The 57,671-nt window shown below is 47.2% G+C and carries 55 protein-coding genes (1 of these 55 running past the window's edge); 49 read left to right on the forward strand and 6 right to left on the reverse strand.

What is annotated here, in order from left to right; translation table 11 throughout:
* From LZU85_RS12150 to LZU85_RS12375, 46 genes are all read left to right on the forward strand, one after another.
* A partial coding sequence (locus tag LZU85_RS12150) for a flagellin (RefSeq protein WP_237287180.1) occupies positions 1–987 on the forward strand: 987 nt, incomplete at its 5' end.
* A 261-nt stretch (positions 988–1,248) separates the two neighbouring features.
* Entirely contained in the window at positions 1,249–2,379 is a 1,131-nt protein-coding gene (locus LZU85_RS12155) for a flagellin (RefSeq protein WP_176298727.1), read from the forward strand.
* Positions 2,380–2,449: 70 nt separating this feature from the next.
* The gene (gene flaG, locus LZU85_RS12160; protein WP_101957258.1) at positions 2,450–2,878 is read left to right on the forward strand and encodes a flagellar protein FlaG; all 429 of its coding nucleotides are present in this window, start codon (positions 2,450–2,452) and stop codon (positions 2,876–2,878) included.
* 20 nt (positions 2,879–2,898) lie between these two features.
* On the forward strand, positions 2,899–4,989 hold the full coding sequence (gene fliD, locus LZU85_RS12165; protein ID WP_176298725.1) for a flagellar filament capping protein FliD: 2,091 nt from the start codon (positions 2,899–2,901) through the stop codon (positions 4,987–4,989).
* Positions 4,990–4,995: 6 nt separating this feature from the next.
* Positions 4,996–5,298 (forward strand): flagellar protein FliT, encoded by a 303-nt coding sequence (locus tag LZU85_RS12170; RefSeq protein WP_176298724.1) that lies wholly within the window; start codon positions 4,996–4,998, stop codon positions 5,296–5,298.
* A 12-nt stretch (positions 5,299–5,310) separates the two neighbouring features.
* Positions 5,311–5,721, forward strand: coding sequence for a flagellar export chaperone FliS (fliS, locus tag LZU85_RS12175; protein ID WP_237287181.1), 411 nt, complete (start codon positions 5,311–5,313; stop codon positions 5,719–5,721).
* Between the two features lie 229 nt (positions 5,722–5,950).
* Positions 5,951–7,414, forward strand: a complete 1,464-nt coding sequence (locus LZU85_RS12180; protein WP_176298722.1) for a sigma-54 dependent transcriptional regulator — start codon at positions 5,951–5,953, stop codon at positions 7,412–7,414.
* A gap of 122 nt (positions 7,415–7,536) precedes the next feature.
* Positions 7,537–8,571, forward strand: coding sequence for a sensor histidine kinase (locus LZU85_RS12185; protein WP_176298721.1), 1,035 nt, complete (start codon positions 7,537–7,539; stop codon positions 8,569–8,571).
* 26 nt (positions 8,572–8,597) lie between these two features.
* The gene (locus LZU85_RS12190) at positions 8,598–10,019 is read left to right on the forward strand and encodes a sigma-54-dependent transcriptional regulator (RefSeq protein ID WP_237287182.1); all 1,422 of its coding nucleotides are present in this window, start codon (positions 8,598–8,600) and stop codon (positions 10,017–10,019) included.
* Between the two features lie 129 nt (positions 10,020–10,148).
* Positions 10,149–10,460: a flagellar hook-basal body complex protein FliE gene (gene fliE / locus LZU85_RS12195; RefSeq protein WP_176298719.1), complete on the forward strand. Its 312-nt coding sequence runs from the start codon at positions 10,149–10,151 to the stop codon at positions 10,458–10,460.
* Between the two features lie 81 nt (positions 10,461–10,541).
* Positions 10,542–12,221 carry a flagellar basal-body MS-ring/collar protein FliF gene (gene fliF, locus LZU85_RS12200; protein ID WP_255199161.1) on the forward strand — a complete coding sequence of 560 codons (1,680 nt, stop codon included), beginning with the start codon at positions 10,542–10,544 and terminating at the stop codon, positions 12,219–12,221.
* Complete coding sequence (gene fliG / locus LZU85_RS12205; protein ID WP_176298717.1) at positions 12,214–13,269, forward strand: flagellar motor switch protein FliG; 1,056 nt, start codon at positions 12,214–12,216, stop codon at positions 13,267–13,269. The genes fliF and fliG overlap by 8 nt, the downstream gene beginning before the upstream one ends.
* 96 nt (positions 13,270–13,365) lie before the next feature.
* Positions 13,366–14,166, forward strand: coding sequence for a flagellar assembly protein FliH (gene fliH, locus LZU85_RS12210; protein ID WP_237287183.1), 801 nt, complete (start codon positions 13,366–13,368; stop codon positions 14,164–14,166).
* Positions 14,166–15,488 carry a flagellar protein export ATPase FliI gene (gene fliI / locus LZU85_RS12215; protein WP_176298715.1) on the forward strand — a complete coding sequence of 441 codons (1,323 nt, stop codon included), beginning with the start codon at positions 14,166–14,168 and terminating at the stop codon, positions 15,486–15,488. The genes fliH and fliI overlap by 1 nt, the downstream gene beginning before the upstream one ends.
* Before the next feature lie 3 nt (positions 15,489–15,491).
* Positions 15,492–15,923 carry a flagellar export protein FliJ gene (fliJ, locus tag LZU85_RS12220; RefSeq protein WP_176298714.1) on the forward strand — a complete coding sequence of 144 codons (432 nt, stop codon included), beginning with the start codon at positions 15,492–15,494 and terminating at the stop codon, positions 15,921–15,923.
* A 105-nt stretch (positions 15,924–16,028) separates the two neighbouring features.
* Positions 16,029–18,095, forward strand: coding sequence for a flagellar hook-length control protein FliK (locus LZU85_RS12225; protein WP_237287184.1), 2,067 nt, complete (start codon positions 16,029–16,031; stop codon positions 18,093–18,095).
* A 36-nt stretch (positions 18,096–18,131) separates the two neighbouring features.
* Complete coding sequence (fliL, locus tag LZU85_RS12230) at positions 18,132–18,629, forward strand: flagellar basal body-associated protein FliL (protein ID WP_176298712.1); 498 nt, start codon at positions 18,132–18,134, stop codon at positions 18,627–18,629.
* 7 nt (positions 18,630–18,636) lie between these two features.
* Positions 18,637–19,677 (forward strand): flagellar motor switch protein FliM, encoded by a 1,041-nt coding sequence (gene fliM, locus LZU85_RS12235; RefSeq protein ID WP_176298711.1) that lies wholly within the window; start codon positions 18,637–18,639, stop codon positions 19,675–19,677.
* Positions 19,678–19,746: 69 nt separating this feature from the next.
* Positions 19,747–20,157 (forward strand): flagellar motor switch protein FliN, encoded by a 411-nt coding sequence (gene fliN, locus LZU85_RS12240; protein ID WP_176298710.1) that lies wholly within the window; start codon positions 19,747–19,749, stop codon positions 20,155–20,157.
* On the forward strand, positions 20,157–20,579 hold the full coding sequence (gene fliO, locus LZU85_RS12245) for a flagellar biosynthetic protein FliO (RefSeq protein ID WP_176298709.1): 423 nt from the start codon (positions 20,157–20,159) through the stop codon (positions 20,577–20,579). The genes fliN and fliO overlap by 1 nt, the downstream gene beginning before the upstream one ends.
* On the forward strand, positions 20,569–21,438 hold the full coding sequence (fliP, locus tag LZU85_RS12250) for a flagellar type III secretion system pore protein FliP (protein ID WP_176298708.1): 870 nt from the start codon (positions 20,569–20,571) through the stop codon (positions 21,436–21,438). The genes fliO and fliP overlap by 11 nt, the downstream gene beginning before the upstream one ends.
* 15 nt (positions 21,439–21,453) lie before the next feature.
* Positions 21,454–21,723 (forward strand): flagellar biosynthesis protein FliQ, encoded by a 270-nt coding sequence (gene fliQ / locus LZU85_RS12255; protein ID WP_011079845.1) that lies wholly within the window; start codon positions 21,454–21,456, stop codon positions 21,721–21,723.
* A gap of 12 nt (positions 21,724–21,735) precedes the next feature.
* Positions 21,736–22,518 carry a flagellar biosynthetic protein FliR gene (gene fliR / locus LZU85_RS12260; RefSeq protein WP_176298707.1) on the forward strand — a complete coding sequence of 261 codons (783 nt, stop codon included), beginning with the start codon at positions 21,736–21,738 and terminating at the stop codon, positions 22,516–22,518.
* 9 nt (positions 22,519–22,527) lie between these two features.
* Positions 22,528–23,658 carry a flagellar biosynthesis protein FlhB gene (gene flhB / locus LZU85_RS12265; RefSeq protein WP_176298706.1) on the forward strand — a complete coding sequence of 377 codons (1,131 nt, stop codon included), beginning with the start codon at positions 22,528–22,530 and terminating at the stop codon, positions 23,656–23,658.
* Positions 23,659–23,846: 188 nt separating this feature from the next.
* Positions 23,847–25,943, forward strand: a complete 2,097-nt coding sequence (gene flhA, locus LZU85_RS12270) for a flagellar biosynthesis protein FlhA (protein ID WP_237287239.1) — start codon at positions 23,847–23,849, stop codon at positions 25,941–25,943.
* 49 nt (positions 25,944–25,992) lie between these two features.
* Positions 25,993–27,486, forward strand: coding sequence for a flagellar biosynthesis GTPase FlhF (gene flhF, locus LZU85_RS12275; RefSeq protein WP_176298704.1), 1,494 nt, complete (start codon positions 25,993–25,995; stop codon positions 27,484–27,486).
* Between the two features lie 13 nt (positions 27,487–27,499).
* On the forward strand, positions 27,500–28,387 hold the full coding sequence (locus LZU85_RS12280) for a MinD/ParA family protein (protein WP_176298703.1): 888 nt from the start codon (positions 27,500–27,502) through the stop codon (positions 28,385–28,387).
* Complete coding sequence (locus tag LZU85_RS12285) at positions 28,380–29,114, forward strand: RNA polymerase sigma factor FliA (protein ID WP_176298702.1); 735 nt, start codon at positions 28,380–28,382, stop codon at positions 29,112–29,114. The genes LZU85_RS12280 and LZU85_RS12285 overlap by 8 nt, the downstream gene beginning before the upstream one ends.
* Before the next feature lie 44 nt (positions 29,115–29,158).
* Positions 29,159–29,527 (forward strand): chemotaxis response regulator CheY, encoded by a 369-nt coding sequence (gene cheY, locus LZU85_RS12290; protein WP_017052487.1) that lies wholly within the window; start codon positions 29,159–29,161, stop codon positions 29,525–29,527.
* Between the two features lie 122 nt (positions 29,528–29,649).
* Entirely contained in the window at positions 29,650–30,390 is a 741-nt protein-coding gene (locus LZU85_RS12295; protein WP_176298701.1) for a protein phosphatase CheZ, read from the forward strand.
* A 9-nt stretch (positions 30,391–30,399) separates the two neighbouring features.
* Positions 30,400–32,619 carry a chemotaxis protein CheA gene (locus LZU85_RS12300; RefSeq protein ID WP_237287185.1) on the forward strand — a complete coding sequence of 740 codons (2,220 nt, stop codon included), beginning with the start codon at positions 30,400–30,402 and terminating at the stop codon, positions 32,617–32,619.
* Between the two features lie 30 nt (positions 32,620–32,649).
* Positions 32,650–33,780: a protein-glutamate methylesterase/protein-glutamine glutaminase gene (locus LZU85_RS12305; RefSeq protein WP_176298699.1), complete on the forward strand. Its 1,131-nt coding sequence runs from the start codon at positions 32,650–32,652 to the stop codon at positions 33,778–33,780.
* An 8-nt stretch (positions 33,781–33,788) separates the two neighbouring features.
* Complete coding sequence (locus tag LZU85_RS12310) at positions 33,789–34,565, forward strand: ParA family protein (protein WP_176298698.1); 777 nt, start codon at positions 33,789–33,791, stop codon at positions 34,563–34,565.
* Complete coding sequence (locus tag LZU85_RS12315) at positions 34,558–35,625, forward strand: chemotaxis protein CheW (RefSeq protein ID WP_176298697.1); 1,068 nt, start codon at positions 34,558–34,560, stop codon at positions 35,623–35,625. The genes LZU85_RS12310 and LZU85_RS12315 overlap by 8 nt, the downstream gene beginning before the upstream one ends.
* Positions 35,626–35,657: 32 nt before the next feature.
* Complete coding sequence (locus LZU85_RS12320) at positions 35,658–36,152, forward strand: chemotaxis protein CheW (protein ID WP_017420583.1); 495 nt, start codon at positions 35,658–35,660, stop codon at positions 36,150–36,152.
* On the forward strand, positions 36,152–36,649 hold the full coding sequence (locus LZU85_RS12325) for a DUF2802 domain-containing protein (RefSeq protein WP_176298696.1): 498 nt from the start codon (positions 36,152–36,154) through the stop codon (positions 36,647–36,649). Before LZU85_RS12320 ends, LZU85_RS12325 begins: the two co-directional genes overlap by 1 nt.
* 282 nt (positions 36,650–36,931) lie before the next feature.
* Positions 36,932–37,549, forward strand: a complete 618-nt coding sequence (gene ccmA, locus LZU85_RS12330; RefSeq protein ID WP_176298695.1) for a cytochrome c biogenesis heme-transporting ATPase CcmA — start codon at positions 36,932–36,934, stop codon at positions 37,547–37,549.
* Between the two features lies 1 nt (position 37,550).
* Positions 37,551–38,219 carry a heme exporter protein CcmB gene (gene ccmB, locus LZU85_RS12335; RefSeq protein WP_237287186.1) on the forward strand — a complete coding sequence of 223 codons (669 nt, stop codon included), beginning with the start codon at positions 37,551–37,553 and terminating at the stop codon, positions 38,217–38,219.
* A gap of 107 nt (positions 38,220–38,326) precedes the next feature.
* Positions 38,327–39,070 (forward strand): heme ABC transporter permease, encoded by a 744-nt coding sequence (locus tag LZU85_RS12340; protein ID WP_237287187.1) that lies wholly within the window; start codon positions 38,327–38,329, stop codon positions 39,068–39,070.
* A 12-nt stretch (positions 39,071–39,082) separates the two neighbouring features.
* Positions 39,083–39,289, forward strand: coding sequence for a heme exporter protein CcmD (ccmD, locus tag LZU85_RS12345; protein ID WP_176298692.1), 207 nt, complete (start codon positions 39,083–39,085; stop codon positions 39,287–39,289).
* Positions 39,286–39,771: a cytochrome c maturation protein CcmE gene (gene ccmE / locus LZU85_RS12350; RefSeq protein ID WP_237287188.1), complete on the forward strand. Its 486-nt coding sequence runs from the start codon at positions 39,286–39,288 to the stop codon at positions 39,769–39,771. The genes ccmD and ccmE overlap by 4 nt, the downstream gene beginning before the upstream one ends.
* On the forward strand, positions 39,768–41,750 hold the full coding sequence (locus tag LZU85_RS12355; protein ID WP_237287189.1) for a heme lyase CcmF/NrfE family subunit: 1,983 nt from the start codon (positions 39,768–39,770) through the stop codon (positions 41,748–41,750). Before ccmE ends, LZU85_RS12355 begins: the two co-directional genes overlap by 4 nt.
* A gap of 1 nt (position 41,751) precedes the next feature.
* Positions 41,752–42,306, forward strand: coding sequence for a DsbE family thiol:disulfide interchange protein (locus LZU85_RS12360; protein WP_237287190.1), 555 nt, complete (start codon positions 41,752–41,754; stop codon positions 42,304–42,306).
* The gene (locus LZU85_RS12365; protein ID WP_176298688.1) at positions 42,303–42,785 is read left to right on the forward strand and encodes a cytochrome c-type biogenesis protein; all 483 of its coding nucleotides are present in this window, start codon (positions 42,303–42,305) and stop codon (positions 42,783–42,785) included. Before LZU85_RS12360 ends, LZU85_RS12365 begins: the two co-directional genes overlap by 4 nt.
* Entirely contained in the window at positions 42,785–43,999 is a 1,215-nt protein-coding gene (ccmI, locus tag LZU85_RS12370; protein WP_176298687.1) for a c-type cytochrome biogenesis protein CcmI, read from the forward strand. Before LZU85_RS12365 ends, ccmI begins: the two co-directional genes overlap by 1 nt.
* Before the next feature lie 82 nt (positions 44,000–44,081).
* Positions 44,082–44,873, forward strand: a complete 792-nt coding sequence (locus LZU85_RS12375) for an MlaA family lipoprotein (protein WP_419795970.1) — start codon at positions 44,082–44,084, stop codon at positions 44,871–44,873.
* 55 nt (positions 44,874–44,928) lie between these two features.
* Here LZU85_RS12375 and LZU85_RS12380 read toward each other — a convergent pair whose 3' ends face one another.
* The 4 genes from LZU85_RS12380 to LZU85_RS12395 all read right to left on the reverse strand — a co-directional run bounded on the left by LZU85_RS12380 (position 44,929) and on the right by LZU85_RS12395 (position 49,450).
* Positions 44,929–46,248: an outer membrane protein transport protein gene (locus tag LZU85_RS12380; RefSeq protein WP_237287192.1), complete on the reverse strand. Its 1,320-nt coding sequence runs from the start codon at positions 46,246–46,248 to the stop codon at positions 44,929–44,931.
* 300 nt (positions 46,249–46,548) lie between these two features.
* The gene (locus LZU85_RS12385; protein ID WP_237287193.1) at positions 46,549–47,862 is read right to left on the reverse strand and encodes an outer membrane protein transport protein; all 1,314 of its coding nucleotides are present in this window, start codon (positions 47,860–47,862) and stop codon (positions 46,549–46,551) included.
* A 288-nt stretch (positions 47,863–48,150) separates the two neighbouring features.
* The gene (locus LZU85_RS12390; RefSeq protein WP_237287194.1) at positions 48,151–48,882 is read right to left on the reverse strand and encodes a DUF3379 domain-containing protein; all 732 of its coding nucleotides are present in this window, start codon (positions 48,880–48,882) and stop codon (positions 48,151–48,153) included.
* A complete protein-coding gene (locus tag LZU85_RS12395; protein ID WP_237287195.1) occupies positions 48,875–49,450 on the reverse strand; it encodes a sigma-70 family RNA polymerase sigma factor in 576 nt (191 codons plus the stop codon). Before LZU85_RS12395 ends, LZU85_RS12390 begins: the two co-directional genes overlap by 8 nt.
* Positions 49,451–50,188: 738 nt before the next feature.
* Between LZU85_RS12395 and fadI the strand changes: the two genes are divergently transcribed.
* Both fadI and fadJ read left to right on the forward strand, forming a co-directional pair.
* The gene (gene fadI, locus LZU85_RS12400) at positions 50,189–51,496 is read left to right on the forward strand and encodes an acetyl-CoA C-acyltransferase FadI (RefSeq protein ID WP_176298681.1); all 1,308 of its coding nucleotides are present in this window, start codon (positions 50,189–50,191) and stop codon (positions 51,494–51,496) included.
* Positions 51,496–53,613: a fatty acid oxidation complex subunit alpha FadJ gene (gene fadJ / locus LZU85_RS12405; RefSeq protein ID WP_176298680.1), complete on the forward strand. Its 2,118-nt coding sequence runs from the start codon at positions 51,496–51,498 to the stop codon at positions 53,611–53,613. The genes fadI and fadJ overlap by 1 nt, the downstream gene beginning before the upstream one ends.
* Positions 53,614–53,706: 93 nt before the next feature.
* On the opposite strand, the gene LZU85_RS12410 is transcribed toward fadJ, so the two are convergent.
* On the reverse strand, positions 53,707–56,484 hold the full coding sequence (locus tag LZU85_RS12410; RefSeq protein ID WP_237287196.1) for an insulinase family protein: 2,778 nt from the start codon (positions 56,482–56,484) through the stop codon (positions 53,707–53,709).
* Between the two features lie 308 nt (positions 56,485–56,792).
* Between LZU85_RS12410 and sixA the strand changes: the two genes are divergently transcribed.
* Positions 56,793–57,257 (forward strand): phosphohistidine phosphatase SixA, encoded by a 465-nt coding sequence (gene sixA / locus LZU85_RS12415; RefSeq protein WP_237287197.1) that lies wholly within the window; start codon positions 56,793–56,795, stop codon positions 57,255–57,257.
* A gap of 66 nt (positions 57,258–57,323) precedes the next feature.
* On the opposite strand, the gene smrB is transcribed toward sixA, so the two are convergent.
* Positions 57,324–57,671: the 3' portion of an endonuclease SmrB gene (smrB, locus tag LZU85_RS12420; protein WP_011150890.1), read on the reverse strand. It continues 183 nt past the right edge of the window; the window shows 348 of its 531 coding nt (coding positions 184–531); its start codon lies beyond the right edge, outside the window; its stop codon occupies positions 57,324–57,326.

Below are 57,671 nucleotides of genomic sequence, written 5' to 3' on the forward strand. Positions count from 1 at the left end.
ATCTCTAACCGCTTGAACGTACAAAGTCGCGGTCTAGACGTTGCGGTACGTAACGCCAACGACGGTATCTCAATCGCACAAACCGCAGAAGGTGCGATGAACGAGACCACCAACATCCTACAACGTATGCGTGACCTATCTCTACAATCAGCGAACGGCTCAAACTCAAAATCAGAGCGCGTGGCGATTCAAGAAGAAGTGACAGCATTGAACGACGAGCTAAACCGTATCGCAGAAACGACGTCTTTTGGTGGTAACAAACTGCTCAACGGTACTTACGGCACGAAAGCAATGCAAATTGGTGCGGATAACGGTGAAGCGGTCATGCTGTCACTCAAAGACATGCGCTCTGACAACGTGATGATGGGCGGCGTGAGCTACCAAGCTGAAGAAGGCAAAGACAAGAACTGGAATGTGGCCGCAGGCGACAACGACTTGACGATTGCACTGACAGACAGCTTTGGTAACGAGCAAGAGATCGAAATCAACGCGAAAGCGGGTGATGACATCGAAGAGCTAGCGACGTACATCAACGGTCAAACTGACCTTGTAAAAGCGTCAGTGGGTGAAGGCGGCAAGCTACAGATCTTTGCTGGTAACAACAAAGTTCAAGGTGAAATTGCTTTCTCAGGTAGCCTAGCTGGTGAACTTGGCCTAGGCGAAGGCAAAAACGTCACGGTAGACACGATTGACGTAACAACCGTACAAGGTGCGCAAGAGTCGGTAGCGATTGTGGATGCGGCACTGAAATACGTAGACAGCCACCGTGCAGAGCTGGGTGCATTCCAGAACCGTTTCAACCATGCAATCAGCAACTTGGACAACATCAACGAGAACGTGAACGCGTCGAAGAGCCGAATCAAAGATACCGACTTCGCGAAAGAAACGACTCAGTTGACCAAGACACAAATTCTATCGCAAGCATCAAGTTCAATTCTTGCGCAAGCGAAACAAGCGCCAAACTCAGCGCTAAGTCTACTAGGCTAATCGCCTTAACCAGACAGAAACCTCATTGGCTCGTGGTGAGAGATGAGCGAGTAAAGCCTGACTTCGGTCAGGCTTTTTTTATGCGCTATTATTTAGGGAGAAGTCACACTTTTTAACCCAACCAAAGAAATATTCAAAAAAACGAAAAATTCTCCTAAAGGTATTCTTTTGGTGGCCGTTAAAGGACTGAGAGAAATGAGATGTACCAAAGTGAGGTGAGAGACACGATGGTGCATCAGCAAAAGCCTAAGGAGATCATTTATGGCTATCAATGTAAACACTAACGTGTCAGCAATGACCGCACAGCGTTACCTAAACCAGGCCGCTGAAGGTCAACAAAAATCAATGGAGCGTTTGTCTTCGGGCTATAAAATCAATAGCGCGAAAGATGATGCTGCAGGTCTACAAATTTCTAACCGTTTGAACTCGCAAAGCCGTGGTTTAGACATGGCGGTTAAAAATGCCAACGATGGTATCTCTATTGCACAGACTGCTGAAGGTGCAATGACAGAGACTACCAACATCCTACAACGTATGCGTGACCTTGCCTTGCAATCGTCTAACGGTTCGAACTCGCGTTCTGAGCGCGTGGCGATTCAAGAAGAAGTGTCAGCGTTGAACCAAGAACTTAACCGTATCGCAGAGACAACCTCTTTTGGTGGTAACAAACTCCTTAACGGTACGTACGGTTCTCAGTCTTTCCAAATCGGTGCTGACTCTGGTGAAGCTGTGATGCTTTCTATGGGTAACCTTCGTTCAGATACTGATGCGATGGGTGGCATGAGCTACAAATCTGAAGAAGGCGTAGGCGCAGATTGGCGCGTAAGCGACAACACTGACTTCACGATGTCTTATGTGAATAAGCAAGGTGAAGAAAAAGAGATCACAGTCAACGCCAAAGCGGGTGACGATCTTGAAGAACTGGCGACTTACATCAACGGTCAAAACGATGATGTGAAAGCGTCGGTCGGTGAAGGCGGCAAACTGCAGTTATTCGCTTCTAACCAACGTGTAGAAGGTGAAGTGGAATTCGGTGGTGGTCTAGCGTCTGAGTTGAACATCGGTGATGGCACCAAAACCAACGTGAGCAACATTGACGTAACGACGGTAGCGGGCTCTCAAGAAGCCGTATCGATCATTGATGGCGCATTGAAATCGGTAGACAGTGAGCGTGCCTCACTAGGTGCATTCCAAAACCGTTTCAATCATGCAATCAGCAACTTAAGCAACATCAATGAAAACGTAAACGCTTCGAGCAGCCGTATCAAAGATACTGACTACGCGAAAGAAACGACTCAGATGACTAAGACGCAAATTCTGCAGCAGGCGAGTACTTCTATCCTGGCGCAGGCGAAGCAGTCACCATCTGCAGCTCTTAGCTTGTTGGGCTAATACAGCGGCGTGAGCTTAGCTGTACGGTAGTTTACTACTCATAGCTCATAGAGGTGGAAGGGAGATTGTTATGGAAATACCATCCTACACATCGAACATCCAGCCTTACGGCTTGCAAAGTGGCACGAAAGTTGCTTACGAAAGAAGCGGTGGCGTGCCTAGTGTATCAGTCGAAAAAGGCAACCCTTCATCGGAAACGGTGAAAAAGAACGACGTGAATCTAACGGTTGAAGCGGCAGTCAAAATGGCGCAAGCTCGTCAGGAGCTCAACCGAGAAGAGAAACTGAGAATGGTGGAAAAGATGAATGAATTTATCTCTTCCATCAATAAAGGGTTATCTTTTAGAGTAGATGAAGAGTCTGGGAGAGATGTCGTGACGATTTATGAAGCCAAAACAGGTGACATTATTCGTCAGATCCCAGATGAAGATATGCTGGATGTATTTAGACGCTTAGCCGCACAAGCTACCAGTTCTGGTTTGCTGGTAGATAAAGTGTAAGTCGTGATTGAGGTGATTTGATGAGTTTAGGCCCCTTGGGGATGTCTGGTGGCATGGATATCAACTCCATGGTCAGCAAAGTTGTCGATGCAGAGCGCGTACCAAAGCAGCAACGCATTGACAATGAGCGGGCCAGGATTGATAGCAGCATCAGCGCCTATGGTCGACTCAGAGAATCGCTGGATACGATGAAAAATATGATGGCGATCTTTCGTCAGGAGAAGGCTTTCGCGGTGCGAAAAGTCGATACGACTGACGAGAGTGTCGTCTCAGCCACTGCAACTACCGATGCCATTGCAGGTAAATATGCCATCGATGTGTTGCAGCTTGCACAGAGCCACAAGGTTGCGTCGGATGTTTTAGCTGAAGACGCTCAATTTGGCCCCGGCAAGCTGCAGATTTCACTTGGTGATAAATCGTTTGAAGTCGACGTCAGCAAAGACTCTAAGCTGGTTGATGTCGTTAAAGGGATTAACGGAGCAAGTAAAAACCTTGGAGTCCGAGCCTCCATCATCAATGATGTCGAAGGCCCCCGCCTTATCGTCGCCTCGACGGTGTCAGGCAAAGAAAATCAAATCCGAATTCATGTGGATGCGGAACGTGGTGATCCACTCAAAAAACTCGAATACAAAACCCTCGAAGACCGAGTCAAAGCACTCGAGCAAGCTCGCCTTACCGCAGAAGAAGTAATCAACGAAGGCAAACCGGAACAGTCGGCAGAGACGGATGGTGTCCCGTCAGAGGAAGGCGGGGAAGCTCAAGTTGATGCACAAGGTAATCCGATTGACGCTGCATCTGATAGCGGTGATTCTCAACTAACCAGCGATAGCGCTCTGGCAGAAGACGGTTCTCCTGTTGCTGAAGAAGAATCGAACAACAGTTTTGGTACTGCCGCCGCACAAGCCGCTCAGCAAGCATTAGATGAAGCGAGCCAAGCTGCTGGTTTAATGCCAGAAGATAATATTGCGGGGTGGTCAGAAACCGCCTCTGGTACTTTGCTGGATTCATATTATCGTCCAGAGTTGGAGCTTGATGAAGCTGCGATTGAAAAAGCACCAGATATTCCTGGTTGGACGAATACCGCCTCAGGCACATTAACCGATTCCTATGAAACGGTGAAAGAGGCCAAAGCGAAATTTGAAGCCGAACAAGCACGAATTGAACAAGAACTCGCGGAAGAAAAAGCGCAAATTGAGGCAACGCTAGCACAAGAAAAAGCGGCGTTGGATGAAAAAGTGGCCAAAGGTGAGCTCACCGAAGAACAGGCAAAACAAATTCAGCGCGCGAAACTAGAACCTCAGGAGCGTGAGCGCCTAGAGCGTATCGACCAAGCGAATGAACAACTCAAGCAAGCACAAGAGTCTTTTGATACCTATAGCGGCATGACGGAAGTTCAACAAGGGCAAGATGCGATGGTGGTGTTGGATGGTGTTGCTCAGCTATCGAGTAACAACAACATTATCGAAGACGCCATCGAAGGGGTCGATCTCGCGCTCAAAGGGGTCACGCCCAAGAATAAAGCGCCTGCTGAAATAGGTGTTGAGTACGATAGACGAAGAGTTCGCGACGATATTGAAACGTTTGTCGCCGCTTACAATCAGTTTTATCAGACGTCGAAAGCGTTGTCGGGTGTCGATCCTGCAACGGGACAAAAAGGGCCTTTAGCAGGGGACAGTACAGTAAGAAATGCCGACTCTCGTTTAAAGAGTGTTTTCTCGACTCGAATAGAGAAAGCGCCAGAAAACCTAAAATCACTCACAGAATTTGGTATTACCACCACTCGACAAGGTACGTTGGAAATCAACTACGACATGCTTGATCGTCAGTTGAATAACAATTTTAACCGCTTAGAAGAGTTCTTTGGTGGTAATACGGGGTTCGCGAAGCGTGTTGAGGATGCCATTCACGGTATCACCGGGGTGACAGGATCGATACGTACTCGAGAAAAAAGTTTATCAGAGCAAACTTATCGCCTAGTGGATGAGCAGGCGGCATTGGATCGCCGCATGGGCAGCTTAGAGCAGCGCACTCACTCGAAGTTTACTGCCATGCAAGACGCCACCAGCAAAATGCAGGGGCAGTTGGGTGCGTTAATGAACGCATTAGGGTGATAACAAATGGCTTCACTCGAGCAGTTACGTGATCTTGATCAGTTAATTTCTCAAGAATTAGAAAAAAGCGAAATAAATGCTGAAGAATTGGTGCGCTTGGTCGATAACAGGGAACAGTTATTGCAAATCCTTCTGCAGATGTTGGCGCAACAGCCACACTTAAAGCAGGAAGAAGAGTGGCAATTAATGCTCACTCGAACAAAAGCACTATTTGAGCGAATGCAGTCGCAGACCAGTTTAGTTAGCCTTCAACTACAAAAATTGAGGCATGGTCAGCGTTCGCTCCAACAATACAAAAAGTTTACGTAAAAGAGGATTATTATGCGCGGTTCATTACAGGCTTATAAAAAAGTGTCAGTGGATAGCCAACTCAGTGCTGCGTCGCCGCATAAAGTCATTCAGATGCTGATGGCAGGGGCGATTGAGCGTCTGATTCAAGGCAAAGCAGCGATGCAAGCAGGTAACATTCCAGTGAAAGGTGAACGTCTTGGCAAAGCGTTGGACATCATCATTGCATTGCGTAGCTGTCTATCGATGGATGACGGTGGTGATATTGCACGTAACCTCGATCAGCTTTACGAATTCATGATCACGCAGATCTCTGGGGCGAACCACAAAAATGACCCTACAATGATTGATGATGTGATCGACATTATCCGTGAGATCAAATCGGCATGGGATCAAATCCCCAACGAGTACCACAATCTCACCGCGGCTGATATTGGTATGTAATTCGATAACCAATCTTTTAACCGAGCTCACACCTCCTAATTGCTTGGTTGCCTTATTTTTTTATTCAAATAAAATAGAAGCCATTAGTAGCCCTGATGGCTTTTTTGTTGCTGATTTTCCTGTTTTGTCTATCGTTAATTGAGTGTTCTATCACCAATAGAGCACCTTAGTTTCGCATATCAAGGTTTGGCCGCAACACATCATAAAACAAAGGCAATAATCGGTACTTATGCAAAGTTTGGCAAAGCTGCTTGTAATAGAAGACGATGAAGCGAATCGTCTGAACTTACGCAATATACTGGAGTTCGTTGGAGAGAGTTGTGAAGCTCTTCGATCAGATCAGATAGACGGTGTTGACTGGTCTAAAATGTGGTCTGGTGTGATTGTTGGTTTGGTCAACGGTCAAAACGCCGCTCATGTGATGGCGAAGCTCAATGCTGCGCATCATATTCCTTTACTCGTTTTGGGCGATTTTGTCGGTCCAGTAGAGCACTTACCGAATTTGGTAGGAGAACTCGAGTTTCCACTTAATTATCCTCAGTTGAGCGAAGCACTCAGGCATTGTAAAGAGTTTCTTGGCCGTAAAGGCGTCAATGTTTTAGCATCTTCTCGTAAAAATACGCTTTTCCGCAGTTTGGTTGGACAAAGTCTTGGGGTTCAAGAAGTGCGTCATTTGATCGAACAGGTGGCGGTCACGGAAGCCAATGTACTGATTTTAGGTGAGTCCGGTACGGGTAAAGAGGTGGTTGCGCGTAATGTTCATTATCACTCGACACGTCGCAATGGCCCTTTTGTGCCAATCAACTGTGGTGCCATTCCGCCAGATCTGCTCGAAAGTGAGTTGTTTGGCCATGAAAAAGGGGCATTTACCGGTGCGTTAACCACGCGTAAAGGCCGTTTTGAGTTGGCAGAAGGTGGCACCCTTTTCTTGGATGAAATTGGCGACATGCCAATGGCGATGCAGGTCAAGCTACTTCGCGTGCTTCAAGAGCGTTGCTTTGAGCGTGTCGGTGGCAACACCACGATTAAAGCCAATGTTCGCATTATTGCGGCCACACATCGCAATTTGGAAACCATGATCGACGACGAAAAGTTCCGCGAAGACCTTTTTTATCGTCTCAATGTTTTTCCGATTGAGATGCCAGCGCTGAAAGAGCGCAAAGAGGACATTCCACTGTTACTTCAAGAGTTAATGACTCGTCTACAAGCCGAAGGTGGACAACCGATTTGTTTCACTCCTCGCGCGATAAACTCTTTAATGGAACATGACTGGCCCGGTAATGTGCGTGAGTTGGCAAACCTCGTTGAGCGGATGGTGATTCTCTATCCAAATAGTTTGGTGGATGTTAATCATTTGCCGACCAAATATCGTTACAGTGATATCCCAGAGTTCCAGCCAGAAACGTCTTCTTTTAACTCGATTGAAGACCAAGAACGTGATGTGCTGGAAGATATTTTTTCAGAGAGTTTTGATCTTTCGGTAAAAAATCCCTTTGATGACCATTTTGATGCGCCTCAGTCTTTGCCACCAGAAGGCGTAAACCTCAAAGAGCTGTTGGCTGATCTTGAAGTTAATATGATTAACCAAGCGCTGGAAGCACAAGGTGGTGTGGTGGCTCGTGCCGCTGATATGTTGGGAATGCGCCGCACCACATTGGTTGAGAAAATGCGTAAATACAATATGCAACGTTAGAAAATAATTTCAGCGTCAACTTATTGTCAATTACCTAAAATATTGATAATAAACAAAAATAGCCTGGCATGCATTTTGCGTGTTAGGCTATTCTAGTATTTGAGGCGAGATTTCGACAGCGCATGGATAATTTAACCAATCAATCCCACTTAGACTCGGTAGAAAGTCAGGTAGAACGTTACAAGCAAGTGCTTGATGTGATGCCTGCGGGAGTGATTTTGCTTGATACTCAAGGGGTGGTGCGAGAAGCCAATCCAGAAGCGCATCGAATTCTAGAAGTGCCCTTGGTGAACGAGCGCTGGTTTTCGGTGATCCAAGCTGCGTTCGATCCGCGTGAAGATGATGGTCATGAAGTGTCTCTGCGTAATGGTCGAAAAGTACGCTTAGCCATTTCTGCTTCTGCGACAGGTCAACTCATTTTGATCACCGACCTGACCGAGACGCGCTTGTTGCAATCTCGTGTGAGTGATTTACAGCGGTTATCTTCGTTAGGACGCATGGTCGCGTCTTTGGCGCATCAAGTTCGAACCCCGCTCTCTAGTGCGATGCTTTACGCCTCAAACCTTTCTGCTCCTAACCTGCCTAATACAACGCGAGAGCGCTTTCAATCAAAGCTGATGGACCGCCTGCAGGATTTGGAAAAGCAAGTCAATGACATGCTGCTGTTCGCAAAAGGTGGTGATAACAAGGTGATCAAACCGTTCACTATTTCGCAATTGGTGGGTGAATATCAGCCAATGGTGGAAACGGCCTTAAAGAGTAATTTGATTGATTACTGCCAAGAAGTAGAAGAAGAACAGACCGTTATTTTGGGCAACGCCAACGCAATCGCCTCTGCCCTGAGTAACTTAGTGATGAATGCGATCCAAATTGCCGGAAAAGAAGCGCAAATTGATGTTTTCTTTCGCCCAGTCAATGGTGAACTGCGTATTTCCGTGCAAGATAGTGGTCCTGGGGTGCCAAAAGAATTGCAGAACAAGATCATGGAACCCTTTTTTACGACACGCTCACAAGGTACTGGCTTAGGTCTGGCTGTGGTACAAATGGTCTGTCGCGCTCATGAAGGGCGACTAGAATTATTATCGGAAGAGGGAGACGGTGCTTGCTTCACTATGTGTATCCCTCTGGAAAGAACTCAGTCTGCTGCGGCAGAATGAGCGCGTAACAACACTGGAGAATTGAAATGGCTCAAAGCAAAGTGTTAATCGTAGAAGACGATGAAGGTCTACGCGAAGCGCTAGTCGATACATTGGCATTAGCAGGTTATGAATGGCTAGAAGCGGATTGCGCAGAAGATGCTTTGGTGAAGTTAAAAGCAAACCCGGTGGATATCGTTGTTTCTGACGTACAGATGGCGGGCATGGGGGGCATAGCACTGCTGCGTAGCATCAAACAAAACTGGCCCAATTTACCCGTGTTGTTGATGACCGCTTACGCCAACATCGAAGACGCCGTGTCGGCGATGAAAGAAGGAGCCATCGACTACATGGCTAAGCCTTTTGCGCCAGAAGTCTTGCTCAATATGGTCAGCCGTTACGCTCCGGTCAAATCAGACGATAACGGTGATGCGGTGGTCGCTGATGAAAAAAGCCTAAGGCTATTGGCGTTGGCAGATAAAGTCGCGCGCACCGATGCTAATGTGATGGTGCTTGGCCCGAGTGGTTCGGGCAAAGAAGTGCTATCACGTTACATTCACAATGCTTCTCCGCGCAAAGACGGACCTTTCATTGCCATTAACTGTGCCGCCATTCCAGACAATATGTTGGAAGCAACGCTATTTGGTTATGAGAAAGGCGCGTTTACCGGGGCAGTTCAAGCTTGCCCGGGTAAATTTGAACAAGCGCAAGGTGGTACCATTTTGCTTGATGAAATCAGCGAAATGGATTTGAACCTACAAGCGAAACTATTGCGTGTTTTGCAAGAGCGTGAAGTAGAGCGCTTGGGTAGTCGTAAAAGCATTAAGCTTGATGTTCGCGTATTGGCCACCAGTAACCGTGACTTAAAGCAGTATGTGGCTGCTGGTAACTTCCGTGAAGACTTGTACTATCGTTTGAATGTTTTCCCAATTACTTGGCCATCACTGTGTGATCGCAAAGGTGATATCACCCCGCTAGCGAAACACCTCGCTGAGCGCCACTGCATTAAGCAGGGGATTCCAGTGCCTCATTTCTCACCAAGCGCGTTGGAAAAATTGTTGCAATACGCTTGGCCTGGCAACGTACGTGAGTTAGACAACGTAGTGCAGCGAGCGCTGATTTTAAGTGAAAACAGCCATATCTCCCATGAGCACATTTTGCTTGAAGGTGTCGATTGGCAAGATGCGGATAGCTTGCAATCAGTGGTTCAGCAACACGATTATGTTGCACCCGATGTCAAGCCGGTTGCAGAAGTAGGCTCGGAACCCGACGCTATGATTCGTGGCCTTTCTGCTGGAGATAGCTTAGGCAGTGAGCTGCGTGATCAAGAGTACGCTATTATTTTGGAAACGCTGATCGAATGCCAAGGTCGTCGTAAAGAGATGGCGGATAAACTGGGCATTAGTCCAAGAACCTTGCGTTATAAACTGGCTAAGATGCGCGATGCTGGTATCGAGATCCCGGGATAAGCTTTGGGGTCTTGGTCAGTTTGCCGGAGTCAGGTAAACTGGCCAGCCATTATTAGCAATATGGCATGTTAATTGCTGTGTCAATTATACAGCAAGGCAGTTAGTCAAACTTTTGGCTTAGAGGTAACGATGAGAATTGATGGATTAAACGGCGAAATGCGCGCCATGATGCTTGAAGCAACCAATGCGACGGCACCTGCAACCGGAGCCAAAGTCAGTGCCGATTTTAGCGCACTGCTGAATCAAGCCATCAATAACGTTAACTCACTGCAAAAGACCTCTGGCGATTTGCAAACGCGTTTTGACCGCGGCGATGCGGACGTGTCTCTATCAGATGTGATGATTGCCAGAAACAAATCCAGCGTTGCATTTGAAGCCACGGTACAGGTTAGGAATAAACTGGTCGAGGCATACAAAGACCTTATGAACATGCCAGTCTAACGTAGGTAGTAAACTGTGGCTGAACAAAATAAATCAACCGATCTCGCACTGACAGATGATGGCTCAAGTAAAGCATTAGCCATGCATTCTGACATGGACATGGATGGCCAAAATCCGGATTTGGATGAACGTAGCTCATCTAAATTCGATATGGCGGTAGGTGATTTAGACTTATTGCGACAGGTGGTGCTTGTCCTATCGATTTCGATCTGTGTCGCCTTGATCGTGATGCTCTTTTTCTGGGTTAAAGAACCAGAGATGCGTCCTCTCGGCGTGTTTGAAACCGAAGAACTGATTCCAGTTCTTGATCATCTCGATCAGCAAAAAATCAACTACAAGTTAGATGGCAACACCATTCTGGTCGAAACCAGCGAGTTCAATTCCATCAAGTTGGACATGGTACGCTCTGGCCTGAATCAAAGCACTCAAGCAGGCGATGATATCTTACTGCAAGATATGGGGTTCGGTGTTTCTCAGCGCTTAGAACAAGAACGTTTGAAGCTCAGCCGTGAAAGACAGTTGGCCAAAGCGATAGAAGAAATGAAGCAAGTGCGCAAAGCCAAAGTGCTTCTCGCGTTACCAAAACAGAGTGTGTTTGTACGTCACAACCAAGAAGCGTCTGCTTCGGTTTTCCTAACGCTGGCTTCAGGTGCCAATCTCAAGCAACAAGAAGTGGATTCGATTGTCGATATGGTGGCCAGTGCGGTTCCAGGGATGAAGACCTCGCGTGTGACCGTCACTGATCAACATGGCCGCTTGCTCAATTCTGGCTCTCAGGACCCCGTTTCAGCCGCTCGCCGTAAAGAGCAAGAGTTGGAGCGCAATCAAGAACAAGCGCTGCGTGAAAAAATCGACTCTGTGTTGATCCCGATTTTGGGCTTCGGTAACTATACTGCCCAAGTCGATATCGAGATGGATTTTAGTGCGGTTGAGCAAACGCGTAAGCAGTTTGACCCTAACACTCCAGCGACCCGAAGCGAATACGCACTTGAAGATTACAACAATGGCAATATGGTGGCAGGGGTCCCCGGCGCGCTGAGTAATCAACCACCCGCCGATGCGTCAATTCCACAAGATGTTGCCCAAATGAAAGATGGTTCGGTGCTCGGTCAAGGGTCGGTGCGCAAAGAGTCAACACGTAACTTTGAGCTAGATACCACCATCAGCCACGAACGTAAGCAGACTGGAGTGATAAACCGTCAAACTGTCGCGGTCGCCATTAAAGATCGCGCCACCATCAATCCTGATACAGGTGATGTGACGTATACACCTCGCAGCGAGGCGGAAATTAACGCGATTCGCCAAGTGCTTGTCGGTACCGTCGGCTTTAGTGAAAATCGCGGTGACTTGCTCAACGTATTAAGTATGCCCTTTGCTGAGCCAGAGCAAGAGCAGTTGGCGGATGTGCCGATTTGGGAGCATCCGAATTTCAATGATTGGATTCGTTGGTTTGCGAGTGCATTGGTCATCATCGTTGTGGTTCTTGTACTCATCCGTCCTGCAATGAAGAAACTGCTCAACCCTGCGGGTGACGACGATGACGAAATGTACGGGCCAGATGGCTTACCGATAGGTGCCGATGGTGAAACCAGCCTAATCGGTAGCGACATTGATGCAGGTGAGCTGTTTGAGTTTGGCTCTAGTATCGATCTCCCTAACCTTCACAAGGACGAAGATGTGCTGAAAGCGGTTCGTGCCCTCGTGGCAAATGAACCTGAACTGGCAGCACAAGTGGTCAAAAACTGGATGATAAATGGCTAACGAAATTGTAAATGGGAACGAAGACGGCTCGATGGATACACCAGAAATAGATATCAGCTCGATATCAGGTGAAGAAAAAGCAGCAATTTTGCTGCTAAGTTTAAACGAACAAGACGCCGCCGGCATTATCCGTCACTTAGAGCCAAAGCAGGTTCAGCGCGTGGGTAGTGCGATGGCGCGTGCCAAAGACCTTAGCCAAGACAAAGTCTCGGCAGTGCACCGTGCTTTCTTGGAAGACATTCAGAAGTACACCAACATCGGTATGGGCAGTGAAGACTTCATGCGTAATACCTTGATCGCGGCACTGGGTGCTGATAAAGCCAATAACTTGGTGGATCAGATCCTATTGGGTACGGGTTCGAAAGGTCTCGATTCGTTGAAATGGATGGACCCACGACAAGTGGCGAGCATCATTGTTAACGAACACCCACAAATTCAAACCATTGTATTGTCTTACTTAGAGGCGGATCAGTCTGCCGAGATCATCGCGCAATTCCCAGAGCGTGTACGTCTTGACTTGATGATGCGTATCGCCAACCTTGAGGAAGTTCAACCTTCAGCACTGGCTGAGTTGAACGAAATCATGGAGAAACAGTTTGCCGGCCAAGCGGGCGCGCAAGCAGCGAAAATTGGCGGCCTGAAGGCAGCAGCAGAAATCATGAACTACCTCGACAACAACGTCGAAGGTCTGTTGATGGAGCAGATTCGCGACCAAGACGAAGATTTGGCGACGCAAATCCAAGATCTCATGTTCGTATTCGAGAACCTTATCGAAGTGGACGATCAAGGTATCCAGAAATTGCTGCGTGACGTTCCACAAGATGTATTGCAGAAAGCCCTTAAAGGCGCCGATGATGGTCTTCGTGAGAAGATCTTCAAGAACATGTCGAAACGTGCCGCTGAGATGATGAAAGACGACATCGAAGCGATGCCACCAGTACGTGTTGCCGATGTGGAAGCGGCACAGAAAGAAATTCTGGCCATTGCCCGTCGCTTGGCTGACAGCGGAGAAATCATGCTGTCCGGTGGCGCAGACGAATTCTTGTAATAACAGACAAGCCCCGAGTTGGGGCTTTGTTTCCTTAAGAACAATGAAAACTCAATGACTGAGTTTTACATGTGACCATTCAGAGGTAACCGATCCATGGCTAACGAGAGAAAACGTGGTTTTATCCGCCCTGGTGAAGACGATGCCGTTCCACAACCTCAGCGTTGGGGATTGCCTGATTACGGCTCTGAGGTGAATAAGAAAGCCAAAGAGACGGCCTTTAACTACGATCCTGGCTGGATGCCGGATTTCGAACAACCGGAAGAAGAAGCTGTCCTTGAGTTAACCGAAGAGCAAATCGAACTGATTAAGCAAGGCGCTTATCAGGAAGGTTTGTTCCAAGGTCAAGAAGCGGGCTTTAAACAAGGTTTTGATAAAGGCAAAGAAGAAGGTTTTCAAGCCGGTCATGAAGAAGGCCTTGAGCAGGGCAAAAATGAAGGCATTGAGGCTGGAGAAGAACACATCAAGCAGCAGGTCGATACCTTTATTAATCTCGCTAACCAGTTTGCCCAGCCGTTAGAACTGATGAACAACCAAGTGGAAAAACAACTGGTGGATATGGTGTTGTGCTTGGTTAAAGAAGTGGTGCATGTCGAGGTGCAAACCAACCCGCAAGTGATCTTAGACACCGTGAAAGCCTCTGTTGAAAGTCTGCCTATTGCTGGGCATCCCATTACGCTGCGCCTCAATCCCGAAGATGTCGACATCATCCGCTCTGCTTATGGTGAGGATGATCTCAACTTCCGCAACTGGACCTTACTCAGTGAACCAGCCCTGAACCGTGGCGATGTACAAATCGAAGCGGGTGAGTCCAGCGTGAGCTACCGTATGGAAGAGCGCATCAAGCAAGTGATACAGAATTTCTGTGGTAAGAATCGTCACCACGGAGGTGAATGATGATCGCGCTAGCAGAGAGACTCAAAAGCTACAGAGTACAAGGCTTGGGCAGCCGTCCAGTCGCCTCAGGCAAACTGGTGCGTGTTGTCGGTTTGACGCTGGAAGCGACAGGCTGTCGAGCTCCCATCGGCAGTTTGTGTTTGGTGGAAACCATGACGGGCCAGATGGAAGCCGAAGTCGTCGGCTTTTCGGGAGACAATCTATTTCTGATGCCGAGCGAGCAAATCGGCGGCATTCTGCCCGGTGCTAAAGTGACGCCGTTAACCAGCGAAAGTGGTTTGCCCGTGGGCATGGAACTGCTTGGTCGTGTGATTGACGGTGTGGGCAACCCCTTGGATGGTTTAGGCCCAATTTACACCGAACATCGCGCTTCTTTTAATGCGGAACCGATCAACCCCCTTGCGCGCAAACCCATTACCGAGCCGCTCGATGTCGGCTTAAAAGCCATTAACGGTTTACTTACGGTGGGAAAAGGCCAACGTATCGGCCTGTTTGCGGGTTCTGGTGTGGGTAAATCGGTCACGCTAGGTATGATGACTCGTGGTACCACCGCCCAAGTGGTTGTGGTGGGATTGATTGGTGAACGTGGACGAGAAGTCAAAGAGTTCATCGAAGAAATTCTCGGTGAAGATGGACGCAAGCGTTCCGTCGTCGTCGCGGCGCCAGCGGATGCGTCGCCGCTTATGCGCTTGAAAGGTTGTCAGACGGCCCTCACCATTGCGGAATATTTCCGTGATCAAGGGCTCGATGTGTTGCTCCTGATGGATTCATTGACACGCTTTGCCCAAGCGCAGCGTGAAATTGCGCTGTCGGTCGGTGAACCGCCAGCTACCAAAGGTTATCCACCTTCGGTGTTTGCCAAATTGCCTGCGCTGGTGGAGCGCGCCGGTAATGGTGGCCCACAACAAGGCTCGATCACTGCATTCTTTACTGTTTTAACGGAAGGTGATGACCTTCAAGACCCGATTGCAGATGCGTCGCGAGCCATCTTGGATGGTCATATCGTCCTCTCGCGTGAAATGGCTGATGCGGGTCATTATCCAGCGATTGATGTTGAGAAGTCTGTAAGTCGAGTCATGCCACAAATCACCACCGAAGAGCATGTGTTAATGTCGAAAGCGGTGCGCCAAGTGTTGTCGATTTGTCGCAAAAACCAAGATTTGGTGTCGATTGGTGCTTATAAACCAGGTACCGATTCAGCTATCGACAGTGCTTTCACATTGAAGCCGAAGTTGGACGAATACTTGCAACAACGGATGAAAGAAACCGTGCCTTACGCCATGTGTGTCAACATGTTGAAGAACGTGCTTGGAGTGCAGTAATCGATGGAAAACGCAATGGACTTTCTGCTTGAGCAGACCAAAGAGAAAGAAAACCAAGCGGTGATGGCGCTGAATAAGGCGAAATCGGAGTTGGAAAGTTACTACGCTCAATTGGCTCAAATTGAAAAGTATCGCCTTGACTATTGCCAGCAGCTCGTCGAACGAGGGCAAAATGGTCTGACTGCCAGCCAGTTTGTTCATTTGCATCGATTCCTCGGTAAACTGGATGAAACGCTCTCTAAGCAAAAGCAAGCAGAAACACAATTTAAACAACAAGTTGAAAACTGTGAACATTATTGGCTAGAAGTGCGCAAGCAACGAAAATCCTACGAGTGGATGATTGAGAAAAAACAGCAAGAGAAACTCAAAGCAGAAGCAAAGCGAGAGCAGAAACAGATGGATGAGTTTTCAACCTTGCTCTATTCACGGCGCTAAATGAGAGAAGTGGCTTGCTTTTTGCAGGCTATTTTTTTAGCTCAATACCAAGGCTGGAAAGCGTTGGATTTTAACCCATTTTAGCGCGGCTAAGAGACTCGAATTATGAATGTGAATCTGCAACCCGTTTCCACGACAACAAAGACCACCAGTCAAAGTGACGAAAGTTTGGCTGCAACCGCCAAGGCCGACTCTACGGACTCCAAAGGTTTTTTGCAGACCCTTTCTGAAGTCTTCTCCTCTGGAAAAACGGAAGCGGACGGCAATGTATCAGCAAAAGCTTCGCAAGGCACTAAATTGGAAAGCACTAAAACGGGAGACACCAAAGAGGCGAGTACTCTTGGTGATGCCGTCGAAACCAGTGAGGCAAAGGTTAGCCCATCAGATAGCTCGGTTGATGAGGTACTAGAGCTTGAATCAGCAGCAGACCTCTCTGCGTCTCAGCGCGTGACCGAATCGAAATCAGACCAAGACTCTTCAGCAGTACTTGGTAGTGAAGATGACAAATCGGATCAATCGCTTAGTCGCCTAACGACACACAGTGATGTATTGAAAGGCGCTCCTGTTGCAGCAAAAGACACCGTGGTTCCAGGTGACAAGAGCAAGCAAGCGGTGATGCAGGAAGGCTCCAAAATACTGGGTCAGTTAGAACAGTCAAATGCGGCGCTCAAAGAAACCAGTGGCAAAGCGTTGCCACAAAACGCATCGCCAGACATTGAATCGAGCGCAGCCATTGCAGCAGCGGCGACTTCTGTGCAGCTACAACGTGATGTACTCGATGATGATCAAGCCTTGATTGCGGCCCAACAAGGGCAAAGCTTCTCCCACTATTCCGCGCATCTTGATCAACAGGCTGTTAGTCAAGCACAACCTATTGATGCTGCTCATCAAGCTCAAATCATCAATGCGCAAGTGGCCAAGACTGAATTGCCACAAGATTGGCGCGAGGTGATGCCGCAACCTCAGGCGGGTCACCTTGCTAATAGTGCGGCACTCGGCAAGGATGTTCAGCCAAGTGCTGATATGGATCCACAAGCGTTGCTTGCCAGCAGCGCCATGGGAGTCAATTCGGTTAAAAATAGTGCAGCGTCGTCAAGTGAAACACCGCAAGTGGTGTCACTTGAGTTGTTAGTGGTCATTGAGCAAAAATTAGCGGCGGCGCAACCTTTGAGCGCGCCTGAGCAAAAAATTCTCGATGGTTTGAAGTTGGGTCAAATGGTGGCGGATTTCCCCCCATCAGAATGGACGACAAGATTACCCGTTATCGCAGCCACCACTCAGGCGCAACTTACCCCTTCGGAAGGAGTGAGTGAACGACATGCCGCTATTGATTGGACATCGTCTCAATCTGCTCCGCCAAAGCATCAAGATAGCGCTGCTGCTAAAACGGCAGGCAGCGCAGCATTAGCGCAAGCGGTGCATACGGCACTGGCACAGCCAAACGCGGCCACAACTGTCCCATTGAATGCAGACAAAGCCGCCATCACTCTGCCTGAAGGCATGACGGCGAATACGATACCAACCGCATTTAATCCTGCAGTGTCTCCGGACGTGGCTAAATCTCAAGTGCAATCGATGCAGGCTGCATTAGCGGCGGCTGGCCTTGCCAGCAGCGTAAAAGGCTCATCGAAGCAAACAAGCACAGAGAACCAGGGGGCTCAACCAACGCCCTCTCTCTACAGTGCGCAGACAGTGACAGGACAAACGAGAGCAGAGAATGTTGCAGCACAACAGCCGCCAATGCCATTAACGCGAGAGTTAGCGAATGAGCAGGTGGCAGAAAAAGTGCAAATGATGATGTCGAAGAACCTCAAACAACTCGATATTCGTCTTGATCCTCCGGAGCTTGGCCGTATGCAAATTCGCATGGCAATGAACAATGATATCGCTAATGTGCACTTCACTGTCACCAACCCGCAAGCGCGCGAAATCATTGAACAGACATTGCCGAGACTGCGGGAAATGCTCGCCCAACAAGGAATGCAACTAGCCGATTCGTCGGTACAGCAGCAAGCGTCTGGCCAACAGCAGAGACAATACAGTGCAGATGGGCAAGGGAATGGACAACAAAGCAGCAGATTTGCCTCTTCAAATGAGGAAAACCTTGAGGCTGACGTTAAACTTGACTTAAATGTCACATCAAAGCGTGATGGAATCAGTTTTTACGCATAAAATACAAATTGTTAAGTTTGATAGGTAGAGCAGCTCATGGCAGAAGAAATGCAAAACGGTGAAGACGCACCAAAAGGGAAAAGTAAACTCCTCATCATTATCATTGCTGTTGTTGTTTTATTGGTTGGTGGCGGTGGCGCGGCCTTTTTCCTGATGGGCTCTGATCCTGCGGAAGAAGAAGCCACTGCACAAGTCGACGCAAAACCTGTTGAAGACCCGATTGCGTACGTTAATATTGCTCAGCCTTTTGTTTTCAATGTGACAGGCGACAATCGTAACCGCATGGTACAGATTAAAGTGCAGTTGATGGTCAGAGGAACTGAAAACGAGAACCTTGCTCGTTATCACTCTCCACTGATTGAAAGTTCCTTACTGTCTACCTTTGCTTCAGCAACGGTTGAGCAGTTGCGTTCACCCACTGGTCGAACGGAGCTACGCGACAAAGCCACAGATGACATTAAAGCAGCGCTGACGAAATCGGTAGGTCAGTCTGTGATTGAAAAAGTATTGTTTACCGACTTTGTAATCCAGTAGGTATAGCGTGACCGATCTATTAAGCCAAGACGAGATTGATGCGCTCCTTCATGGGGTGGATGATGTCGATGAGATAGATGAGCCGATAGATGATGATCTAGGCAGTGCCGTCAATTTCGACTTCTCTTCACAAGATAGGATTGTCCGTGGTCGCATGCCGACCTTGGAGTTAATCAACGAACGTTTTGCTCGCCATATGCGTATCAGTTTGTTCAACATGTTGAGAAAGACTGCCGAAGTCTCGATCAACGGTGTACAAATGATGAAATTTGGTGAATACCAAAACACGCTGTACGTACCCACCAGTTTGAACATGGTTCGCTTCAGACCATTAAAAGGCACCGCGTTGATCACCATGGAAGCGCGTTTGGTGTTTATTCTGGTAGAGAACTTTTTTGGTGGCGATGGTCGCTTCCACGCCAAAATTGAAGGTCGTGAATTTACCCCAACTGAGCGACGCATCATACAGCTTCTACTGAAAATCGTATTTGAAGATTACAAAGAAGCTTGGTCTCCGGTGATGGGGGTTGAGTTTGAGTATCTCGATTCGGAAGTGAACCCGAGTATGGCGAACATTGTTAGCCCAACGGAAGTGATTGTGGTGAGCTCGTTCCATATCGAAGTGGACGGCGGCGGTGGTGATTTCCATGTGGTCATGCCGTATTCCATGGTCGAGCCGATCCGCGAATTGCTTGATGCGGGTGTGCAATCGGACAAAATGGAAACGGACGTACGTTGGAGCTCTGCTCTGCGCGAAGAAATCATGGATTGCCCGGTGAATTTCCGAGTTAACTTGTTAGAGAAAAAAATCTCTTTGCGCGATCTGATGGAACTTCGTCCTGGAGACGTTATTCCTATAGAAATGCCTAAACATGCGGTGATGTTTGTCGAAGAATTGCCCACCTATCGTGTAAAGATGGGGCAATCTAACGAGAAGCTGGCTGTGCAAATTTCCGAAGAAATTGAACGCCCGCATGTGGTGAAAACCGATTTAACTTTCTTGGGCAAAGACATTATGTCTGAGCTAGAAAGTAACGACGATGATTAATACGCTCTGTATTGAGTAATATCTTTGTCTAGTATTCAGTTAAACAGTAAGTAAAAACAGGACAGTAACATGGCATCAAGTGAAGATGAAAGGCTAGCGGCAGAATGGGCAGCGGCTCTGGGTGAAGATCCTTCAGCGCCTGACATTGATGTTGACGAAGTTTTAGCTGCACCATTGGAAGAACTAAAAGACACCTCTGCGCCAATCACCGCCGATGAGCGTCGTAAACTGGATACCATTATGGATATTCCAGTGACCATTTCAATGGAAGTGGGCCGTTCACAAATTAGCATTCGTAACTTACTTCAGCTTAACCAAGGTTCGGTAGTGGAACTGGACCGCCTGGCGGGTGAATCACTCGATGTGTTGGTCAATGGAACATTGATTGCGCATGGCGAGGTCGTGGTGGTCAACGATAAGTTTGGTATTCGTCTCACTGACGTGATCAGCCAAACTGAACGTATCAAAAAATTGCGTTAATGCTTATGAGACCAAGCCGTTATCGCCATCGCTTATTTGGTCTTACAGGAGCACTGGTCACCATGACGAGTGCTCCTCGTGTTTGGGCCGCGCCTCAAACGCCAGAACTTGACCTTGCCACCACGTTTGCTTCTCTTCTCCTCGTTATCGCTTTTATTCTCTTTTTAGCTTGGCTGATGAAGCGCATCCAAACGCCAGCATTCGGCCAGAAACACGGTCTAAAAGTGGTGAGCCAAATGGCGGTGGGGACCCGAGAGCGCATCGCCGTTGTTCAGGCGGGGGAAGAACAATTTTTAGTGGGCATCACCAGTCAGTCTATTCAGCTGATTGCAAAATTAGAGCATCCGTTAAAACAGGAGGAGTTGGCTAAAACGGCATTTGCACAACAATTTAGCCAGCTACTGAAAAAGAATGAACAATAAGCAACTTCTGACCACGTTTTGGCTATCACTCAGCTTACTGATGGCATCCCTATTTTCCTTTTCGGCTTGGGCACAAGCGGAAGAGACCGCGTTGCCAGCCAATCTTGCACCGGGCGGTAGTGTGACGGTTTCACAAATGCAGAGTGACACCAGTCAAAGCGAGTTTATGAGTGTTGGCAAAGGTGGGGGAATTCCTGCTTTCACCATGACCACTAACCCTGACGGCAGTGAAGACTACTCGGTTACGTTGCAGATTTTAGCGTTAATGACCATGCTTGGCTTCTTGCCAGCGATGGTAATTTTGATGACCTCATTCACTCGCATTGTGGTGGTGATGTCGATTTTGCGACAGGCCATGGGTCTGCAACAAACGCCGTCAAACCAGGTCATTATTGGTATCGCACTTTTCTTAACCTTTTTTATCATGTCGCCGGTGATCAACGAAGTGAATGAACAGGCGGTTCAGCCGTACCTGAATGAGCAGCTCACCGCACGCGAAGCGTTTGACGCCGCGCAAGGGCCAATGAAAGCGTTTATGCTCAAGCAAACACGCGTGAAAGATCTCGAAACATTCGTCAACATGTCTGGAGAGCAAGTCACTAATCCTGAAGATGTGTCGATGGCAGTGTTGATTCCCGCGTTCATCACTTCTGAGCTGAAAACCGCATTCCAAATCGGATTCATGCTGTTTTTGCCGTTCCTTATCATTGACCTTGTGGTGGCTTCGGTGCTGATGGCAATGGGTATGATGATGCTTTCTCCAATGATCGTTTCGTTACCATTTAAGCTGATGCTGTTCGTGTTAGTCGATGGCTGGAATTTGATCTTGTCCACCTTAGCTGGCAGTTTTGCCTTGTAGCAGGGAGGATAAGCGATGACACCTGAAGTCTTTGTTGAGCTGTTTCGTGAAGCACTGTGGATGGTTCTTATCATGGTGTGTGCCATCATTATTCCCAGTTTGTTGGTGGGTTTGATTGTGGCTATCTTTCAGGCGGCGACCTCGATCAACGAACAAACCCTGAGCTTTTTGCCACGTCTGATTGTGACTTTGCTGGCGTTAATGCTCTTTGGCCATTGGATGACACAGATGTTGATGGAATACTTTTTCGCGCTAGTGGAACGTTTTCCGCAAGTTCTGTACTAGGTGGGAGGAGCGATGGAATATCCAACCACCATTATTCTGGACTGGATAGCCAACTATTTTTGGCCTTTCACCCGTATCTCATCCATGCTGATGGTGATGACGGTGACGGGAGCGCGCTTTGTTTCTCCTCGAATTCGACTCTATCTCAGCCTTGCCATCACCTTGGCCTTGATGCCCGCCATTCCGGCAGTACCACAAGAGCTCCAACTGCTCTCGTTCCAAGGTTTTTTGACCACCTTTGAGCAAATTGTCATTGGTGTAGCGATGGGGATGGTCACGCAATTTATCATCCAAACGTTTGTCTTGCTGGGGCAGATTTTGGGTATGCAATCGAGCTTGGGTTTCGCCTCCATGGTGGACCCGGCCAATGGACAGAATACACCGCTGCTCGGTCAGTTATTTATGTTCCTGTCGACCTTGTTCTTCCTTGCCACTGATGGCCACTTGAAAATGCTGCAATTGGTGCTGTTTAGCTTCAAAACCTTGCCCATAGGCAGTGGTTCATTGAATGCGGTTGATTTCCGCGAACTGGCACTGTGGCTGAGCATCATGTTCAAAACCGCCTTGAGCATGTCGCTTTCGGGCATTATTGCGTTGCTGACCATCAACCTCTCTTTTGGGGTGATGACCCGAGCCGCACCGCAGCTGAACATTTTCTCCCTTGGTTTCGCTTTCGCTTTGCTGGTGGGATTATTGATTTGTTGGTACATCTTGGCTGGCTTATACAGCCACTATGAGCTGTACTGGTTGCAAGGCGAACAGCAGGTTTGCCGATTTATTCGCTTGAATTGCTAGGAGGCTGGTTTGGCAGAGTCAGACGGTCAAGAACGTACCGAAGAAGCCACGCCCCGACGGTTACAACAAGCGCGGGAAAAAGGCCAAGTTGCACGCTCAAAAGAGCTGGCTTCTGTGTCAGTATTGGTGATTGGTGCTGTTTCCCTGATGTGGTTCGGTGAAAGTCTCGCACGAGCGTTGTTCAAAGCGATGGGGCGTTTGTTTAGCCTCTCTCGTGAAGAAATTTTTGACCCCAGTAAGCTATTTGATATTGCCAGTGGTGCCTTAAGCGCTTTGCTGCTTCCTCTGCTGCTTATTTTGTTTGCGCTCTTTGTCGCCGCTGCGATTGGTTCTGCCGGCGTCGGTGGCATCAGTTTTTCAGTGGAAGCGGCAATGCCTAAATTATCGAAAATGAACCCACTGAGCGGCATCAAACGTATGTTTGGCTTGCAAAGCTGGGTTGAACTCATCAAATCCATCTTAAAAGTCGCCTTGGTCACGGGCGTAGCGATCTATCTGATTCAAGCTTCACAGGAAGACTTAATCCAACTCAGTTTGGATGTCTATCCACAGAATATTTTCCACGCTTTGGACATATTGTTGAATTTCGTTTTGCTGATCAGTTGTTCGTTGTTGATTGTGGTGGCGATCGACATTCCTTTTCAGATTTGGCAACACGCTGATCAACTGAAAATGACCAAGCAAGAAGTGAAAGACGAATACAAAGACACCGAAGGTAAGCCTGAGGTCAAAGGCCGTATCCGTATGCTGCAACGTGAAGCCGCTCAGCGCCGTATGATGGCGGACGTTCCGACCGCGGATGTGATCGTGACCAACCCGGAGCATTTCTCTGTTGCGCTGCGTTATAAACAAAGTACCGATAGAGCGCCTGTGGTGGTGGCGAAAGGAACCGATCACATGGCGATGAAAATTCGAGAAGTTGCTAGAGAGCATGATATTTACATTGTTCCAGCTCCGCCGCTGGCACGCGCGCTTTACTATTCAACGGAGCTGGAACAGCAGATCCCAGATGGGTTGTTTACTGCAGTGGCTCAGATTCTGGCGTATGTGTTCCAACTGAAGCAGTATCGAAAACGAGGTGGGCATCGTCCGAAACTGAAAGATTATGATTTGCCTATTCCACCTGATTTGCGCCAGTGATTTGCTTGTTATGAGAGCGCTTTTGAGCGGTACTTTGCCGTATGGTCACGTTTGTCATTATTTTGGCGCATGAGCTGGTATAGAGATTGCTTGAGAGTGGCCTAATCCGAATGATACGTACGGATAACCCCAGTGGTTATTTTCTATATCAATAAGTTAAAGTTATCCATTGAGACGAAGTAATGGCTATGAAATTTACTCTGCCGTTTGCAGATAAGTTGCCGAAAATTCCCCAACGCTCCATGCCTGCGATTGGCGCACCGATTATGGTGTTGGCCACCTTGGCGATGGTTGTGCTCCCCATTCCTCCGTTCCTATTGGACATGTTTTTTACCTTTAACATCGCCTTAGCCATGGTGGTGTTGTTGGTGACGGTGTATACCCGTCGACCACTCGATTTTGCAGCGTTCCCCACGGTACTTTTGATTGCGACCTTGCTTAGATTGGCCTTGAACGTTGCCTCAACGCGTGTGGTTCTCCTGAAGGGGCACGAAGGGGGAGACGCGGCTGGTAACGTTATCGAAGCGTTTGGTAACGTGGTGATCGGCGGTAACTACGCCGTTGGTCTTGTGGTGTTCCTGATCTTGATGATCATTAACTTTATGGTTGTCACCAAGGGTGCGGGTCGTATTTCCGAGGTAAGTGCTCGCTTCACCTTGGACGCCTTGCCAGGTAAACAGATGGCGATCGATGCCGACTTGAATGCGGGCTTGATAGACCAAGAACAAGCGCGTTTACGTCGTTTTGAAGTGACCAAAGAAGCCGATTTCTACGGCTCGATGGATGGTGCATCGAAGTTCGTTAAAGGTGACGCCATCGCCGGTATTTTGATCTTATTCATCAACATCATTGGTGGTTTGAGCATTGGTATGGCGCAGTATGATCTTGGTTTCTCCGACGCCATCAAAATCTATACATTGCTGACCATTGGTGATGGTCTGGTGGCGCAGATCCCATCCCTGTTGCTTTCTATTGCAGCGGCGATGATGGTGACTCGTCAGAATACCGATGAAGACATGGGCGAGCAGATGCTCTTCCAAATGTTTGATAATCCAAAAGCGCTTACGATCACCGCGGCGATTCTGGGCATTATGGGGATTGTACCCGGAATGCCTCATTTCGCCTTCCTGACGTTAGCGGTGATCGCTGGAGCAGGTGCTTACTTTATTGATAAGAAGCAAAAGCAAAAGGCCAAAGAACCGAAAGTGCCCATGGTGGCAGACAGCAGCAATGCCCCCTCGGTACGTGAGCTCTCTTGGGATGACGTACAGCCGGTCGACATCATTGGCTTGGAAGTGGGTTATCGTCTTATCCCATTGGTGGACAGAGACCAAGGTGGCGAACTGCTTGAACGCGTGAAAGGGGTTCGTAAGAAGCTCTCACAAGATTTTGGCTTCCTGATCCCGCCAGTGCACATTCGTGACAACTTAGAACTCACTCCGAACAGTTATCGAATTACTTTGATGGGTGTCGCCGTCGGTGAAGCTGAAATTCGTCCTGATCAAGAACTGGCCATTAACCCAGGTCAAGTGTATGGCATGATCGATGGTGAACCGACTATCGACCCAGCATTTGGGTTGGAAGCGGTTTGGATTCGACCTGACCAAAGAGAGCACGCTCAAGCACTAGGCTATACTGTGGTGGATTCTTCAACCGTGCTAGCAACTCACATGAGTCAGCTACTCACCAATAATGCATCGCAGTTACTCGGCCATGAAGAAGTGCAAAACTTGCTGGAAATGTTGGGCCGAAGTGCGCCGAAACTGGTGGAGAATTTTGTTCCTGACCAACTGGCGCTAGGTACGGTGGTGAAAGTGCTGCAAAATCTACTTAATGAAGCGATTCCTATTCGAGATATTCGCACCATTGTTCAGACCTTGGCTGAATATTCCTCAAAGAGTCAAGAACCCGACATTCTCACTGCGGCAGTACGGATTTCATTAAAACGACTAATCGTTCAGGAAATCAATGGAATAGAACCCGAGTTGCCAGTGATTACCCTAATTCCAGAGCTGGAACAAATATTGCATCAGACCATGCAGGCGTCAGGTGGTGAGTCTGCGGGCATCGAACCCGGTTTGGCTGAAAGATTGCAATCATCGTTGATGATGGCGACTCAGGAGCAAGAGCTCAAAGGCGAACCTGCAGTCTTACTCACCTCCGGCGTGCTGCGGTCCACTCTGGCGAAATTTGTTAAGAACACGATTCCTAACCTCAGAGTGCTTTCGTATCAGGAAATTCCTGACGAAAAACAAATTCGAATTGTACAGGCTGTGGGTAACTGATCTATTAATTAATAACTGATGGTTAAGCCCTGTTTAATGGACGAATGGTTTGAAAATAAAACGATTTTTTGCCAAAGACATGCGAACTGCATTACTCCAAGTAAAAGAAGAACTTGGCGTTGATGCTGTCATCATGTCGAACAAAAAGGTGGCCGGTGGCGTTGAAATTGTCGCTGCGATTGATGGTGACAATCAATCCTCCACTTTTGGCAGCATGCCTAATTTAAGTCGCCGACAAGCGACAGCAACCCCGTCGACAGCAGGGCAATACACTGCGCCTCCCGCACGTAAAGCGACTCGCGATCTTCAAGACGATCGCGTCAGCTTACAGAGCGAGAAGACCAATGGCGGATCCATGACCAAACGCTTTGCCAACATGCTTAAGCAGTACAGCAATACAAGCGAAGAGAGCAGCTACCGAGATGAATCGGCCGACTCTCTGAACTCATTGCTGGAAAGACAAAACAAACATCGTGAAGAGCAAGGCAATAACGTCCGAATTCGTGAGAATTCACCGTTGGCTAAGCTGATTGCCGAAGACAGGCGTGTTCCACGCCCAGAGCCTCGCCTCGACCCAACACGCTATGATCGTCGTAAGCCTCAGCCTGAACAGGAAGAAGGCAGTAACGAACTAGAAAACATGCGTGAAGAGATGACCTCAATACGGCGTCTGCTGGAACATCAGGTGTCGGGATTACTTTGGCAAGAAGTGGAACGTAGAGAGCCACTTAGGGCAATGCTTATCAAGCGCCTCGAACGTATGGGAGTTTCCCCTGAACTGGCGGATCAGATGGCGTGTTACATTCCAGAAGATACCAAACCCGCCCGTGCATGGAAGGCGTTGCTCGCTTTGGTCTCTGACCAAATTAGCGTGACCAAACAGGATATTCTGAAACGTGGTGGTGTTGTGGCGTTGTTGGGCCCAACCGGGGTTGGGAAGACCACCACGATAGCCAAACTTGCAGCACGAGCAGCCATGGAGTATGGCGCGAACAATGTCGCGTTAGTGACGACCGATACTTATCGAATCGGTGCGCATGAGCAACTCTCCATTTATGGAAGAATTATGGGTTGTCCCGTAAAAGTTGCTAAAGATTCTAAAGAGTTAGCCGATGTAATCTATCAGCTCAGAAACAGAAAACTGATCTTGGTCGATACAGCGGGTATGGGACAGCGAGATGTCCGATTATCAGAACAGCTCGATACCTTGATGCAGGAGAGTGGTGAAGTCATTCATAGTTATCTAGTGCTTCCCGCTACAGCTCAACGACGAGTACTACAAGAGACTTTAGATCATTTTCGTAGAATTCCACTTTCAGGTTGTATCCTGACCAAGCTCGATGAGTCATTAAGCTTGGGCGAATTTGTCAGTGTTGTCATTCAAAATGCGCTGCCCGTTGCTTATATCGCAAATGGCCAGCGGGTGCCAGAAGACATCGTGATAGCACAACCAAAATATTTGATCGCGAAAGCGAATGAACTGCTTGAGAAGTCGACAGAGAATGAACCTCACTACTGGAACAGTGACAACGAAGGATTCTAGGCGGCGGACTACTATGACTGAGAATATGATACACGATCAAGCAAGCGGCCTCCGTCGCTTAACACAACCATCATTAACCAAAGTGATTGCAGTTACTGGCGGAAAAGGTGGTGTGGGTAAATCAAACGTAACCCTTGGCTTAGCGATTTCAATGGCTCGCCAAGGAAAGAAAGTGATGGTCCTAGATGCTGACCTAGGTCTTGCTAATGTCGACGTTATGCTCGGAATTCGTTCAAAACGTAACTTAGGGCATGTATTGGCTGGGGAATGTGAGCTAAAAGATGCTATTGTTGAAGGACCATATGGTATTAAAATAATACCGGCAACGTCTGGGACGCAGAGTATGACAGAGCTTTCACATGCTCAGCACGTTGGTTTGATTCGAGCATTCGGTAGCCTTGAAGATGATATGGATGTGCTGCTCATTGATACAGCCGCCGGTATTTCTGATATGGTGATTAGTTTTTCACGAGCAGCTCAAGATGTTATCGTTGTGGTGTGTGATGAACCTACCTCAATTACCGATGCATATGCTTTAATTAAGTTATTGAGTAAAGAGCATCAAGTTCAACGCTTCAAGATTGTTGCAAATATGGTCAGAAGCTACCGAGAAGGTCGAGAATTGTTTGCAAAATTGACGTTGGTCACAGAGCGATTCTTGAATGTGAGCCTCGAACTCGTAGCATGTATTCCGTTAGATGATAAAGTGCGACAAGCGGTCAAGAGACAGAAAATCGTGGTGGACGCTTTCCCGCGTTCCCCTGCAGCGTTGGCGATCAGTTCGTTAGCCAACAAAGCGCTGACTTGGCCAATACCCAAAAGCCCAAGTGGTCATTTGGAATTCTTTGTCGAAAGATTGCTCTCACGCAATGCATTTATAGAGGAACCGTTTGGTGAATAAAGCGCTTACTTATGACCAGCATGCGAATGTGAACAGCCAAAAACTGTTCATTGAAAGATATTCGGTGTTGGTCAAACGCATTGCTCACCATTTATTAGGACGGCTGCCTCCTAGCGTTCAGGTCGAGGACCTAATCCAAGCGGGTATGATTGGCCTGATAGAAGCTCAACAAAATTATGACGCTACAAAAGGCGCGAGTTTTGAAACTTATGCTGGCATTCGTATCCGTGGTGCTATGCTTGATGATATCAGGCGTGGTGATTGGGTGCCTCGTTCGGTACACAAAAGCAATCGAGAGATTAGCCAAGCGATAGCCGAACTTGAAGGAATACTCAATCGAGATCCAAGTGATGCCGAAGTAGCGAAGCATATGGGGATGTCACTAGAGCAATACCACAATGCTTTGACAGATATCAATTGTTCTCGCTTGATTGGTATTGAAGATCTTGGGGTATCGGATGATGTGATCACCTCGGTGGAAGATTCAGACAACAACACCCCTTTTAAAGGTGTTGCTGATGAATATTTTAGAAAAGCACTGGTTGAATCAATAAAACAGCTACCAGAACGTGAAGCTTTGGTACTTTCGCTCTATTATGATGAAGAGCTAAACTTAAAAGAAATTGGGGAAATTCTGAGTGTTAGCGAGTCTCGCGTCAGTCAGATATTGAGCCAGTCAATGCAACGTTTGCGCACTAAGCTTAGTGCTTGGACACAAAATGATTAAAACACTGATTTCGACATTCAGTGGAGGCAATTTTGAATAAAAACATGAAGATCCTTATTGTTGACGATTTCTCAACAATGCGCCGTATTGTAAAGAACCTGCTTCGTGATCTGGGTTTCAATAACACTCAGGAAGCTGATGATGGTTTGACAGCGTTACCTATGCTGAAAAAAGGTGATTTCGATTTCGTCGTTACGGATTGGAATATGCCGGGGATGCAAGGTATTGATCTGCTGAAAAATATTCGCGCGGACGCTGAGCTTAAGCACTTGCCTGTATTGATGATTACAGCAGAAGCGAAGCGTGAGCAGATCATCGAAGCGGCTCAAGCAGGCGTTAACGGTTACATCGTTAAGCCATTTACCGCAGCAACCCTAAAAGAAAAACTCGATAAAATTTTTGAACGTTTATAAACCTCGTTTGAAGATTACTTCGTCAGAGCTGCTATAAGCATCGATAAAGATGCCACTTAAAACATTGGCAGCTCATAAACGCAGCATGCTTCCGAAGCATAAACGAAAAGGGTCTATTCAGAATGATCTCATTAGAGCAAGCAAAGTCTCTAGTTGAATTACTGGAACAGGGAGAGCAAGCAGCAGCAGACCAGCTGGTTGCTTCGATCTATGAGGACAATGGCAATCCAATGCTACAAGAGATTGGAACGCTGACTCGAGATCTGCACACTTCTCTGAAGAATTTCAGCTTAGATCAACGGATGACAGAAATTACAAACGATGAAATCCCAGATGCAAGGGATCGCCTTCAATATGTCATCGAAAAAACGGAACTCGCAGCGAACAAGACCATGGATGCTGTCGAGCTCTGTCTCCCAATAGCCGATAATCTTCACGAATGCTTGCTACAAGTCCGTCCTCAGTGGAATGAACTGATGCACGGTCGCATCGAATTGAGTGAATTCAAGGCCCTTTGCCATCGTATCGAAGATCTTTTAGTTCAAGTCGAAGGCGATAGCACAGAATTACGCGGCCAGTTAACAGAAATTTTGATGGCACAAGATTTCCAAGACTTAACTGGACAGATTATCCGTCGTGTCATCACTCTCGTAAACGAAGTGGAAGGGCGATTGGTAGATATCCTAACGGTGTTTGCTGGAAATAAACCGCCGAAGGACAAAACTCAAGAAACACAGAATCTTGCCGAAAAAGAAAAAAGTGGCAGCGAGCCAGAGGGTCCAATTTTGCACCCCGAGTTGCGTGAAGACGCAGTTGCATCGCAGGATGAAGTCGATGATTTGTTATCCAGTCTTGGATTTTAAAGGTAACGTATGAGCTACGATTTAGACGAAGATATCCTACAGGACTTTCTAATTGAAGCCGGGGAAATTCTGGAGCTGCTTTCTGAGCAGTTGGTAGAATTGGAAAATAACCCAGAAGACAGGGATCTTCTAAACGCTATTTTCCGTGGATTCCATACGGTTAAGGGTGGTGCCGGTTTCTTATCACTGACTGAACTGGTTGAAACTTGTCATGGTGCTGAAAACGTGTTTGACGTATTGCGTAATGGCCAGCGTACTGTCTCTCCAAGTCTAATGGACACCATGCTACGTGCTTTAGACACAGTAAACCATCAGTTTAAAGCCGTCCAAGATCGCGAGCCACTCGAAGCGGCCGATCCTGTTCTGTTGGATGAGCTTCATCATCTCTGTCGTCCTGAATCAGAAGATGTAATTCATGAAGAAGTTGCGGCGGTGGAACCAGAGCCAGAAATTACGCCTGAGCCTATCGTCGAAGAGCCTGTTGTGTCAGTAGCAAACAGCACGGTTGCCTCGTCAGTGGATGAAATTACCCAAGATGAGTTTGAAAAACTTCTTGATGAATTGCACGGCAAAGGCAGTGCACCGAGCGGTGCAGCAGCGCCATCAGCCCCGCCTCGAGCCCCTGTTAGTGTAGCGACCGATAGCGGTGACATCACCGACGACGAGTTTGAAAAGTTGCTGGACGAGTTGCACGGCGCGGGAAATAGTCCAACTTCTTCAAATGTAGTAACCCCGCCTCCTCCGTCGCCAACAAAACCTGTTGCAGCGAGTGGAGCAGACAGCGACCTGATGACCGATGAAGAGTTTGAAAGACTACTAGATGAGCTTCATGGTTCCGGCAAAGGGCCAACTTTAGAAGAGTTGGATTTTGCAACCAAACCAGCCGCAGCCAACGTGACGCCACCACCAGCGCCAACGTCCAAGCCTGCCGAGCCGGTAAAAGCCGCACCAAAACCAGCAGTTGCACCAGCGCGTGCGGAAGTGAAAGCCCCCGCAGTGCAAGAAGCCAAAGCACCAGCGACGCAACAAGCAGCCAAAAAGCCGCAACAAGCGGATGCAACAGTGCGAGTGGATACTTCAACGCTCGATACCATTATGAACATGGTGGGTGAGCTTGTACTGGTTCGAAATCGTCTTTTGAGTCTCGGTCTGAATAGTAACGATGAAGAGATGGCGAAAGCAGTCGCTAACCTCGACGTGGTGACCGCGGATCTGCAAGGCGCCGTCATGAAGACGCGTATGCAGCCAATCAAGAAAGTGTTTGGTCGTTTCCCTCGTGTTGTTCGTGACTTGGCACGTAACCTACAAAAAGACATCGTGCTGGAAATGCGCGGTGAGGAGACTGACCTAGATAAAAACTTAGTTGAAGCACTAGCAGATCCATTGATTCACTTGGTGCGTAACTCGGTCGACCACGGTATCGAGATGCCTGATGACCGTGCTAAAGCAGGTAAGTCTCGTACGGGTAAAGTCATTCTTTCTGCATCTCAAGAGGGCGATCATATTGAGCTCGCCATCATCGATGATGGCGGCGGTATGGACCCTGACAAACTTCGTGGTATCGCGGTCAAACGTGGCATGATGGATGAAGATGCGGCAGGTCGTCTATCCAATAAAGAGTGTTTCAACCTAATTTTTGCTCCAGGGTTCTCAAGTAAAGAGAAAATTTCTGATATCTCAGGTCGTGGTGTGGGGATGGACGTAGTGAAAACGGCCATCAATACGCTAAACGGCTCAATCGATATCGACTCAGAACTGGGCAAAGGCACCAAGATTACAATCAAAGTACCGTTAACGTTGGCGATCTTACCGACATTGATGGTCGGTGTTGCGGGTCACCCATTCGCATTGCCACTTGCCTCGGTCAATGAAATCTTCCATTTAGATTTGAGCCGCACCAATGTGGTTGATGGTCAGTTAACCATCATTGTTCGTGAAAAAGCCATCCCGCTTTTCTACTTACAAAACTGGCTTGCGCCTAAATCGGGTAAAGCACAACTGCGCAAGGGTCATGGACATGTCGTGATTGTTCAGATTGGCAGCCAGCGTGTCGGCTTTGTCGTAGACACCTTAATCGGTCAAGAAGAAGTGGTTATCAAACCGCTAGATAACCTGCTGCAAGGTACTCCAGGTATGGCCGGTGCAACCATTACAAGTGATGGCCATATAGCGCTGATTTTGGATGTGCCAGATCTGCTTAAACAGTATGCGGCAGCCTCTCGTATCTAAGCGAGAACCAGCAATACAATAAGGACTCAAATGGCGATAAAAGTATTAGTAGTTGATGATTCCAGTTTTTTCCGACGTCGGGTCAGCGAGATCATCAATGCCGAATCGCGCCTAGAAGTGATCGATGTGGCCGTAAACGGCAAAGAAGCCGTTGAAAAAGCAAAGCGCCTAAAGCCAGATGTGATCACAATGGACATCGAAATGCCGGTCATGGACGGCATTTCGGCCGTTCGTGAAATTATGGCGTCGATACCGACGCCAATCTTGATGTTTTCGTCGTTAACACATGATGGTGCTAAAGCGACTCTAGATGCGTTAGACGCAGGGGCATTGGATTTCTTACCGAAGAAATTTGAAGATATCGCACGAAACCGTGACGAAGCGGTCTCCTTGTTACAGCAACGTGTCATTCAAATCGCGTCAAAACGCGCATTCATGAGACGCCCAGCGGTCGCCTCTGTTGCAGACAGAGCACCACAAACCTCACTAAGTCGTCCTACAACAGGACTAAGGCGTGAGGCAGTTGCTCAGCCCGTTGCACCAACGCGCGCTCCTGTTGTCACAAAGTTCAGAGCATCGGGTAAGAAGTATCAGCTTACTGCCATTGGTACCTCAACAGGTGGACCAGTTGCTTTGCAGAAAATTCTGACAAAACTACCCGCTAACTATCCTCACCCCATCGTCTTGGTTCAGCACATGCCGGCCACATTTACGGCAGCGTTTGCCAGTCGTCTTAACACCCTGTGTAAGATTCAGGTAAAAGAAGCGCAAGATGGTGATGTATTACAACCGGGGGTGGCATATCTAGCTCCTGGTGGTAAACAGATGATGATCGATGGCCGCCCTGGAGCCGCAAGGCTTCGCATTATCGATGGTGGAGAGCGCATGAACTACAAGCCTTGCGTCGACGTCACCTTTGGTTCTGCAGCAAAAATCTACGCAGATAAAGTGCTGTCTATGGTGCTTACCGGAATGGGAGCTGACGGTCGCGAAGGTGCTCGCATGCTCAAGTCTGCTGGAGCGACGATTTGGGCGCAGGATGAAGAGAGCTGTGTCGTTTATGGCATGCCACAAGCGGTGGCCAAAGCAGGACTATCGACAGAAGATCTGCCTTTGGATCGTATTGCAGAGCGTATGCTAGTTGAAGTAGGGCTAGCGTAAGGAAGGATATGATAGTTTGGAGTGTAGCAAATCAAAAAGGTGGCGTAGGTAAAACCACCACAACCGTCACTCTCGCCGGACTGTTGAGTCAAAAAGGCCATCGCGTCTTGCTGGTCGATACTGACCCACATGGCTCTTTGACGACGTATCTGGGCTTTGACCCCGATGGAGTGACGCGCAGTCTATTTGATTTGTTTCAACTGAAAGAGTTTACGCGAGAAAACGTTAAACCTTTGCTATTGAAAACCGATGTTGAAGGGATCGATATCATTCCCGCTCATATGTCTTTAGCGACACTTGATCGCGTAATGGGCAACAGAAGCGGCATGGGCTTAATATTAAAACGTGCGTTAATCGCTTTGTCTAAAGATTACGATTATGTCTTGATTGACTGCCCACCCATTTTGGGTGTGATGATGGTCAATGCCTTGGCGGCCAGCGATCGAATTTTAATTCCTGTCCAAACCGAGTTTTTGGCAATGAAGGGATTGGAGCGCATGGTTCGTACTTTGTCGATCATGCAAAAATCGCGGCGCGACCCTTTTAAAGTCACGATCGTTCCAACCATGTACGATAAGCGCACGAAAGCATCCTTGCAGACACTGACTCAGTTAAAAAAGGACTATCCAGATCAGGTTTGGACTTCAGCGGTTCCGATTGATACTAAGTTTAGAGACGCGAGTTTGAAGCGTTTACCTGCATCTCATTTTGCCGAGGGCAGCCGTGGTGTTTTTGCTTATAAGCAATTGCTAATCTATTTAGAGAGGTTAGCTATCGATGAGTAGCAAAGAAGCGGTACTATCGAGCGAAAAAGCACTGGATGATTACTTCAGTGCTTTACTGGCCGAAGAGCAAGAACTGGAACTGTTCCACGAAGACGATTTAGTGGCAGAGCGTTTAGTGAATTCTTATCAACCAGAGCTGAGAGTTCAGTATTCAGAGCCAGAATCCTATCGGTATGCGGAAACGGATTTAAGAGAGTTCGAAGCGCCAAATTTGGAAGATGTCGAACGTCTTCTCAGTCAGTTAGAATCTACCAATGTCGTAGACGAGCTTGGTATCGACGATATTTTGGCGCAAAACACCGCGACGATTGCTGAGTTGCAACAAGAGGCGCAACTGGTGGTCGAACGAGAGGTACTTGTTGATGAAGTGCCGGTGGTCGAAGTTAAAGAAGAAATACAAGATTGGCCTGTAGAGACCGAGTTTAGCGAAGAGATTCAGGATTGGCCGGTTGAGATTGAAGAGCCAGCGGTTGACGTCGCACCTGTAGAGCCTGAGTTAGAAACGATCTCGCAGGAAGAAGAACAAGTGTCTCATGAGACACAAGTCGAGTTGGAAATGCAAACCGAGTCAAACAGCGCTCAGGTTTGGTCATCGACTCAACGAACAGATGCTTTCCAAGTACTCTACTTTGATGTCAACAGTGTGACTTTCGCTGTCCCTCTCGATGAGCTAGGTGGAATCCATCAACTGACTCAGTTGAACCACTTAATCGGTAGACCTGGCTGGTATCTTGGTTTGCAAACCAATCGGGATCAGCAACTGGATGTGGTTGATACGGCACGTTGGGTTATGCCAGACAAGCTGGCTGATGAAGAATACAAATCGAACTATCAGTATATTGTCATGCTAGGGAATAGCATGTGGGGCTTAGCCAGTAATAAATTGCTGGGCACTGAGCTTCTTTATCCAGAAAAAGTGCGTTGGCGTGAGCAATCGGGTAAGCGCCCGTGGCTTGCCGGCATGGTGAAAGAGAAAATGTGTGCTTTAATTCATGTAGACGCATTAATTTCCATGCTAAATGCCGGACTGGATGTAAAATCATTAAATTCAGAATTTTGAGAAGTCGGGAACGACATTAACGAGGATTAGCCATGTCTCATTCTAACGAAGTAGAAGTAAAAAAAGATCACACAAATGATGAAGTACTTCAGTGGGTGACGTTCCAGCTGGAAGAAGAAACTTACGGCATTAACGTAATGCAAGTTCGCGAAGTACTTCGTTATACAGAAATTGCGCCCGTCCCAGGTGCACCAGATTATGTACTTGGTATTATCAACCTACGTGGTAATGTCGTTACGGTGATCGACACTCGCTCACGCTTTGGCCTAATGGAAGGCGAAGTAACAGACAACACTCGCATTATCGTGATTGAATCTGAGCATCAAGTGATTGGTATTCTTGTAGACAGTGTCGCTGAAGTGGTTTACCTACGTTCTTCAGAAATCGATTCAACCCCATCTGTTGGTACGGATGAGAGTGCCAAGTTTATCCAAGGTGTGAGCAACCGCGATGGTAAGCTGCTGATCTTGGTCGACCTGAACAAGTTGTTGACGGATGAAGAATGGGATGACATGGCTCATCTATAATGCTTGAGATGTTTTCCGATAGCCCTGTGATACTCGCTGGCTTTGTGGTCTTCTCTTTTATTGTACTTATTTTGCTTCCATTGCGAGTCAAAGCAGTACTGCAAAAGCGTTTAGACCAACAAAGCCAGATGTTGCGTAGCAGTGACAAAGAGTTACAGAAAGCAAATAAGCAATTACTTGAGGTCAGATCCGTTGTTATTGGGTTGGGACAACGAGTAAGCGAACAGCAAGACATTATTCAGCATCTAACAGAACGAGTTGTCGAGTTGGAGCAAGCAGATACCGATGGTCGTTTGTATACGCGCGCTAGCAAGATGGTTCAGCTCGGCGCAGATGTCAACGAACTAATCAAAGAGTGTGAGTTACCGAAAGCTGAAGCGGAATTGATGTTGTCACTACAAAAGAAAATAGCGGGCAAAGAAAAAGTGCCACCGTTAAGCAGCCGCCTCTCTGATTTGGATGAAAGGTCGCAAAAGAAAACGACACCAAGACGCTAGGCATGTTTGTCTGTTGAAAAAGAAAAAGAAGCTTCGGCTTCTTTTTTGTTATTTTGCGCTGCAAAGCACAATTGTGAGTCGTGACCGAGCTAGTGGAGAGTTTTGTTCAGGGAAAGTGAAAGAATTGAGATACTTATCACTCTATAGAGGTAAATTTAAATAAATGTGATAACAGGTTAACAAATTCTCACCAACTGACAAACATAGAGGGTTTGTTGTCCTGTCTTGTAACTAATTAGCTGTGTTAATATACCCCTCAAATTTGTGTCGCTATGAAGCCTTATGCTAGAAGTTTCCCATTTAACCGCAATTCGCGATGAACGCGTGCTTTTTGAAAATCTTCAGTTTGAAATCAAACCCGGTGAGTTGGTGCAGATTGAGGGTCGAAACGGTACTGGTAAAACCACGCTACTTCGAATCGTGACAGGGCTTGGCGACAGAGACGAAGGCTCCATCAAATGGAAAGGGGAGGCGATTGAAAAAAGCCGCGACCAGTTCCATCAAGATTTGCTTTTCTTAGGCCATCAAACTGGGGTGAAAAGAGAGCTTACCGCGTTTGAAAATTTACGCTTTTATCAATCGATTCATAATTCAGACTCTTCTTCAGAACGGATTTTTCACGCCCTGACTCAGGTTGGCTTGGCGGGACGTGAAGATGTACCCGTCGCACAGTTGTCTGCCGGGCAGCAGAGGCGCGTGGCGTTGGCCCGCCTTTGGTTAAGCAATCAGATCCTTTGGATTCTTGATGAGCCGTTAACTGCCATCGACAAGCAGGGGGTGAAAGTGCTTGAGTCTCTGTTTTCCAACCATGTTGATAATGGGGGCATCGTAATCTTGACGACACACCAAGATATGTTTGCAGATAGCCCGAAACTCAGAAAAATTAAGTTGGGTGATTGAGATGATTTCTGCAATGACAACCATTATTCGCCGTGAGCTGCTTATTGCTTTTCGACGCCAAGCCGATATTTTGAACCCACTTTGGTTTTTTATCATAGTTATTACCCTGTTCCCTCTCAGCATCGGCCCCGAGCCGAATTTGTTAGCGCGTATTGCAGCAGGTATTGTTTGGGTAGCGGCATTGCTATCCGCTCTATTATCTTTAGAGCGTCTGTTTCGCGATGATTTTCAAGATGGTGCACTTGAGCAAATGATGCTGATGCCAATTCCTTTGCAACTTGTAGTGATTTCAAAGGTCATAGCACATTGGTTATTGACAGGTTTGCCACTGATTCTCATTAGCCCGTTGTTGGCCATTTTGTTGTCGTTAGATTTCAATACTTGGTTATCGGTGGTCTTAACCCTATTGCTTGGTACACCAACGCTAAGTTTTATTGGAGCAATTGGTGTTGCCCTAACCGTAGGACTGCAAAAAGGGGGGGTATTGTTGAGCTTATTGGTTTTACCGCTTTATATCCCAATTTTGATTTTTGCGACGTCTGCAATTGATGCCGCAGCGTTGGGAATGGCGTATAACGGCCAGTTGGCCATTTTGGGTGCTATGCTCGTTGGCGGCATGACACTCACCCCTTTTGCTATCAGCGCTGCGTTGAGAGTCAGTGTTAACTAAAAAATTACCGACATTAATACAATATCGGATCAAAGAATTATTATTACAGCACTGCTAGTGTAACACGCTAAGTTTGTGCCTGAGTGAAGTAAGAGTGAGAACTAAACATGTGGAAATGGCTCCATCCTTATGCAAAGCCAGAAACAGCCTACCAGCTAAGTGGTAAGTTGTTGCCTTGGTTTTCCGTTTTAGCCCTGATCTTTTTGGTAGTCGGTACACTATGGGGCTTAGCATATGCTCCGGCTGACTATCAGCAAGGCGACAGCTTCAGAATCATCTACATTCATGTGCCTTCGGCGATTTGGTCGATGGGTGTGTATATGTCGATGGCCATCGCGGCCTTCATTGGTTTGGTTTGGCAAATCCGTTTGTCTGAGATGGCGGCGCTTGCAATGGCCCCGATTGGTGCGGTGTATACCTTTATCGCGTTAGTGACTGGTGCAGTCTGGGGGAAACCAATGTGGGGAACATGGTGGGTTTGGGATGCTCGCCTGACTTCTGAACTGATTCTTCTTTTCCTTTATTTGGGTGTGATTGCACTTTACCACGCCTTTGATGACCAAAAAACGGCGGCGAAAGCAGCAGGGATTCTGGCGATCGTTGGCGTGATCAACCTTCCAATTATTCACTTTTCGGTTGAGTGGTGGAACACCTTGCATCAAGGTGCAACGATCACTAAGTTTGCCAAACCTTCGATTGCTTCAGACATGCTCTGGCCATTGCTCCTGAACATTTTGGGTTTTGCTTTTTTCTTTGCGGCGGTGACAATGGTGCGTTTTCGCAACGAAATCATCAGTAAAGAAAGTCATCGTCCTTGGGTGCGTGAATTAGCACTCGAAAAAACTCAGTGAGGGTTTTAGAACATGCACTTTGAATCTCTGAGCGAATTTTTTGCAATGGGAGGCTATGCCTCCTACGTGTGGGGAGCGTTCGGCATAACATTTTTGTCGATGCTTATTCTTCTGATTAGCAGCTTACGCCGCAGCAATGCGCTGTTGAATGAAGTGAAAGCGAAGATAGACCGTCAGGCTCGAATTGATGCCGCGAAGAATATGGAGAACACTCTATGAATCCAAGACGTCAAAAGAGACTCGGCATTATTTTAGCCATCTTTATTGGTGTGAGCGCCACGATTGGTTTAATGATTTATGCATTGAACCAAAACATGGATCTTTTCTATACCCCAACCGAATTGGTAAATGGTAAAGAGGATGGCACAAAGCCAACCGTCGGACAGCGTTTGCGTATTGGCGGTATGGTGGTCACAGGTTCTGTACGTCGTGACCCGCAGTCACTGAAAGTCAGTTTTGATCTTGCCGATGTCGGTCCAAAGGTGACTATCGAGTACGAAGGGATTCTTCCTGATTTATTTCGTGAAGGTCAAGGGATCGTCGCTCAAGGCGTTTTGAAAGATGCAACCACGGTTGAAGCATTTGAAGTCCTTGCAAAACACGATGAAGAATACATGCCACCTGAAATTGCTGAAGCAATGAAGAAGACGCACGCACCGTTACAATATTCTGAAGAACAAAAACAAGGAAGCGACCAATGATTGCAGAAATCGGTCACTTTGCCCTCATCGTCTCTTTAGCGATGGCGGTACTATTGAGCATATTGCCTCTTTGGGGGGCGTCAAACAACAATACCATGTTGATGAACAGCGCTCGCCCTTTATCTTGGGCGATGTTTGTGATGCTGTTCATCTCATTTATCATTCTATGTTACGGTTTTTACGCGAATGATTTTACGCTGCAATATGTTGCCAGTAACTCGAACAGTCAGCTTCCTTGGTACTATCGTTTAACAGCGGTATGGGGCGCGCACGAAGGTTCATTACTGCTTTGGGTGTTGATACAAGCAGCATGGACGGTTGCCGTCGCGACCTTTAGTCGTGGAATGCCTCAAGAATCGGTTGCTCGCGTGCTCGCAGTTATGGGGATGATTTCCGTTGGTTTCCTACTGTTTATCATCTTGACGTCAAATCCATTCCTACGCACCTTACCTTTCTTCCCGGTTGATGGTCGAGATCTTAACCCGTTATTGCAAGACCCAGGTTTGATTGTTCACCCACCAATGCTTTACATGGGGTACGTGGGTTTCTCAGTGGCATTCTCTTTTGCCATCGCCTCGCTGATGACAGGTCGATTAGACACTGCGTGGGCACGTTGGTCTCGTCCATGGACGACCGCTGCATGGGTATTCCTTACCCTAGGTATCGCATTGGGTTCTTGGTGGGCTTACTATGAGCTTGGCTGGGGTGGCTGGTGGTTCTGGGATCCCGTAGAAAACGCTTCCTTTATGCCTTGGCTCGCGGGCACTGCGCTGATGCACTCTCTCGCGGTGACAGAAAAACGTGGCACCTTTAAAGCGTGGACAGTACTACTGGCCATCTCAGCATTCTCGTTGAGCTTACTAGGTACCTTCCTAGTGCGTTCGGGTATTTTGGTTTCTGTTCATGCATTTGCTTCTGACCCATCACGAGGCATGTTCATTCTTGGCTTCCTCGTTTTTGTTATTGGCGGTTCACTCCTCCTTTTCGCGGTAAAAGGCGCAGCAGTACGTGTGCGTGGTAACTTCGACCTGATTTCACGTGAGAACATGCTTCTTGGCAACAATGTCTTGTTGATCGCCGCGTTAGTCGTGGTGTTAGTCGGTACGTTACTGCCGCTAGTTCACAAGCAGATCGGTTTGGGGTCTGTTTCCATTGGTGCACCATTCTTCGACATGCTGTTTGCGTGGTTGATGATGCCATTTGCTTTCTTGCTTGGCATTGGACCTTTGATCCGTTGGAAGCGTGATCAGCTTTCGCATCTCATCAGACCTATGCTGGTTTCTGGCGTTGCTGCCTTTTCGCTCGGTTATTTATGTGTGTACCTGTTTGCCGATTTCTTTGACGTGATGGCATACATCGGCTGGGTGATGGCGATTTGGATCATCGCAATGCACGGCTTCGAGCTTTATGAACGTGCAACGCATCGTCATCCATTCTTGACTGGCGTTCGTAAGCTACAACGTAGTCACTGGGCAATGATGTTGGGACATATTGGTCTCGCAGTGACGGTGATTGGGATTGCGATGGTGCAAAACTACAGTATTGAACGCGATGTGCGTTTAGCGCCTGGCGAGCATTTCCAAATTCAGGGTTACGATTTCTATTTCTCAGGTCTTCGCGACAAGAATGGCCCGAACTACGATGGTTATATCGCAGACTTTGAAATCACTCATAACGGTCAGTACGTTAATACACTGCATGCCGAGAAGCGCTTCTATCGCACCGCGAAATCGATGATGACAGAGGCGGCAATCGATCGTGGTATTACTCGTGATCTGTACATTGCCATGGGTGAGCGCTTGGAAGATAACCGTTCTTGGGCGGTACGTATTTACTACAAACCGTTTGTACGTTGGATCTGGGCAGGTTCTTTGATTATGTCATTCGGTGGTCTATTGGCGATGTCGGACAGACGTTACCGTTTCCGCAAGAGCAATAAAGCCGATGCCAAAGCGAAGCTAGAAGAACAAGAGGCATAAAATGAACAAGAAAATTTTGTTTGTTCCGCTGGTTGCCTTTATGGCACTTGCGGTGATTTTCGCCACTCAGTTGATTAAAAACCAACATGGCGATGACCCAACCAAGCTTGAATCGGTGTTAGTGGGTAAATCGGTGCCAACGTTTAAATTGGAAGATTTGGCAGAGCCGGGCAAGCTTTATGATCAGTCGATCTTTAAAGGGGAGCCGCTGCTGTTAAACGTTTGGGCGACTTGGTGCCCAACGTGTTATGCAGAGCATCAATACCTTAATGAGCTTGCAGGTAAGGGCGTAAAAATCATTGGTATGAACTACAAAGATGATCGTACCAAAGCGGTGGGTTGGTTAAATGACTTAGGTAACCCATACCTAATTAGCCTGTTCGATGGTAACGGCATGCTTGGTTTAGATCTGGGTGTCTATGGTGCCCCTGAAACCTTCATTATTGATGCGAATGGAATTATTCGCTATCGCCATGTTGGTGATGTGAATCCACGCAACTGGGCAGAAAAGCTCGCACCGCTCTACAACCAGTTGGTTGAGGAGGCGAAACAATGAAAAAATTCCTTCTAGTTGTATTGGCGACTTTTACTCTTTCACTTGCTGCGCACGCTGCCATTGAAGTGTATGAATTTGATAACTTAGAGCAAGAACAGCAGTTCAAAGAGTTAGGTCATACGTTGCGCTGTCCAAAATGTCAGAACAACACCATTTCCGATTCGAATGCGGAGCTGGCGCAAGACCTGCGTCAAAAGGTGTATGAGATGACCAAAGAAGGCAAGTCAAAGGACGAAATCGTTGATTACATGATTGCCCGCTATGGAAACTTTGTGACTTACAACCCGCCATTGACGCTTGCTACATCGATACTTTGGCTGGGCCCATTGGGCGTTATCGTGATTGGATTTACCTTGATTGTGCTACGAAGTCGTAAGCGAAAAAGTGTAAGTGAAGGTAGTGGCGAATCTTGGGATGATGATAAAGAAGCCCGTCTTAAGGCCTTGTTAGATGAAGAGAACAACGGAGACAAACAATAATGACACTTTTTTGGTTATCCACTGTCGCTCTGATTTTAGTTGCGTGTGCACTTATTGCTATGCCGATGCTTAAGCAAAAAGCCAATACTGATGATGTGTTACGTGATGAGCTCAACAAAGCATTTTATAAAGATCGCCTTTCTGAGCTTCAAGAAGAAGCCTCTGAAGGGTTAGTAGAAGATCAGCAGGACCTGATTGCCGATCTCAAACAATCGTTATTAGACGATATTCCTGATGCAAAGAAGCAGGGTGAAAGCAAAATTTCACCGATGGCGGTTTTGATCCCCTCAATTGTGTTGACCGTGGCACTGAGCTATGGGTTATACATCAAATTTGGCGCCTATCAAGATGTGGTGAAATGGCAAGAAGTCAATGCGAACTTGCCTGAGCTTTCGAAAAAGCTGATGTCCTCAACGGCTGAACCGCTAAGTGACGATGAGATGACGGATCTCACCTTGGCGCTGCGCACTCGTTTACATTATCAGCCTGATGATGCGACAGGGTGGTTGTTACTTGGCCGCATTGCTCTGGCGAATCGCGACGTCAACACCGCCATTGATGCGATGCAAAAAGCATTTGATCTGCAGCCAAAAGATGCCGATATTCAGCTGGGTTACGCGCAAGCTTTGATGTTGTCACAAGACGAAATGGACCAAAATACGGCTCGTTCGATTTTGAGCCAGTTGGTACGTGAGGATTATGTCGATCTTCGTGTGTTCTCTTTGTTGGCATTTGATGCGTTTGAACGTCAAGACTTTGCCGCTGCGGTTAAATACTGGAGTATTATGCAGCAAATGATTGGGCCACAAGATAGTCGCTACGAAATGCTCGCTCGCAGCATCGAAAGCGCGAAGCAGCGCATGGGCGAAAAGGGGGCTGCTGGTAAGAGTGTCGCAGTGACTATCGAGCTTAGCCCACAAGTGCAGGCGGATCCGAATTCAGTACTGATCGTCTCGGTACACAACGCGGACGGTTCGCCAATGCCTATCGCTGCAGCTCGCTATCCGCTCGGTACCTTTCCTCGTACCGTCGTGCTCGATGATGGAAACAGCATGATGCAAGGGCAGCAGCTTTCTAATCTGAGTGAACTGATTGTGCGCGCGCGCATCGATAGCGATGGCAATGTGGCCACAAAGCAAGGTGACTGGTATGGCGAAAGTGAGCCTGTCGCACTCGGTGCACCGGTGACGCTGAGTATTAATAATCAATACTAATCTCGCTGGCTATCAAGTAGAATCATTAAGGTCAGTGAAAACTGGCCTTATTTTTTGCTCTTGATATTGTCCTTCATCAACAATGGAATTCAGAATGTACAGCAAAGGGAAATCCTTCGCGATGTTATCGTTGCTGATCTTTGGTCTCTCTGGTTGCGCAAGCGCGCCGAAGGACCAAGAAGGGCTGGCCGATGGAACATCGACTGAAACCGATCATTATGACGGTGACCCATTTGAGTCGTTCAACCGTTCTATGTGGACACTCAACTACGAGTATCTCGACCCTTATTTGGTGCGTCCAGTCTCTCTGGCTTACGTAGAGTACACGCCATCTCCTGTTCGAGTTGGGGTTGCTAATTTTCTATCAAACCTTGATGAGCCCTCTAGCATGGTGAACAACATTATCATGGGCAATGGTCAACGCGCGGTGGAACACTTTAACCGTTTTTGGATCAACTCTACATTTGGCTTGTTAGGTTTGATTGATATTGCTACCGCCGCGGGGATTACTAAGCATGATGATAAAGCGTTCAGTGACGCTATTGGTCATTATGGCGTTGGCAATGGTCCCTTTTTGATGCTGCCAGGCTATGGGCCTTATACGGTTAGAGAAGTGACCGATACGGTTGATGGCATGTATGTGCCTTTGGTTTACCTAAACTTCTGGGCCGGATTGGGTAAGTGGGCATTAGAAGGGATGGAAAAACGGGCGTTATTGGTTAATCAAGAAGCACAGCTCAATTCATCGCCAGACCCTTACGCGTTAACGCGTGGTGTGTACTTACAACGGCAAGCGTTTAAAGCAGAAATCAATAAAGATGGCGTCGATGAAGAGGAAGAAGCACTTCTCGATCAGTATCTTGAAGAATATTAAAAGACAAAAGGGCTTAGTTAACACTAAGCCCTTTTTGATCTGCGTATGAACGAAATTAGAAGCGGTAGTTCGCTTGAACACCAATGAGCCACACGTTGCCCGTGGTTTCACCGACAAACTGGCCACCAACTGCTTGTGCCGCTTCGTCTGAACTGTAACCACGTGATTCCTTAATTGGCGCATCTTTGGCTATGATGTAAGTAAAGCCCGCGTCTAGAGTGAAATCTTGCGTCCAGTCGTATGTTGCACCGATGCTCAACCAAGTACGATCGGTTTCTGGAATGGTAATGGTACGGTTTTTGTCGCTCACGGCTGAGGTGTCATAAGCAATACCGGTTCTTAGCGCCAGTTTAGGCTGTAGTTGGTATGTTGCACCAACGGCAAAGCGGTAGTTGTCTTTCCAGTGTTCTTCTTTAACCGTCGAGCCTGGATTGTTGTCTAAATCGGCATAAAGTTCTTTAAAACTGCTCCAGTCTGTCCAGTTAATACTGGTATGTAGCGCTAGCTGTTCAGAAAGCTGGTGGAAGCTTGCAAGTTCGGCTGTTGCTGGTAGTGATAGAGTCATACTGCCTGTATCGTAGAAATCTCGGGTGTCTCCAAGGATTTTATTGAAGCCAAACCCTTCAGCATGGCCTTCCAATTTTAGTTCTACTTCAGATTTGTAGGTAAAGCCTACACGATGATTTTCGTTGATCTGCCATGCGGAGCCAATTTGCCAACCCCACGCGGTGTCATCACCTTCCATATATTTTAGAGTAGTGCCTTGTTGAACGCCCAAAATATTCTTTTTTGGTGCTGTAGCACCAAAGCTACCTTCAGCAATAATGTAACGAACACCACCACCAATGCTGAACTGTTTATTCAGTTGGTAAGCGAGGTTTAAATTCGCTTCTTTACTGATCACGCTGGCTTCGTTGCCGAAATGAGAGGCAGTGAAATCTTTGCCTAGGTCAGTTTCCATACCGTAGTTGGTGCCTAGTGCAAAACCAATCGCAAGTTGATCATTGTAACGGTGTGAGATGTAAAGGTTTGGAATAATTGCGTCGTGCGCGAAGTCATCAGATTCAGAATCTGTCACCGCAACCGTTTGTCCGGTGAGCGGGTGTTTAAGCGTAGTGGTGCCTTTAACATCAATGTTTGGGTTCACATAAATCGCGCCAACAGAGACTTGTGTACCCTCTAGGTAGGTCAGCATCGCTGGGTTACGCCACTGTGCGCTTGCGTTGTCTGCCATCGCAGCTTCGCCCGCGTATGCGCGGCCAAGGCCTGTTGCCGAGTATTCTGCTAGTTGGAAGCCTGCAGCATTGGCAAGATTGGCACTAGAAAGTAGGCTAAAAGCGACGGCTGTTGATAGAAGAGTCTTGTTGGTTTTCATTATGTTTGTTCGCTGAATAAGTGGATATGTGGGAACGGATTGTAGATCTTGAGTAAATACTTTAAAAACCAAATGCCAATAAAACAGTGTATTTAGAGTATTTGTCTAAAAATATGAGGTTTATCTAGCAAACGTTCTGTTTGTTATCGGCTTGTTTTGAAACTTGAGCGTACACGCGTGTAACGAAATGGCCAATCTAGCAAACAGTTGTGTGCTGAATTAGAGGGTTATGGGCAGGCAGATAAAGAAAAAGGGCTGGTAGACCAGCCCTTTAGCATTCGGTGTTTCTCTAATCAACTATTAGAAAGAACGGCTGTATTGTAAGCCGACTAGAATAGCGTCCGCATGAGTTGTACCAGTGAACGTCGTGCCTATTGTGTTAGCAGGTAGACCAGTAGGGGTTAAGTCTGTGCTTTCCGATACCTTGACATCTTCACCCATCAAATAGGTGAAACCGAAATCAATGTTCGATTTTTGGTCAATATGATATGTGAAACCTGCAGACAACCATTGGCGATCTGAATCTGGTACTGAAACCGAGGTAATCTGGTCTTGTGCGCTGGTGTCATACATGTAACCAGCACGTAATGTCCAGTCTTGGTTCATGAAATAGGTACCACCGATTGAATAGTGCATGCCGTCTTGCCATTGGTACTCATTTAGCACGCCGCTTTTTTTCGCTTCCAGCTTATCGAACTCCGCCCAGCCGATCCATTGCACACTATAGTGAACTGCGAACTGTTCATTCAAGCGATGGTAACCAGAAAACTCAGCCATATCTGGCAGAGGCATGATCAAAGTATCATCAATCTCGCCTTTACCTGAACCAACGTAATTGACTTTGCCATCCGCTTCTAAATCTGGGCTGTATCTATAAGAGAAACCAAAGCGATTATCTTCATCAAGCTCGTAGACGGTGCCCAAGTTGAAACCAAGCGCCCAACCATCAGCATCGGCATCCAACGCGGTTTGTGTCTGTAGTACAGAACCGTTGGCTGGGTGGTATACTCGCATCGATCTCTCAAGCTTGCCTTTGCCATAGATCAAATCTAAACCCAGACCAAAGCTTAGCTGCTCATTGACGCGGTAAGAACCGGCTAAACCAAGGTTCATACTCTTTACGTCTGTCAAACCGCCATATTCTGTACCAACAAAGGAATCATCAAACTCTGTTTTGGTGCCAAAGTTGGTGTAAGCATTAACACCCCAAGCGAACTGTTCATTCACTGGCACAATCAGGTGAATATTAGGCGCAATGGAAGTATCACCAGCATCGCCGTAATTTGAGGCACTTGTATATGAAGTACCTAATGGAGCACCTTGACCCAACAATAGGTTATTTTGGGCATATTGAGCATCTTTTACTTTGATTTTTGATGTAATGGAAACAAAGCCTAGCGACATCTCCATATCATCGAAAAGTGCCATAGCAGCAGGGTTGCGCGCCATGACGGAGGCGTTATCTGCAATAACCGCATCACCGGCGAATGCACGGCCGAGACCTGTTGCAGATTGTGCGTTAAGCTGGAAACCTGCTGCCATTGTTTGGCCTGAAGCCAATGCAACAGTCACTGCGAGAAGAGACTTTTTAAACAGACGCATGTTCTGAGTCATTTCATTATTCCTTTTTGTTACCGCCTCTAAATGGGCGTTGTTTTTGAGCATTTGCTCAGTTGGTGGCTGATCCTAGTCGTAAGCGTAGCAGATACAAATCCGACCATTGAGTTAAAATGAATGAAAATTGCAAAACTGGCGGATATCTGGCAGGAATAAGCAGCTAAAGCACATAAAATAGAGTTTTAGCTCTACAGGTATAGTTCTGGTGAATAGCATTGTGCGGATTAATAAAGCAAAAAGCCGCAAGTTAGCGGTAACTTGCGGCTTTTGACGGTGAAATAGCGATTAAACGAGCGGTTTAATCATTGGCGCCAGTTTGTCAGCAAATTTCTTGGTCTCTTCGCCGTTTTCACCCACCAAGATTAAGCTGGTATCCCCAATAGGAACGATAATGCCATTCATCCCGTCTTTGGCAAAATCTGCCGCTGATGAACTTTTGATTGGGGCGATAAACAGCGTGATCTTGCCTTTCTCTCCCTGGAAAATCATGTGCAGTGCATTGGTATGGCCAAAACCACAGTGATTGAGGTAGTACACGTGATACGGGAAGTTATCATTAAAGTAATACTCCAATGGTGATAACTTGGCGTTGATCTGTATGGACGTGACTTGCTCATCAATGTGTCGTACAAAGGCACTTTCAGCAACAACATGTTGTATTGCGGTGTCTGCTAGGCTTGCTTGCGCCGGTGAAACCAATAAGTTGCCCCAGTTAATTTGTCCAACCAGTAAACCAGCGGTAAACGCAAAAGAGGCGGCAAGGGCCATGGCTTTGCGGACGAAACTCGGTCTGACAATTTTATCCTCACTTGCGTAAGAGGTTTGCTTAAGCAAGATTTTGTCAACAAGCTCTTCCGGCACTTCCACTTTCATCGCTTGTTTGATTTGCGCATCCAAATCCAGCACATCTTGAGCAAATTTTGCATTGGAGTCACTGCTATCGAGTGCTTGCAAAATCTCTTGGTCACGGCTTTTCGGGTCCGACAAAATACGGCGACGAAATTCTAAATCATCCATTTTTTTGCCCCCTTTGAGTTTGGTCTGAGTCTAACAGTTCTTTCAGTTGGTTTCTGGCGCGAAACAAACGTGTCATCACCGTATTTTTGTTTAAATCCAAAATATCGCTTATCTCATCACCACTAAATCCTCCGACAACTTGAAGAAACAGTGGCTCTCGATATTCGATATCCAATTTCATGATTTGCGCTTGCAACCACTCTTGCTGGTGGTGTTCATCATCGCTGACTTTGGCTTCGTTGCCATAGTCTTCAATGTCCACGAGATCGAAATGCTTTCTTTCAAAACGGCGAGCGTTCTCTCGTCTCAATATGGTAATGAGCCAAGATTTTGCGGCCTTTTCGTCTTGCAGGCTATCGAGAGATTTCCACGCTCTGAGGCAGGTTTCTTGCACGAGATCTTCTGCTACAGATTGATCTTTGCAAAGCCAGTACGCATAGCGATACAAATCACGGTGATAGGCTCTTACAAGCGCTTCGTATTTTTTTTGTCTGTCCATTTCCGTATTGACCGGAGTGTCAGAGGTTTTCTTTCCGAATATTTTAAATATTGCCACAGGAGCCTCCATACCTGCTCTGTGTGGAAATAGGAAGCCAACAATAATGGCATGATTCCTATTGGTTTTGTCAATCGAACGACCTGTTGGTCAGTCTAACGTAATTATTGATAAAGGAAATACTACATGCGTTCCGATAATGGCAAACATCGGTCTAACGGCGTGTTAACGTCAGAGACGATTCGATCTTCAAGCCGAACAAGGGCGCTCTATACCAATCAGTTTAAGTCAAAAGGTTGTCGATAGGTCTGGTTTGGAAAAGTCTAAAAAATGCCATTTAGATGATGAAGATCAGAGTAAGTCGGGAATATCGGCTAACTTGCCAATCTGTTAGCGCAAAACCACCATAAAATTGATCTAATTCAAAATCTGTAACGACAAACTGGCTATAGTAAACCCTGTCATCTAGTTAACCCTTTGGGTTAGCGTGTTGAGCAAGATGACACTTCCTTTTGAAGGCTGACTTTACTTTCTCCTAATCAGGAAACTGATTATTTTCAATTGGCGTAAGTTAATTGTTTTATACCGATTCCGACCACACAGTTTTGTGTGGTTTTTTTTTGCCTGCATTCCACTTGCCATTGAAACCTTTTGCAATATTCCTTTGTAAGTTATTGAAGTAAAAGTAATCTAAGTTTGAGTTAGAACAATAGATCTACTAACCTCACGTTTATTTAAACGCACGTTTGATAAATTTAACAAAATGATTACAATGCATCAGGTCAGACCTCTTGTTATTAAGGAGAAACAATGGGCAAGCAGGAAGTGAAAACACGCCATGGTGAGCGTGTAGCTATTGTGGCGGGGTTGAGAACCCCCTTTGCTCGTCAAAGCACGGAGTTCAGCCAAGTACCCGCTGTGGATCTTGGCAAGATGGTTGTGAGTGATCTGTTGGCACGTACCGACATCGATCCGAAGTTGATTGAGCAAGTGGTGTTTGGCCAAGTCGTGCAGATGCCAGAAGCACCCAATATAGCGCGTGAAATCGTGCTAGGGACAGGCATGAACATTCACACCGATGCTTACAGCGTGACCCGTGCTTGTGCAACGAGCTTTCAATCGGCAGTGAACGTAGCAGAGAGCATCATGGCAGGCGCAATCGATATTGGCATCGCTGGCGGTGCGGATTCTTCTTCTGTTCTGCCGATTGGCGTATCCAAAAAATTGGCAGCGAGCTTGTTGGCTCTTAGTAAAACCAAAACACTAGGTCAAAAACTTAAGGTGCTTTCAAGCTTAGGTTTAAAAGATCTGATGCCTGTTCCCCCAGCAGTGGCCGAATACTCTACGGGTTTGTCTATGGGCCAAACCGCGGAGCAGATGGCGAAAACTCATGGCATTACTCGTGCAGAACAAGATGCTTTGGCGCATCGCTCTCACACTCTGGCCTCTCAGGCGTGGCGTGATGGCAAAATTGCCGGAGAGGTAATGACGGCGTTTCCCGAACCTTATAAAAAGTGGATCGCAGAAGACAATAACATCCGCCATGATTCCACATTGGAAGGCTATGCCAAACTTCGCCCTGCGTTTGATCGTCAATTCGGCACGGTCACTGCGGCCAATAGTACGCCACTGACTGATGGTGCGGCGGCAGTAATGCTGATGCGCGAAGGGCGAGCAAAAGAGCTTGGTCTAGAGATTCTCGGTTACATCCGTGGCTATGCGTTTTCTGCTATCGGTGTCGAGACTGATATGCTGATGGGGCCTTCCTATGCAACCGCAAAAGTGTTGAAAAATACCGGTTTGGAACTCTCAGATCTTACCTTAATTGACATGCATGAAGCCTTTGCCGCTCAAGCCTTGGCTAACGTGAAAATGTTTGCTTCCGATAAGTTCGCCCAAGAGAACCTTGGCCGTTCCAAAGCGATTGGTGAAATCGATATGGATAAGTTCAATGTGTTGGGTGGTTCGATTGCTTATGGTCACCCATTTGCCGCCACTGGTGCGCGGATGATGACGCAGACTCTACGTGAGTTGAAACGTCGTGGTGGAGGTTTAGCATTGAATACCGCGTGTGCGGCAGGTGGCTTGGGTGCTGCGATGATTCTGGAGGTTGAATAATGAGCGAGCAAAAAGCATTTAATCTGAAGATTGATGAACAGAACATTGCGTGGCTTGGCATTGATGTTCCAAACGAAAAAATGAACACACTTCAAGCTGCGTTCGCTGAAGAGATGAAAGCGATTTTTTCTCAGCTAAAAGACAGTAGTGGTCTGAAAGGTCTGATCATTCACTCATTGAAACCTGACAACTTTGTCGCGGGCGCAGACGTGCGTATGCTTGAAGCGTGTAAAACAGCGCCTGAAGCAGAAGCACTAGCACGCCAAGGACAAGAGTTGTTTCAGCAACTCTCTGACTTACCCTATCCTGTTGTTGCGGCGATCCACGGCCCTTGTTTAGGTGGTGGCTTAGAGTTGGCACTGGCGTGTGATTTTCGCGTATGTAGTGACGACGATATCACGCGGTTAGGTTTACCCGAAGTGCAACTAGGCTTGTTGCCAGGGTCTGGCGGGACTCAACGTTTGCCTCGCTTGATTGGTTTATTGCCATCGCTAGATCTTATCCTGACAGGTAAGCAACTGAGAGCCAAAAAAGCGAAGAAACTGGGCGTTGTCGACGAATGTGTTCCACAAACCATTCTGTTGGATGTCGCAAAACAGTTGGTTGAAAAAGGCAAAAAACGCGCCAAGCAAAAAGTCTCTACCAAAGAGAAACTGCTTTCTGGCAGTGGGCTAGGGCGTAAGTTTGTGTTTGAACAAGCGGCGAAGAAAACCCACGAAAAAACGCGCGGTAATTACCCTGCGACCGTAGCAATTTTACACGTAATTCAACATGGCCTTGAAAAGGGTATGAAGCAAGGTCTTGAGCTGGAAGCGAAGCGCTTTGGTGAACTGGTCATGAGCAATGAATCAAAAGCGCTGCGCTCGATTTTCTTTGCCACGACTGAAATGAAGAAAGAAACCGGTAGCGATGCCAAACCAAGCCAAGTGTCAATGGTGGGCGTTTTAGGTGGCGGGTTAATGGGCGCAGGCATTGGCCATGTGACAGTGGGCAAAGCCAAAGTGCCTGCTCGTATTAAAGATGTGAGCAACGATGGTGTTCTCAATGCGTTGAAATACAACCACAAGCTGTTTGATAAGCAGTACAAGCGTCGTATTTTGTCCAAGGCTCAACTGCAAAGCAAAATGATGCAACTGAGCGGTGGAACAGATTTCACCAGTTTCAATCGCACCGATGTGGTGATTGAGGCGGTGTTTGAAGATTTAACACTCAAGCAGCAAATGGTGGCGGATATTGAAGCAAATGCTAAACCAGAAACCATTTTTGCCACCAACACCTCTTCACTGCCAATCCATAAAATTGCAGAAAAAGCGCAGCGCCCTGAAAACGTCGTTGGCTTGCATTACTTTAGCCCGGTGGAAAAAATGCCGTTGGTAGAAGTCATTCCACATGAAACGACGTCGCAAGAAACCATTGCAACGGTGGTGGCATTGGCGAAGAAGCAGGGCAAAACGCCGATTGTGGTCAAAGATCAAGCTGGTTTCTTTGTGAACCGTATCTTAGCGCCTTACATGAATGAGTCTGCCCATATTCTGTTGGCAAACGAACCTATCGAGAAGATAGACTCGGCGTTACTGGATTTTGGTTTCCCTGTCGGGCCAATCACTCTGCTCGATGAAGTTGGGGTGGATATCGGCGCGAAGATAATGCCTATCCTTGTCGCTGAGCTCGGTGCTCGTTTTAAGGGTCCGGATGTGTTTGATGTACTGCTCAACGATGGCCGCAAAGGACGCAAGAGTGGCAAAGGTTTCTACACCTACAAAGGGAAGAAAAAAGAGGTCGATAAATCGGTGTATAAGCTGCTCAAGCTAACGCCAGAATCGAAACTCAGTGATAAAGACATCGCTTTGCGTTGTGTGCTTCCTATGTTGAATGAAGCCGTCCGTTGCTTGGATGATGGCATTATTCGTTCCCCTCGCGATGGTGATATCGGCGCTATTTTTGGCATTGGATTCCCTCCTTTCTTGGGTGGGCCATTCCGCTATATGGACCAATTTGGTTTGAAAGAGTTGGTGGAGAAAATGAATCAGCTTGCCGAGAAGTATGGTGACCGATTTGCGCCATGTGATGGTTTGTTAACTCGCGCTGGTGAAGGGCGTAAGTTCTACCCTGAGTAAGTGTCGAGAAAGCGTTTGAAACAAAACAGGCTACCGAAGGTAGCCTGTTTTGTTTGTCTAGCCAATTTGTCTATGCATTCAGTTCACTTTGAGTTAACCGAGGCCGGTATCTTTCGGCCTCAATTGAAACTCTTCAATCGATCCGATCTCTTGCCCAAGATGAATCTTAGGTTCTTCTGCATGGGCGATGCCCTGTGTGTGCATCACCAAGCGATTCGCAGTTCTTGGTTTGAGTTCGTTAACGACAAAACGGATCATGTCAGCGCGCGTTAAGCCTTTTAGTTCGGCTAAGACCTTTTCGCGTTGGTTGAAATCGGTATCTTTGTTGCCAATGGCCACCCATAGGCGTTGTGCTCGATTACGCAAGGTTGTATCTGGCGCCGCTATTTGATTCCAAAGCCCTCGTTTACTGCTGTGCCATTCGTACTCGTTTAGCTCTAACAGTACCATGTAAAATGCGTTTAGAAACTCGTCGATGGAGCGTACAAGTTCTGCCGGCGCAGAATTCGGCGATTGTACATACAGCACAATACCAGGGTGTTTGTTGAGTGGCATGTTGCCGGTGCCGACCATGTAGCCAAGCTGCTGCTTAGTGCGAATCTCGTGGAAGAAAGTGGCTGACATCAAGTGATTGGCAAGAGAGTAAAGTGCGATGCTGTGCGGCGAAGTATCTTCACATTGATGGTAAATCACCACGGCGGAATCTTGTTGTCCGCACTCCACTTCTCGTTGGAAGCTGCCATTAGCGCCAAGCATAATCAGCGGACGTAAGGCTTCTTCATAGCGTTGCTCTTTCACACGTAGCGCATTTTTGAGTGTTGTTGCCATGTCATGTGCTTGCTGGCGTTGCCAATCACCATAGACAAACATTTCCACGTGCAGCTCCGCCAATATTTCATCGACGAAATCGGCCAACTCCTCCACATCGATCTGTTGTAGTGCTTCAATGAGCGTCGAAAATGGTGGGTTGTTTGGTTGTAAAATGCCCGTCATTGCATTGAACAGTTGCGAAATAGGACGATCTTGCGCCGCGTTGCGCCAGCTTCGTAACAGTTGTTTCTTGATGTTGTCGAAGCGAATTGGGTTGAAATCCCGAGTCGCAAACCGCTTTAGAATCATTTCAAGCAGTTGAGGCAGTTTTTGAGAAAAACCGGAGAGCGTGAGGGTGACGCCACCTTGATGGGCATACATGTTGTATCCCATACCAGCGATTTCAGCTTGGTAGGTTTCTTTTGCTAATGAGTCCAAAAACATCTCGACACAAAGACGTGTTTTAACAATATTTTTTGCCGATGCTACGGCATGAGGGCTATCGATAGCAACATACAACACCCCTTTCGGAACACGAAACTCGGTATCTTGCAGGTGCCACAAACGGAACCCTTCGAGATCTTCAATCAGTTGAGGGAGCTCTTCATCACTTTCAAGTGGTGTTGGGTCTAGTTCGTAACAGATAAAGGGGTTCTTTGCGGGTAAATCGAATCCCCAGCCAGGGTTGATCCGCGCATAGCTCTCACGTTGCTCAAGGCTCAGTGGTACCACTTTATAAGGTGTGAAATACCACGCTGCTTCGCGATCGGTTTCTATCCCTTTTGCAATTAGCGTGACACGCAAATTATCAATGGTGAAGTACTCAAACAGCGAGCTCAGCAATGCTTCGTCATAACCCACCATCATATAGTCACCATAAATGGTGTCTTCAGGTCGATAGTGTTGCATGTTGACCACTAAATGGCTCACCATATCGAGAGGACGAGAGGGCTCCTGGAAACGGAAAGCCGACTCAAGTACCGCTTGCTTCTCTTTGTAACGCCACTCTTCCAGACCCTCCGCTTTGATTAAACGGATGTATTGGAAAACGGCCTGAATAATCTCGTCGGTGTGTTCGAGGCCTTGTTTGGTTAGTGTGCAGCTGATGGTGAAATCGCGATAGTTACTACCCGCCGCGCCACCGCCAGCTGAGAGCGAGGTGATCCAATTTTTGTTCTTCAACCCCAGCATTAAACTGCCTTCGCCCTCATAGCCTAAAAGATGGGCAAAATAAGAAAGAGGTTTGATGGCGTAATGCTGGTCCATACCTGGGAAAGGGAAGGTGAGCACTAACTTACGGATCTCTTTGAGTGGTTCAATACTCACCGTCACACCAGTGCTGTTATCACCAATGATGGGCACACTAATCGTCTTACCTTGGCGTTGGTTATTGGTAATCTCGCCAAACTTCTCTTCTACCCAGTGCTGCAGTTCATCAAGGGATTGTGGTCCATAGACGGTGAGCGTCATCAAATCGGCAGAATAATGAGAACGATAGAAATCGACGACTTCTTGCCGAATAGAGATGCCATTGCGATCATCAAGAGTATCAAGATTGCCAACAGAAAATTTAGCAAATGGATGAAGTGGATTAACCACTTCTTTATTCACCTGATAGAAGCGACGTGAGTCATCGTTGAGTTTAAGTCGATATTCCGATTCTACCGCTTGACGTTCTTTATCCAGCGCTTCTTCATTGAAAAGAGGGGCGACAAAAAACTGACTAAATCGGTCGAGGGCTTTTTCGAAGACATTCGAGCTGACGTCAAAAAAGAAACAGGTGTGCTCCGTTCCTGTCCAAGCATTGTTGCTTCCGCCGTGTTGGCTAATATAGCTTTGAAAATCGCCAACTTTAGGGTATTTTTCCGTCCCCAAAAAGAGCATGTGCTCAAGATAGTGCGCTAAGCCATGTCTCTCGTCTGGGTCATCAAAGTGGCCAACGTTGACCGCAAGTGCAGCAGCAGATTTTGTGGCGTCTTCGGAGCTGATTAACAACACCCGCAACGCATTGTCGAGCGTCAGGTATCGGTATTGATGGTTGTCGTTTGGGCTTAAGTGCACGTTGCATCTCCGAAAATGTCAATATTGTTATTATGAACCTGAAAAGAGCGGGTGCAAATTCTCTGTGGTATTTCCATAGTGAATATTGAGATTGATAACGCTTTGCGTACCTCTCTTTAACAGATTGTTAAGAAAGTCGAAGTCTTTAGCAAGCGAATTGATATAATTGTCGTGGCTAAGTCGAGCAGAGAATCAAATTAACAATCGACAAAGTGTGTTAGACACACAAAAACGGCTCGAAAAATGCAGCAAGATCGAGAGTCCTCCGTCATCGCATTTTCGAATCGATAAAAGTCCAAGGATATTACATGAAAGTACTAATCATGCGTCACGGTGAGGCAGAGCATTTCGCTGAGAGTGATGCGCAACGTGCTTTGACCTCACGAGGTCGTTTAGAGTCAGATGTGGTTGCAAAAGCGTGCGCAGAGCAAGGCATCACTCATTTTAATAAGGTCTTAGTGAGCCCTTATCTGAGAGCACAGCAAACTTGGCAGGAAATCAGTGGTTATTTTCAATCCGATGTGGTTGAAACGTGCGAAGACATCACCCCTTATGGTCAGTCTGAGCAAGTGTATGATTACCTGTGTGCATTGATTGAAGTTGAGCAGCCAGACCAAATTCTTCTTGTGTCGCATCTTCCGCTTGTGGGTTACCTAACGGCAGAATTTGTCAAAGATATGTCTGCGCCGATGTTTCCGACCTCTGGTATGGTTTGTATTGAGTTTGAACCTAGCCAGCATCGTGGCGAGCTCCGCTTTAGTTTAAGACCGTAGTGAGAGAGCTAATCACGGGAGGAATAACGCTGCAGGAGGGATTCGCCTGCAGACGTATGAGAGGTTTTATTTCTCAGGAATTGAGAGCAGAACAAGCAATGCGCCATCTCCACCAAATTCAAGTGGTGCTTGGTGGAAAGCCAGCACATCCGGATGTTGTGCGAGCCACAGTGGCGTTTTTTGTTTGAGAATGTGCTTCCCGATGCCGTGCTGCACACAGGCACAATGCACTTCATTTTTCACACAGTACGCTATCATTGCACCGAGTTCGCGCTTGGCTTCTTGTTGTGTCATCCCATGCATATCAAGAAACACATCGGGAACATATACCCCGCGTCGCAAGCGTTTGACTTCATAGGTGGATACGTCGTCACGTGCGTAACGGGTCGGCCCTTCTTCGCTTAAAAGAGGAAC

The organism is Vibrio floridensis (assembly GCF_021852965.1).
GTDB lineage: Bacteria > Pseudomonadota > Gammaproteobacteria > Enterobacterales > Vibrionaceae > Vibrio > Vibrio floridensis.

What these genes read in the sequence shown, in the direction of transcription:
- fliE (WP_176298719.1), top strand. Translation starts at nt 10,149, where the DNA reads ATGAGAATTGATGGATTAAACGGCGAAATGCGCGCCATGATGCTTGAA.
- fliR (WP_176298707.1), top strand. Translation starts at nt 21,736, where the DNA reads ATGGAATATCCAACCACCATTATTCTGGACTGGATAGCCAACTATTTT.
- LZU85_RS12180 (WP_176298722.1), top strand. Translation starts at nt 5,951, where the DNA reads ATGCAAAGTTTGGCAAAGCTGCTTGTAATAGAAGACGATGAAGCGAAT.
- LZU85_RS12300 (WP_237287185.1), top strand. Translation starts at nt 30,400, where the DNA reads ATGAGCTACGATTTAGACGAAGATATCCTACAGGACTTTCTAATTGAA.
- LZU85_RS12305 (WP_176298699.1), top strand. Translation starts at nt 32,650, where the DNA reads ATGGCGATAAAAGTATTAGTAGTTGATGATTCCAGTTTTTTCCGACGT.
- fadJ (WP_176298680.1), top strand. Translation starts at nt 51,496, where the DNA reads ATGAGCGAGCAAAAAGCATTTAATCTGAAGATTGATGAACAGAACATT.
- LZU85_RS12295 (WP_176298701.1), top strand. Translation starts at nt 29,650, where the DNA reads ATGATCTCATTAGAGCAAGCAAAGTCTCTAGTTGAATTACTGGAACAG.
- LZU85_RS12325 (WP_176298696.1), top strand. Translation starts at nt 36,152, where the DNA reads ATGCTTGAGATGTTTTCCGATAGCCCTGTGATACTCGCTGGCTTTGTG.
- fliP (WP_176298708.1), top strand. Translation starts at nt 20,569, where the DNA reads ATGAACAATAAGCAACTTCTGACCACGTTTTGGCTATCACTCAGCTTA.
- ccmB (WP_237287186.1), top strand. Translation starts at nt 37,551, where the DNA reads ATGATTTCTGCAATGACAACCATTATTCGCCGTGAGCTGCTTATTGCT.
- fliG (WP_176298717.1), top strand. Translation starts at nt 12,214, where the DNA reads ATGGCTAACGAAATTGTAAATGGGAACGAAGACGGCTCGATGGATACA.
- ccmD (WP_176298692.1), top strand. Translation starts at nt 39,083, where the DNA reads ATGCACTTTGAATCTCTGAGCGAATTTTTTGCAATGGGAGGCTATGCC.
- LZU85_RS12315 (WP_176298697.1), top strand. Translation starts at nt 34,558, where the DNA reads ATGAGTAGCAAAGAAGCGGTACTATCGAGCGAAAAAGCACTGGATGAT.
- fliQ (WP_011079845.1), top strand. Translation starts at nt 21,454, where the DNA reads ATGACACCTGAAGTCTTTGTTGAGCTGTTTCGTGAAGCACTGTGGATG.
- LZU85_RS12355 (WP_237287189.1), top strand. Translation starts at nt 39,768, where the DNA reads ATGATTGCAGAAATCGGTCACTTTGCCCTCATCGTCTCTTTAGCGATG.
- fliO (WP_176298709.1), top strand. Translation starts at nt 20,157, where the DNA reads ATGCTTATGAGACCAAGCCGTTATCGCCATCGCTTATTTGGTCTTACA.
- fliS (WP_237287181.1), top strand. Translation starts at nt 5,311, where the DNA reads ATGCGCGGTTCATTACAGGCTTATAAAAAAGTGTCAGTGGATAGCCAA.
- LZU85_RS12225 (WP_237287184.1), top strand. Translation starts at nt 16,029, where the DNA reads ATGAATGTGAATCTGCAACCCGTTTCCACGACAACAAAGACCACCAGT.
- fliN (WP_176298710.1), top strand. Translation starts at nt 19,747, where the DNA reads ATGGCATCAAGTGAAGATGAAAGGCTAGCGGCAGAATGGGCAGCGGCT.
- fliL (WP_176298712.1), top strand. Translation starts at nt 18,132, where the DNA reads ATGGCAGAAGAAATGCAAAACGGTGAAGACGCACCAAAAGGGAAAAGT.
- fliI (WP_176298715.1), top strand. Translation starts at nt 14,166, where the DNA reads ATGATCGCGCTAGCAGAGAGACTCAAAAGCTACAGAGTACAAGGCTTG.
- ccmI (WP_176298687.1), top strand. Translation starts at nt 42,785, where the DNA reads ATGACACTTTTTTGGTTATCCACTGTCGCTCTGATTTTAGTTGCGTGT.
- fadI (WP_176298681.1), top strand. Translation starts at nt 50,189, where the DNA reads ATGGGCAAGCAGGAAGTGAAAACACGCCATGGTGAGCGTGTAGCTATT.
- fliF (WP_255199161.1), top strand. Translation starts at nt 10,542, where the DNA reads ATGCATTCTGACATGGACATGGATGGCCAAAATCCGGATTTGGATGAA.
- flhA (WP_237287239.1), top strand. Translation starts at nt 23,847, where the DNA reads ATGAAATTTACTCTGCCGTTTGCAGATAAGTTGCCGAAAATTCCCCAA.
- cheY (WP_017052487.1), top strand. Translation starts at nt 29,159, where the DNA reads ATGAAGATCCTTATTGTTGACGATTTCTCAACAATGCGCCGTATTGTA.
- LZU85_RS12360 (WP_237287190.1), top strand. Translation starts at nt 41,752, where the DNA reads ATGAACAAGAAAATTTTGTTTGTTCCGCTGGTTGCCTTTATGGCACTT.
- LZU85_RS12380 (WP_237287192.1), bottom strand. Translation starts at nt 46,248, where the DNA reads ATGAAAACCAACAAGACTCTTCTATCAACAGCCGTCGCTTTTAGCCTA.
- LZU85_RS12190 (WP_237287182.1), top strand. Translation starts at nt 8,598, where the DNA reads ATGGCTCAAAGCAAAGTGTTAATCGTAGAAGACGATGAAGGTCTACGC.
- fliH (WP_237287183.1), top strand. Translation starts at nt 13,366, where the DNA reads ATGGCTAACGAGAGAAAACGTGGTTTTATCCGCCCTGGTGAAGACGAT.
- LZU85_RS12390 (WP_237287194.1), bottom strand. Translation starts at nt 48,882, where the DNA reads ATGGATGATTTAGAATTTCGTCGCCGTATTTTGTCGGACCCGAAAAGC.
- LZU85_RS12170 (WP_176298724.1), top strand. Translation starts at nt 4,996, where the DNA reads ATGGCTTCACTCGAGCAGTTACGTGATCTTGATCAGTTAATTTCTCAA.
- LZU85_RS12375 (WP_419795970.1), top strand. Translation starts at nt 44,082, where the DNA reads ATGGAATTCAGAATGTACAGCAAAGGGAAATCCTTCGCGATGTTATCG.
- LZU85_RS12320 (WP_017420583.1), top strand. Translation starts at nt 35,658, where the DNA reads ATGTCTCATTCTAACGAAGTAGAAGTAAAAAAAGATCACACAAATGAT.
- LZU85_RS12185 (WP_176298721.1), top strand. Translation starts at nt 7,537, where the DNA reads ATGGATAATTTAACCAATCAATCCCACTTAGACTCGGTAGAAAGTCAG.
- sixA (WP_237287197.1), top strand. Translation starts at nt 56,793, where the DNA reads ATGAAAGTACTAATCATGCGTCACGGTGAGGCAGAGCATTTCGCTGAG.
- LZU85_RS12310 (WP_176298698.1), top strand. Translation starts at nt 33,789, where the DNA reads ATGATAGTTTGGAGTGTAGCAAATCAAAAAGGTGGCGTAGGTAAAACC.
- ccmE (WP_237287188.1), top strand. Translation starts at nt 39,286, where the DNA reads ATGAATCCAAGACGTCAAAAGAGACTCGGCATTATTTTAGCCATCTTT.
- fliJ (WP_176298714.1), top strand. Translation starts at nt 15,492, where the DNA reads ATGGAAAACGCAATGGACTTTCTGCTTGAGCAGACCAAAGAGAAAGAA.
- LZU85_RS12385 (WP_237287193.1), bottom strand. Translation starts at nt 47,862, where the DNA reads ATGACTCAGAACATGCGTCTGTTTAAAAAGTCTCTTCTCGCAGTGACT.
- LZU85_RS12395 (WP_237287195.1), bottom strand. Translation starts at nt 49,450, where the DNA reads ATGGAGGCTCCTGTGGCAATATTTAAAATATTCGGAAAGAAAACCTCT.
- LZU85_RS12365 (WP_176298688.1), top strand. Translation starts at nt 42,303, where the DNA reads ATGAAAAAATTCCTTCTAGTTGTATTGGCGACTTTTACTCTTTCACTT.
- ccmA (WP_176298695.1), top strand. Translation starts at nt 36,932, where the DNA reads ATGCTAGAAGTTTCCCATTTAACCGCAATTCGCGATGAACGCGTGCTT.
- LZU85_RS12155 (WP_176298727.1), top strand. Translation starts at nt 1,249, where the DNA reads ATGGCTATCAATGTAAACACTAACGTGTCAGCAATGACCGCACAGCGT.
- LZU85_RS12280 (WP_176298703.1), top strand. Translation starts at nt 27,500, where the DNA reads ATGACTGAGAATATGATACACGATCAAGCAAGCGGCCTCCGTCGCTTA.
- fliD (WP_176298725.1), top strand. Translation starts at nt 2,899, where the DNA reads ATGAGTTTAGGCCCCTTGGGGATGTCTGGTGGCATGGATATCAACTCC.
- LZU85_RS12340 (WP_237287187.1), top strand. Translation starts at nt 38,327, where the DNA reads ATGTGGAAATGGCTCCATCCTTATGCAAAGCCAGAAACAGCCTACCAG.
- flaG (WP_101957258.1), top strand. Translation starts at nt 2,450, where the DNA reads ATGGAAATACCATCCTACACATCGAACATCCAGCCTTACGGCTTGCAA.